Raw genomic sequence first — 57333 nt, 5'->3', positions numbered from 1 at the left:
GCGCCCATCCGGACGATGAAGGTCAGCCGGCCGGGCTCACGCTCGGGGTCGAGCCGGTCGATGTAGCTGAGCGCGTCGTCGACCGACGTCGTCGGGCCGAGCTTGATACCGATCGGATTGGCGATCTTCGAGGCGAACTCGATGTGCGCGCCGTCCAGTTGACGGGTGCGCTCGCCGATCCAGACCATATGGCCGGAGACGTCGTACAGCTTGCCCGTACGCGAGTCCACACGGGTCAGCGCCGACTCGTAGTCGAGCAGCAGCGCCTCGTGCGAGGAGAAGAACTCGACCGTACGGAACTCCGCCGGGTCGGTGCCCGCCGCCTTCATGAAGTTCAGCGCGTTGTCGATCTCGCGGGCGAGACGCTCGTAACGCTGGCCGGACGGGGACGACTTCACGAAGTCCTGGTTCCAGGCGTGCACCTGGCGCAGGTCCGCGTAACCACCGGTGGTGAAGGCACGGACCAGGTTGAGCGTCGCGGCGGACGCGTTGTACATCCGCTTCAGCCGCTCGGGGTCCGGGACCCTGGCCGCCTCGGTGAAGGCGAAGCCGTTGACGGAGTCGCCCCGGTAGGTGGGCAGCGTCACACCGTCACGCGTCTCGGTGGGCTTGGAACGCGGCTTCGAGTACTGCCCGGCGATCCTGCCGACCTTCACCACCGGCACGGAGGCCGCGTAGGTGAGGACCGCGCCCATCTGGAGCAGCGTCTTGAGCTTGCTCCGGATCTGTTCGGCGGACACGCCGTCGAATGCCTCGGCGCAGTCGCCGCCCTGGAGCAGGAACGCCTCACCCTTGGCGACGGCGCCCATCCTCGCGCGCAGTTGGTCGCACTCGCCCGCGAAGACGAGCGGCGGATAGCTCTCCAGCTCCGCGACGGCGGCGCGCAGGGCCTCGGCATCGGGATACTCGGGCTGCTGCGCCGCGGGGAGGTCTCGCCAGGTCGCCTGTGCGGCGGGTGCTCGGGTGTCAGCGTTCACGGTCACGCGGACAACATTACGGGGTCCGGGCGGTCGTCCACGCCGACTCTCAGTGGATGAGACGGATGTCCACCCTCGTGTCGCGGCCGGGCGATGTCGGTTAAGCTCCGCGGCATGTTGACGCAGCTGAACCAGGCTTGGTGGTGGACCGCACATCCGGCGGTCCGCTGATTCACGCGCTCAACACCGAATCGCAAGGCCGCCCGAGGGGCGGCCTTCCGTGTTTCCCGGCCCGTCGGCCGGCACGGACCGGGAAACCGGGGCCGTTCCTCCGCTCCGGAAGGAACACTCCGTATGCGCCCCGACCCCGCACACACCACTGCCACCCGACCCGGCCTCGCCCGCCCCGACACCGGCGCGCTGCTCGCCCGGCTCCTCGACGACGACTGCCCGCCCTTCGCCCTGCTGCGCCGCCGCACACCGGGGCGCGACCACGACACCGTGGAACTGCTCGTCGGCGAGGTGCGCGAGGTGTCCCGGCTGGCCGACATCCCGGCCGGTGACGAGCGCCCCTCGCTCGCCCTGATCCCGTTCAGGCAGATCCGTGAGCGCGGCTTCGAGGCGCACGACGACGGGACCCCGCTCTCGGTGCTGGTGGCGGACGAGTCGTACGAGCTGCCGCTCGCCGACGTCCTGGCGCGTCTGCCCGCCCACCCGGTCCGGGTCGTGGACGGTGCGTTCGACATCGACGACGAGCGGTACGCGCAGATCGTCCGGCGGGTCGTCGAGGACGAGATCGGCCGCGGCGAGGGCGCGAACTTCGTCATCCGGCGGACCTTCGAGGGCCGGATCCCCGGCTTCGGACGCGCCGACGCGCTGGCGCTCTTCCGGCGGCTGCTGGCCGGCGAGCGGGGCGCGTACTGGACGTTCGTGGTGCACACCGGGAGGGGGAGCGGGCGGGAGGCGGGCGGGCGGACGCTGGTCGGGGCGAGCCCGGAGGCGCACGTGCGGATGAGCGGCGGCACCGTCGTGATGAATCCCATCAGCGGCACGTTCCGCTATCCGCCGCAGGGGCCGACCACCGAGGCGCTGCTCGAATTCCTCGGCGACCGCAAGGAGACGGACGAGCTGTCGATGGTCGTCGACGAGGAGCTGAAGATGATGTGCACGGTAGGTGACATGGGCGGGGTGGTCGTCGGGCCGCGGCTCAAGGAGATGGCCCATCTCGCGCACACGGAGTACGAGTTGCGCGGGCGCAGCTCGCTCGACGTCCGCGACGTGCTGCGGGAGACGATGTTCGCCGCGACCGTGACCGGATCGCCGGTGCAGAACGCGTGCCGCGTCATCGCGCGGTACGAGCCGCTGGGGCGGGAGGGCACCGGGCGCGGTTACTACGCGGGCGCGCTGGCCCTCGTCGGGCGGGACGCGGGCGGCGCGCAGACCCTCGACTCCCCGATCCTGATCCGGACCGCGGACATCGGCCCCGCCGGCGGGCTGCGCGTGCCGGTGGGCGCGACGCTCGTACGGCACTCCGACCCGGCGGGCGAGGTCGCCGAGACCCACGCCAAGGCGGCGGGGGTGCTGGCGGCCCTGGGAGTGCGCACGGGGCGGCCGGGCGGCGCCTCCGTACGGAAGGCACTCGCCGACGACCCGCGGGTGCGGGCCGCGCTGGACTCGCGGCGGGCCCATCTGGCGCCGTTCTGGCTGAAGATGCAGGAACGTCCGGCGTCCCTGTCGGGGCACGCGCTGGTCATCGACGGCGAGGACACCTTCACGGCGATGCTCGCGCACCTGCTGCGGTCCGCCGGGCTGGAGGTGACCGTACGGCGCCACGACGAACCCGGCCTGGGTAAGGAGGCGGTGCTCGCGCACCGGGGCCCCGTGGTGCTCGGCCCCGGCCCGGGGGATCCGTCGGACCCCGCCGACCCCCGGATGCGTACGCTGCGCGCGCTGACCGCCGCGCTGCTGCGCGAGCACCGGGGCGGGCTGCTGGGCGTCTGCCTGGGCAACGAGCTGATCGCGGCGGAACTGGGGCTCGCCACGGTACGCAAGCGGCAGCCGCACCAGGGGGCGCAGACCCGGATCGAACTCTTCGGCAGGACGGAGACGGTCGGCTTCTACAACAGCTTCACGGCCCGCTGCGACGACACGCGGGCGGCGGAGCTGGCGGCGCGCGGCATCGAGGTGAGCCGTGACGGCGCGGGAGAGGTCCACGCCCTGCGGGGACCGGGCTTCGCCGGTGTGCAGTTCCACCCGGAGTCGGTCCTGACACTGCGCGGCCCCGAGATCGTGACGGCCCTCGTCGCCGACGCGACGCACGGCAGCGGGGTGCAGCGGCGGGTCTAGGGGGTGTCTCGCCGGTCAGGCCGGACACGGGAGCGCGGGTCCGGTGCGTGCGGTCGCGAGGCGGCGGACGAAGGCACGGCGAACCCATGCCGACCGACGACAACGCGGCGAGCGAGCGCACCGGGGCACGCCAGCCCGGCCAGATCGGCACGACCGCCCTCGGGGGTGTCCGGTGCCGGCGTCGGCCGGGGTGCGGTGCGAGGAGCGGCCCGGTCGCCGGACGGGGTGTGCGGGGAGCCCGTCCGGCGGTCGGGGCACGGGTCGGCCGGTCAGCCGAAGAAGACGCCGACTTCTCTGTAGAGCTCCGGCTGGACGGTCTTGAGTTCGGCGATCGCCTCCGAGATCGGGACGCGCACGATGTCCGTGCCGCGCAGGGCGACCATCTTGCCGAAGTCGCCCTCCTTCACCGCGTCGATCGCGTGGAGGCCGAACCGCGTGGCCAGCCACCGGTCGAACGCGCTCGGCGTGCCACCGCGCTGGATATGGCCGAGGACGGTGGTCCGCGCCTCCTTGCCGGTGCGCTTCTCGATCTCCTTGGCGAGCCATTCGCCGACGCCCGACAGCCGTACGTGGCCGAAGGAGTCCAGCGTCCCGTCCTTGAGAATGACCTCACCGTCCTTGGGCATCGCGCCCTCCGCGATGACCACTATCGGCGCGTACGAGGCTTTGAAACGCGACGTCACCCAGGCGCAGACCTGGTCGATGTCGAAGCGCTGCTCCGGGATGAGGATGACGTTCGCGCCGCCCGCCAGGCCCGAGTGCAGGGCGATCCAGCCCGCGTGCCGCCCCATCACCTCGCAGACGAGGACGCGCATGTGGGACTCGGCCGTGGTGTGGAGGCGGTCGATCGCCTCGGTCGCGATGCCGACGGCCGTGTCGAATCCGAAGGTGTAGTCGGTCGCCGAGAGGTCGTTGTCAATGGTCTTGGGCACGCCCACGCAGGGAATGCCGTGCACGTCGGAGAGCTGGGCCGCCACGCCCAGGGTGTCCTCGCCGCCGATCACGATGAGCGCGTCGACCTCGCTGCTCGCGAGGTTCTCCTTGATCCGGCGGATCCCGTCCGCCGTCTTGAGGGGATTGGTGCGCGAGGATCCGAGGATGGTGCCGCCGCGGGGCAGGATGCCTCGCACGGTGGGGATGTCGAGCCGTACGGTGTCGCCTTCCAGCGGTCCCCGCCAGCCGTCCCGGAAGCCGGTGAACTCGTACCCGTACTCCGTGACGCCTTTGCGCACGATGCCACGAATGACCGCATTGAGCCCTGGGCAGTCGCCGCCCCCGGTCAATACTCCGACCCGCATGGAAACACTTCCCTTCGCCGTCGGTGACGCACCTGAGCCACGCCTGAGTGACACAGGTCACTCCCGAATGGTGCGCAGGGTCATTTCCGTAGCACCAGAGGGCGGTGGGAGGTGGTCGCGCGACGGCCGGGGAAGGGCCGCGCGGAACGGGCGGGCGTCAGACGTCGTCGAGGCCGCGCTCGATCGCGTACCGCACCAGCTCCACGCGGTTGTGCAGCTGGAGCTTGCCGAGGGTGTTCTGCACGTGGTTCTGCACGGTGCGGTGCGAGATGACCAGGCGTTCGGCGATCTGCTTGTACGAGAGCCCCTTGGCGACCAGGCGCAGGACCTCGGTCTCGCGCTCGGTCAGCCGCGGCGCCTTGGGCTCGTCGGACGCCGCGGGGGCCGGCTCGGAGGCGAGCCTGCGGTACTCACCGAGGACCAGCCCGGCGAGCCCGGGGGTGAAGACCGGGTCGCCGACGGCGGTGCGCCGCACCGCGTCGGTCAGCTCCGCCGTACTGGCCGACTTCAGCAGATAGCCGGTGGCGCCGGACTTCACCGCTTCGAGGACGTCGGCGTGCTCGCCGCTCGCCGAGAGGACCAGCACCCGCAGGCCGGGCAGGCCGCCGACCAGTTCCTTGCAGACCTGGACGCCGGGCATACCGGGCAGGTTGAGGTCGAGAACGATGACGTCGGGGGTGGTGGCCGTCGCGCGGCGCACCGCCTGGGGGCCGTCACCGGCCGTCGCCACGACGTCGAACCCGGCCTCGGCCAGATCGCGGGCGACGGCGTCGCGCCACATCGGATGGTCGTCGACGACCATCACGCGCGTCGCGCCGTCCGTGGCGCTCTCCGCCCCCGCGCCCCGCCCGTCCTCGCCGCCGCCGTTCTTGTTGCCACTGTTGTCCGTCTGCTCGCTCATCGCTCCGCCTTCCCCCGTGGAACCTTCAACTCAACTTCCGTGCCCTGGCCGGGGACCGAGATCACCTCGGCCGTGCCGCCCAACTCCCGCAGCCGGCCCCGGATCGAGAGCGCGACACCGAGCCGCCCCTCCCCCTCCGCCTGCGCGAGCCGGCCCTCCGGGATGCCGGGGCCGTCGTCCCGCACGGTCACGACCACCTCGTCCGGCGAGTCCTCGACCAGGATCCAGGACCGGGCGCCGTCCCCGGCGTGCCTGCGGACATTGTCCAGGGCGGCACTGACAGCCGCCGTCAGCTCCCGCGCGGCCGCGGGCCGCAGCAGAACCGGAGCGCCCGGCTCGGCAAGCGTCACCGTGGCGCCGGAGAGCGGTGCCAGCAGCGTACGCAGATCCCACCGCACGTCCTCGCCGGTGGCGTCCTCGGCTCCGCCGGCTCTGCCTCCCGCGTACTCCGCGTCGTCGACGGTGCGGACCACCGCCCCCTGCGAGCTGTCCTCGGAGGCGCGCGTGGTCGGCACGAGACCGCTGGAGACCAGCGTCCGCAGGGCGACCTCCTGCTCGCCGGCCATCCGGCCCAGCTCCGCCGCCTCGCCCCCGAGGGCCGTACCGCGCCGCTGCACCATCGCCAGGACCTGGAGCACGCTGTCGTGGATGTCGCGTGCCAGGCGCTCCCGTTCGCGGGTCGCCGCCTCGATCTCCAGGGCGCGCGCCAGTGTGCGTTCGGAGGCGCGGGCGACCTCCACGATGTAGCCGATCGCGATCGAGGCCACCCACACCAGCAGCACGTTGTGCAGGGTGTCGCGGCTGGGGGTGCCGCGCCCGACCAGGTTGGCGACGGCGACCAGTGAGGAGGCGAAGGCCGCCCAGCGCCAGCCGCCCTTGACGGCGAAGGCGAGGACGGAGCCCGCGGTCCATATGGTCGGCAGGGTGGGGCCGTCGGTGTACCGCGCCTGTACGTCCACGACCGGCGTGAGCAGGATGCCGACGAGCGCGATGGTGAGGTCGACGCCCAGGAAGCGCTTGGTGCAGCTGACGGCGTTGGCCACCTTGGGCAGCGTCGCGACCGTCCAGACGACCAGGACGACGAAGAAGCCGGCGGCGAGCCAGGGGCGCTCGAACTTGTCGCGCCCGAAGGCAAAGATCAGGACGGCGTAGACCATGGTGAGCAGGCGGTACGCGGTGAGCGCGCGCCACAGCGGCTGCTCGACCGACATGCGTACGACCCGTTCGCGTCTGGCCACCTGTCCCCCACCCCCGGTGTCACGATGTGTTCTCCGTACTGCGGACACGCTGTGCGGCCACCCGCCGCGCCCCGCCGTCCCGCCGGCCGGTGGCCGGACGGTCCGTCCCTCAACTCGCCTTCGACTTCGCCTCTTCGGCCATCCTGCGCTTGGCCGCCGTCGCGTAGATGTCGACGTACTCCTGGCCGGAGAGCTTCATGATCTCGTACATGACCTCGTCGGTCAGCGAACGCAGGATGAAACGGTCCCCCTCCATGCCCTGGTACCGGCTGAAGTCCAGCGGCTCGCCGATCCTGATCCCGGGCCGCATCAGCTTCGGCACCACCGTGCCCGGCGGCTGGATCTTCTCCGTGTCGATCATGGCGACCGGGATCACGGGGGCGCCGGTGGCGAGCGCCACGCGCGCGAGGCCGCCGGGCTTGCCCCGGTAGAGCCGGCCGTCGGGCGAGCGGGTGCCCTCGGGGTAGATACCGAAGAGCTCGCCGCGCTCCAGTACCGCTATGCCGCTCTTGATGGCCGCCTCGCCCGCCCCGCGCGCACCGGAACGGTCGACGGGGAGCTGGCCGACTCCTTTGAAGAACGCGGCGGTGAGCCGCCCCTTCACACCCGGCGACGTGAAGTACTCCGCCTTGGCGATGAAAGTGACCTTCCGGGTCAGAACCGCGGGGAGGAAGAACGAGTCGGAGAACGAGAGGTGGTTGCTCGCGAGGATCGCGGGCCCCTCGTCGGGAATGTTCTCGATGCCTTCCACCCAGGGCCGGAAAGCGAGCTTGAGCGACCCTCCGATGGAGAACTTCATCGCGCCGTAGATCAACTCGGGTGCCTCCTGTGTGCTGTCGACCGACCTTAACCCGAGGGGCGCGCGCGGGTTCCGTCACGGGGCGCCGACGGCTCTGGTCGGTGTCGGCCCGGTCGCGTACGGTGAAGTACCACTTCGAGACCCACGAACAGGAGACCCTGTGCCGGTCCTTCCTGGAGCCGAGCCGTACCGCCACGAGGGCGGAGACGTCGGCGTGCTCCTCTGTCACGGATTCACCGGTTCCCCGCAGTCGCTGCGCCCCTGGGCCGAGTATCTGGCCGCCAGGGACCTCACCGTGTCGCTGCCGCTGCTCCCCGGACACGGCACCCGCTGGGAGGACATGCAGATCACCGGCTGGCAGGACTGGTACGCGGAGGTGGACCGGGCGCTGCGGGAGCTCGGCGAGCGGTGCGAGCGGGTCTTCGTCCTCGGTCTCTCCATGGGCGGGACGCTGGCGCTGCGGCTCGCGGCCAAGCACGGGCACGCGGTCACGGGGGTCGCCGTCGTCAACCCGGCGAACAAGGTGCACGGCCTTTCGGCGTACGCCCTGCCCGTCGCCCGTCATCTCGTCCGGACGACGAAGGGCCTGCGCAGCGACATCGCGCTGGCGGGCAGCGAGGAGGTCGGTTACGACCGGGTCCCGCTGCACGCCGCGCACTCGCTGCGGAATTTCTTCCGGCTGGTGGACGGGGAACTGCCCCAGGTGACCCAGCCACTGCTGCTGATGCGCAGCCCGCGTGACCATGTCGTGCCCCCGGCGGACTCGGCGCGGATCCTCGGCCGGGTCTCGTCGACCGACATCCGTGAGGTCGTCCTGGAACAGAGCTACCACGTGGCGACGTTGGACCACGATGCGGAGCGGATTTTCGAGGAGAGTCACGCGTTCATCGGCCGACTCGCTCCGAGCGTCGGGAAGAAGGGGAGCACAACCGGTGACTGAGCATGACGCGGACCGCGAGCCGCAGCCGATCGACGAGGACGCCGCGTGGGCGGCGATCGTCGCGGGTTACGGGGAGGAGCCGGCGGACCCGCCGGGCGCCAAGCCCTTCAAGTCGGTCGAGGACCTGGCGCTCCTGGAGAGCGACCGGAACAGGTCCGAGCCCTCTCCGCCCGCGGACAAGGAGTCCGGGGCCAAGAAGGCGGACCTGGGGCCGGTCAACCGGCCGGACGCCGTGCCGGGCGGCCCCGGGTCACCGGGCGCGGCCGGTAAGGACGCCGGGGCGGACGCGGACGCGGACGCGGAGCCCGGCCGGCGGGAGCCGGACGCCGGGCCGGACAAGCCGTCGCTCGGGGGCTCGATCGTCTTCGCGCCGGGCGTCGGCGGGGCGGGCCCGCGCGACTACGTGATGCCGGAGCCGAAGGACGACGACCTCGACGACGGCGACGAGGGCCATTTCGTACCGCCGGAGCCGCCGCCGCTGCCCGAGGCCGATGTCACGGCCAAGTTCGCCTGGCTGGCGGTGATCGGCGGCCCGGTGCTCATGCTCCTCGCCGTGCTGTTCCAGTGGGAGATGACCTGGTGGCTGACGACGGTCTGTATCGGCGGCTTCCTGGGCGGCTTCGTCACCCTGGTGGCGCGGATGCAGCAGGACGACGAGGAGGACGACGACCCGGGCCGCGGCGCCGTGGTCTGACGGGTCGCCCGACCTGACGCGGGCCGCCGCGCGGTGGTGCGACCGGCGGTCGGACACCTGACGCCCGGTCGCGGCCCCGCTCCGGGTGACGCGGTGTCAGGACGCCGGGACGCGCAGGGCGGCCAGCACCGGAAGGTGGTCCGTGGCCGCCCGCAGATCGCTCTCCTCGACGCCCGGCAGGCCCAACGGCACGCCGCAGCCGAGCACTTCGACACCCGCGGTCGCGAAGATCGCGTCGATGCGCTGGCGCGGGTCGGCGGGCGTGGAGGTGTACTCGCTCCCCCACGGCTCGACCGCCCAGCCGTCCTGGAGCGCCTTGGCCAGCCGGCGGAACGAACGGCCCTGCGGCCGGTCGTTGAGATCACCGGCGACGATCGTGTGCGGTGCGCCCATCGTCCGGACCCGGTCCAGCAGCATTCCGGTCTGGGCGAGGCGCTCGTCGGTCTGGAGGCTGAGATGACAGCTCAGCAGCCCCATGCGGGCGCCGCCGATCCGTACGACCGCCGTGGCGAAGCCCCGCCGGTGCAGACCGGGCGTCAGCGGCAGCAGGACGTCCTCCGTACGCTCCACGGTCGCACGCAGCGAGCACAGCAGCAGGGGGCCGGCGGCCGTGCCGCCGCCGCTCAGGACGACGAGATCGGTCCTGGCGGCCAGCCAGGCGGCACGCTTGCGCCAGCGGAAGAACCGCGGCGCCTCCTGGACGAAGACCAGGTCCGGCTCACAGGCGCGGATCACCCGGGCCAGCGCCTCGGTGTCGTCGCGCATGGAGCGGATGTTGTAGCTGAGCACCCGGATCACGGCCGAACCGTCGGGCTCGGTACGGGAGTCGGGCAGCGAAATCATCGGGACGGGGCCGCTCTGTCCACTCACCGGAGTCGTCACCGGACCACGATAGGCCAACGCCCGCCGCGGCCCCGGAGGGCGCGGCGGGCGTGATCGTCCGGATGGCGGCGCGTCGCGGACGCCGCCGGGCGGGCCGTGCGGTTCAGCCCTGGCGGGCCAGGTCCGCGGCGCCCACCAGCCCTGCCTTGCCGCCGAGTTGGGCGGCGAGGACCTGCGCGTGCGGACGCCAGGCGCCGCCGATCAGCCAGCGGCGGAAGGACTTGCGGATCGGGTCGAGGACCAGTTCGCCCTCGTCCGACACACCGCCGCCGACGATGAACGCCGACGGGTCGAAGAGCGAGGCCAGGTCGGCCAGGCCCGCGCCGGCCCAACGGGCCAGCTCCCGGAAGGAGTCGACGGCCACCGGGTCGCCCTCACGGGCGGCGGCGCTGACGTGCTTGCCCTCGATGCCGCCGGGTGTGCCGTCGCCGAGGCGCAGCAGGATCTCCGCGTTCTCGGGTGTGGCGTTGGCGCGTTGCTTCGCGTATCTGACGAGGGCGCGCCCCGACGCGTACTGCTCCCAGCAGCCCTGGCTGCCGCAGCCGCACAGCAACCCGTCGGGCACGACCCGGATATGGCCGAATTCCGCCGCCACGCCGAACCGGCCGCGCCGCAGTTTGTTGCCGATGATGATGCCGCCGCCGAGCCCGGTGCCGAGCGTGATGCAGATGACGTCCTCGTGGCCCTTCCCGGCGCCGAACTTGTACTCGCCCCAGGCAGCCGCGTTCGCGTCGTTCTCCACGACGACCTGCATGCCGACCCGCTGCTCGACCTTGTCCTTGAGCGGTTCGTGACGCCAGTCGATGTTCGGCGCGAAGAGGACGGTGGCGCGTTTGTCGTCGACGTAGCCCGCGGCGCCGATGCCGACGCCCTCGATGTCATGTCCCTTGCCGGCGCCGGAGACGGCCGCGCAGATCGCGTCGATGATGCCCTCGGCGGTCGGCGGGGTGGGCACCTGGTGCGTATCGAGAATCGTGCCCTCTTCGTCGACCACGCCCGCCGCGATCTTCGTGCCGCCGATGTCGACGCCGATGGTGAGTCCCATGTGTCCCTCAGTTTTCGGTCGAGCCCCGCTGCGGCCAACCGTACCCGAGGGCGGGCCTGCTGCTGGTCAGTCCAGGTCGATGCGGTTGCCGGGGGTGGGGCCCTCGTCGCGGGGATCCGAGGGGTCGTTGGCCTTTTCGTCCGGCTTGTCGAGGCTGATGTCGGGGGCGGTGTCCGGGCCCCGGGTCCAGCGGCGCTCGTCGCCCTCGACGGCGGAACGGTAGGCCGCGAGCAGCTCGTTCCCGGCCGCGGCGAGGTGGTCGAAGATGTCCGGGTTGCGTTCGATCACCGGCTCGACGGCGGACCTGGCCTGGCTGATGAACTGCTGTACGGCGCCCTGGGCGGCCATCCCGAACAGCGGACTCTGGAACGAGGACACCTTGTCGGCCACGGCGTCGACGAATCGGCGCAGTTCCTCGGAGGCCGAGCCGGGCGGCGTCCCGTGGACGGCGCGGCGGCGGGCCTTCTCGGCGGCCAGGTCCTCGGCGCAGGCCGTGGCCCAGGCGTCCGGATCGGCGGCGGGACGCTCGGTGGCATCGCTCATGGGTTACTCCCGCGTCGGGCAGGTGGCTCCTCGTCCGGGGCGGACCGGAGGCTGTCTACCTTCGACGGTACCCGAACCCGGGTGGGACGTTCAGGGTGTGCGCGGCCAGAGGCCCGGCTCCGGCGTGAACCGGACCTTCAGGACACCGTCCGTGAGCGCGGCGCCGGAGACGGTGCAGCGCCGCAGGGCGGCCGTGAGGGGCACGATGCGGTGGAACGGGCCCACGGTCAGGAGCAGTTCGTCGCCGCGCCGCACCAGTCCGACGTCCGCCTTCACGGCGCCGGGCAGCGGCAGGGACCACACCAGCAGGCCGTCCTCCTCCCGCCGGTCCTCGACCCACCAGGGAACGCGGTTCGGCGCCGGATCGGCGCCGGGGCCCCGCCCCGTGTCCGGCCCACGGTCAGCGGGATTGGCCGGGTCCGCGAGGCCCCCCGGACCGGCGGGATCGGCGAGACCTCCGGGGCTGCCGAGATCATCGAGGTCGTCGAGTCCGCGCGGGTCCCGCCCCAGGTGGCGCACGGCGTGCAGCGGCCACGCGGAGCCGTACTCCTCGCTCCACGCGTCCAGGCACTTCTGCTGCTGGGCGGCGAGCGTCGCGAGCCAGGCGTCGGACGAGTCCGTCGGCAGGACCTTGTTCGGTACGAGGGCGTCGACGCGCAGCCCGTACAGACTGAGCCCGTCGCGGGCCACGCGCAGGGCGTCCCCGGCGGCCGGGCCGGGCTCGGCGACGAGCCGTACGGTCGTGGTGCCGGCGCCGATCAGCGCCTGGACGGCGGCCAGTTCCTCGTCCCTGCGGGCGGCGGCGCCGTACAGCCAGCCCGCGGGCATCGGTACGCCCGCGAGCTGCGCCATCATGGGCCGCAGGGCACGCGCGGCCTGCCGCTCCGCGGGCAGGAGGCGGCCCAGCAGCCGGCGCAGCCGCTCGGGCAGGGCGAGCAAGGACAGGGCGTCGCGCAGGGGCGGCAGGTCGACGACGAGCACGTCCCAGTCGCCGGCAGCGGCCCGGCGCAGCGCCTGGAGGAGGGCGAACTGCTCGCTGCCCGGCAGTTCGGTCAGCTCCTCGCCGTCGAGCCGCCGGGCGCCGAGCATGTCGAGCGCGGTGGCGGCGCGGTCCTGGAGCGCGAGGAACTCGGTGCGGAAGTAGTCGGCGGGGTCGACGCGCGCGGCCCAGAGGCCGGGTGTCACCTCGGCCGGTTCCACGGCGACGGCGGTCTCCGCGCCCAGTACGGCGCCGGGGCCCGCCGGGTCCGCGCAGAGCAGCAGCGTGCGGCTGCCGCGCCGGGCGGCGGCCAGGGCGGTCGCCGCGGCGACGGTGCTGCGGCCCGCGCCGCCGACCCCGGTGACCAGGACCGTTCGCGTGCCGCCCGTGGCCGGCGCCGTACCCCGCGCGTGCTCCGTCATCAGACGGTGGGCGTCTCGGCCGCTCCGGCGGATCCGGCGCCGCCGCCGGGGGCGCTCTCGACGCGCTTCTTCAGACCGGCCAGCGCGCGGTCGATGATGACCTTCTCCGCCTTGCGCTTGATCATGCCGAGCATCGGGATCTTGACGTCGACGGTCAGCCGGTAGGTGACCTCGGTGCGGGTGCCGCCGCCCGCGGATGCCAGGTGGTAGGAGCCGTCGAGCGAGCGCAGCATCTGGGACTTGACCAGCGTCCAGCTGACCTCGTCACCGCCGGTCCAGGTGTACGCGAGGGTGTGGTCGTCCTTGATCGCGCCCGCGTCGAGCACCAGTCTGACCTGCTCGGCCCGGCCCTCGGCGTCGGTGGAGAGGACCTCGGCCTCCTTCACCTCGCCGGTCCACTCGGGATAGCGGGCGAAGTCGGCGATCACGCCCATCACGTCGGCGGGTGCCGCCTCGATCGTGATGCTCGACTTGGTGTGTTCCGCCATCGACGTGCTCCTCCAGATGGTGTCACCCCGGCGCAGCGGGGCGACGGCCACGCTTACCGGTACCGGCCGTGCAGCGTGCAGGCTATCGCGTGCCCGCCGCTCACCATTCCATGGCCCAGGGCCGTCCGGTGGACGCGAAGTGCCCGACGTTCACGCACTCCGTCGCGCCGACGCGCATCCGGGGGGCGAGCGGCTGGTGGACATGGCCGAAGAGCGCGTACCTCGGTCTCGTCCGGTGGATGGCGTCCAGCAGCGCGCGGCTGCCGCGCTCGAAACGGCGGGCGACGGTGTCGTACGTCAGCTCCGGCACCTCGGGCGGTATGTGCGAGCACAGCACGTCGACCTCGCCGAGCCGCTCGACCTTGGCCGCGTACTCCTCGTCGGAGATCTCGTACGGGGTCCGCATGGGGGTGCGCAGTCCACCGCCGACGAAGCCGAAGACGCGTCCGCCGATCTCGACGCGCTCACCGTCGAGGACGGTCGTGCCCGGTCCCGCGTACTCGGGCCAGAGGGCGGGGATGTCGACGTTGCCGTAGGTCGCGTACGTCGGATTGGGGAGGACGGCGAACATCTCGGCGTACTGGCGGCGCACCGCCGACTCGATGGCGCTGTCGCGGTCCGTCGCCAGCCCGGCCCAGAGGCCGCGGCCCAGCTCACGGGCCTCGTCGAAGCGGCGGGCGGTGCGCAGCTCCACGATCCGGTCGGCGTTCTCCTCGCCGAAGAGGTCGGGGAAGATGCCGCGGGAGTGGTCGGCGTAGTCGAGGAACAGGACGAGATCGCCGAGACAGATGAGGGCGTCGGCGCCGTCGCCGGCCGCGGCGAGGTCCCGGGCGTTGCCGTGCACGTCGCTGACGACGTGGACACGGGTGCCTGTGCGGGCGTTCCCGCCGTTCTCGGCGTCGTTCCCGCCGCCGTCGTCTCCGCTGTTCCCGCCACCGCGCATGCCGCTCACCCTAGATCGCCGTCTTCCCGCTGTGTAGAGGGGTCCGGACCTGCGGTTACCGACACGTCCGCACAGCTGTGGACTACTCTGCGCGAAGGACCGTCAAAAAACGTGTGACACGGGGAACATCTGGCCTGGACCCCCTATCCGGAACCCAGTACTGATGGGTAACGTCCGGGCAGTCCAGTCGTGCTCGGCCCCCGGAGCACCTGCCCGATGTGGACCGCAGCCGATTCGGCACAGTGCCGTGTCACCGGCGCCCGACGAGGAGCAGCAGTTTTGCGCGAGTTCAGCCTTCCGGCCCTGTACGAGGTCCCCTCGGACGGCAACCTGACGGATCTCATCCGCCGCAACGCCGCTCAGCATCCCGATGTCGCGGTCCTCGGCCGCAAGGTCGCCGGTGTGTGGACCGACGTCACGGCCACCCGGTTCCTCGCCGAGGTGCGGGCCGTGGCCAAGGGGCTGATCGCGTCCGGCATCCGGCCGGGTGAACGCGTCGCCCTGATGTCCCGTACCCGCTACGAGTGGGTGCTGCTCGACTTCGCCATCTGGAGCGCGGGCGGGGTCACCGTGCCGGTCTTCGAGACGAGCTCCGCCGAACAGGTCCAGTGGATCCTCGGCGACTCGGGCACGGCGGCGGTTCTCGTGGAGTCCGACGCGCACGCCGACGCGGTGCGGTCCGTCTCGGACGGGCTGCCGGAACTGCGGCACGTCTGGCGGATCGACAAGGGCTGTGTGGCCGAACTGACCGCCGCGGGCGCGGAGATCCCCGATTCGGTGGTCGACGGGCGCAGCGCGACGGCGAAGGCGGACGACCCGGCGACGATCGTCTACACGTCGGGGACCACCGGCCGCCCGAAGGGCTGCGTGCTGACGCACCGCGCCTTCTTCGCGGAGTGCGGCAACGTCGTGGAGCGGCTGAAGCCGCTGTTCCGCACGGGCGAGTGCTCGGTCCTGCTCTTCCTGCCCGCCGCGCACGTCTTCGGACGGCTGGTCGAGGTGGCGTCGGTGATGGCGCCGATCAAGCTCGGCTGCGTACCGGACATCAAGGATCTGACGACGGAGCTGGCGTCGTTCCGGCCGACGCTGATCCTCGGGGTGCCGCGCGTCTTCGAGAAGGTCTACAACTCGGCGCGGGCGAAGGCCCAGGCGGACGGCAAGGGCAAGATCTTCGACCGCGCGGCGAACACGGCGATCGAGTACAGCCGGGCGCTGAGCGGGGTCCAGGGTCCGTCCGTGGGGCTCAGGATCAGGCACAAGGTCTTCGACGCGCTCGTCTACCGCAAGCTGCGGGCGGTCCTCGGCGGCAAGGGCGAGTACGCGATCTCCGGTGGCGCCCCGCTCGGCGAGCGGCTCGGGCACTTCTTCCGCGGCATCGGCTTCACCGTGCTGGAGGGGTACGGCCTGACGGAGACGTGCGCGGCCACCGCCTTCAACCCGTGGGACCGGCAGAAGATCGGCACGGTCGGGCAGCCGCTGCCCGGTTCGGTGGTCCGCATCGCCGACGACGGCGAGGTGCTGCTGCACGGCGAGCACCTGTTCAAGGGGTACTGGAACAACGAGGCGGCGACGGCGGAGGCGCTGGCCGACGGCTGGTTCCACTCCGGGGACATCGGCACCCTGGACGAGGACGGGTACCTCGCGATCACCGGCCGCAAGAAGGAGATCCTGGTGACGGCGGGCGGCAAGAACGTCGCGCCCGCCGTGCTGGAGGACCGGATCCGGGCGCACGCGCTGGTCGCGGAGTGCATGGTGGTCGGCGACGGCCGTCCGTTCGTGGGCGCGCTGGTGACGATCGACGAGGAGTTCCTCGCCCACTGGGCCAGGGACCACGGCAAACCGGCGGGCTCGACGGCGGCGTCCCTGCACGACGACCCCGATCTGCTGGCGGCGGTGCAGCGGGCGGTGGACGACGGGAACGCGGCGGTCTCGAAGGCGGAGTCGGTGCGGAAGTTCCGGGTCCTGACCGCGCAGTTCACGGAGGACGCGGGGCACATCACGCCGTCGCTGAAGCTGAAGCGCGGGGTGGTGGCGAAGGACTTCGCGGACGAGATCGAGTCGATCTACAGCGCGTAGTCGCGTCCGCGGGTGGGGCGGGGGTACGTCGGGGGCGGGTCCGTCCTCAAACGCCGGACGGGCTGGAATCGCCGCCACCCGCGGAGCACATCCGGCTCCTACGAAGGGCGCGGGCCCGCGCAGGGGCACAAGGTCCGTCCTCAAACGCCGGACCGGCTGGAATCACCGCTACCCGCGCGGGGCCGCTGGGGCAGAGGGTTCGTGGCGGGGGCTCCTACAGGAGTGTGCGGAGTTTGGACGACAGGAGGTCCCAGCGCCAGCGGTCCTCCACCCATTCGCGGCCCCGGCGGCCCATCCGCTCCCGTAGCTCCGGGTCCTGGAGCAGGGTCACGATGCGGTCCGCCGACTCCTGGGCGGCCACCGCGGCGGGGCCGCCGCGCACCACCCAGCCCGTCTCGCCGTCCAGCACCGCGTCCGGCGCGCCGCCGGAGTCGCCCGCCACCACCGGGAGCCCCGTCGCGGACGCCTCCAGGTAGACGATGCCCAGACCCTCCACGTCGAGGCCGCCGCGCCGGGTGCGGCAGGGCATCGCGAAGACGTCGCCCGCGCCGTAGTGGGCGGGCAGTTCGGACCAGGGCACCGGGCCCGTGAAACGTACGGAGTCGCCGACTCCGGTCTCGTCCGCCAGTTTCCGCAGCTCCTTCGCGTACGGCCCGCCGCCCACGATCAGCAGTACGGCGTCCGGAATCCTCGCCAGGATCGCCGGCATGGCGAGGATCAGCGTGTCCTGCCCCTTGCGCGGCACCAGCCGGGAGACGCAGACGACCACGGGCCGCTCCGCGAGCCCCAGCCGCTCGCGGACCGCGTCGCCGCCCGACGCCGGATGGAACGTCTTCTCGTCGACGCCCGGCGGCAGTTGGACCATGCGCCCGGCCGCCTCCGGCGTGAGCGCGGCGGCGATGCGTGAGCGGGTGTACTCGCCGAGATAGGTGATCGTGTCCGTGCCCTCACCGATACGGCGCAGCAGCCGCCGCGCCGCGGGCAGTTGCGCCCAGCCCGCCTCGTGGCCGTGCGAGGTGGCGACGATCCGCCGGGCACCGGCCCGGCGCAGCGCGGGCCCCATCAGGCCGAGCGGGGCCGCGGCGCCGAACCACACGGACTCGCAGCCGTGTTCACGCAGCAGCCCCACCGCCCGCTCGGTCACCCTCGGGGTCGGCAGCAGCATCGTCGTACGGTCGCGCACGACCGTGAAGGGCTGCTCGGCGTCGAAGGCCGCCGTCGCCTCCGCGCCCTCGGCGCCACGCTTCCAGGTGGAGGCGTAGACGACGATCTCCCCGGGGTCCAGCCGTAGCGCCATGTTGTGCAGAAACGCCTGGATGCCACCGGGCCGGGGCGGGAAGTCGTTCGTCACGATCAAGGTCTTGTGCATCGTCGCCGACAGTACCGAACGGCCCCGCCTCATCGCTCCCGCGCCCGTCCCGCCGCATGATGGCTCCCGCCACACATATCCATATATCTGACAAAACGGGCAGGTGCTCATGGCGGTCGGGGACAGGACGCACACCCATGTCGAGGCGGCCGGGGCGGCCGGCGGACCGGGCAGGGGCGGCGTGCTCGCCGTGCTGGGGCCGGTCGCGGTATGGCTGCTCACCAGGACCGTACTGATGCTCTGGGTCCTCAAGATCCTGCTCCCGCCCGGCGTCGATGTCACGCCGGACGTCTCGGTGACCTATCAGGGCTGGTACGACGTCCTGCTCACCGGCACCTTCCCCCGCTCAGACGTCACCTGGCAGTACCCGCCCGCCGCCGCGTTCGCGATCCTCTCCCCCGCCCTGCTGCCCTTCCTCGGCTACGCCACCGCGTTCTTCACGCTCTGCCTGCTCTGCGACGCGCTGGTCCTCGGGCTGCTGCTGCGCGCGAGCCGGCGCGCGGGACGTTCGGCGCGCGGCGTGTGGGTGTGGGTGGCCGGGGTGGCCGTGCTCGGGCCCACCGTGTACGCGCGCTACGACCTGATGGTGACCGCGGTCGCCGTGTGCGCCCTCCTGGTGGGCCTCCGCCGGCCCCAACTGCTGGGCGGGCTGGCGGGGATCGGGGCGCTGCTGAAGGTGTGGCCGGTACTGCTGCTGATCGGTACGCAGCGTGGCCGTGCCACCCGGCTGTCCTGGTCCGCCGCCGCGGCGACGGCCCTCGCGCTGCTGGCCGTGGTGTCCGCCGCGCTGCCGGGGGCGCTGGACTTCCTCACCGCGCAGCGCGACCGGGGCACCGAGGTCGAGTCGCTGGGCGCGCTGGTCTTCCATGTGGCCCGGCATCTCGGCTGGGACGGCGCCGTGATGTTCAGCTACGGCTCGGTGGAGTTCCGGGGGCCGTACGTCCCGCTCGTCAGCGCCCTCGCTCTCGCCCTGACCATGACGGCCTTCGGCTGGCTCCTCGTCTGGCGGCTGCGGGCCCGGACGTTCACGCCGGACACCCTGTGCGACGCGGCGTTCGTGGCCGTCCTGCTCTTCACCGTCACGAGCCGGGTGATCAGCCCGCAGTACATGATCTGGCTGGTGGGCCTGGCCGCCGTGTGCCTGCTGGCGCGATCGAGCCCGATGACGCGGCCCGCGGTGCTCGTGGTGGTGGCGTCCGCGGTCACGGCGCTCGAATTCCCGCTGTTCTTCTCACACGTGACGGCGAGCGACCCGCTGGGGGTGACCCTGCTCGTCGTGCGCAACGGGCTGCTGGTCGCGGCGGCGCTGACCGCGTGCCACCGGCTGTGGCGCGGGACGGTGCCCCCGCGACGGCCGCACGAACGCGGGGAGGCGGCGGACACGGCCCCCGGCGGGGCCGTGGGGGCGGAGGGCGGCACGGAGGACACGTACCGGCTTCTCGGCTCCTGAGAGACCCGGCAGGGGCCCGGCACGGCCCCGTACGGGCGCCGGAGGCCGCACAGGGCTCTGCCGGTGCGCCGGTGCCCCTCCCCCGCCGCCGGCCCCGCAGGCTCAGCGCAGCCGGTCGCGCACGTAGTCCCGCCACAGCGCGCCGAACTCGTCGGGCGTGACCGACAGCACGTCGTTCATCGCGCTCTCGACGGCGCCCTCGCGGCGCTCCCGCTCCCCGACCGCTCGGTAGAAGTCCGTCAGCTCGGTCTCGCCCCACCGCTCGGCGATCAGATCGCACGCGAGACGCCCGCCCTCGTACGCGCGCGCCAGTTCGTCCGCCTCCGCGTCGAAGGCGAAGTCCGCGTCCTCGGGGAGTTCGGCGGGCAAGGCGCCCCGGTGCAGGGACCGTTCGAGCTCCGGCGCCGCCTGACCGTCCGTACGGCCGCCGCCCCGGTAGGCGACCCAGTCGGAGAAACCCTCGGACAGCCACATCGGGGTCGCCTCGGACGTGGCGGCGCGCGTCGCCACATGGGTGGTCTCGTGGGTGAGGACGATCCGGCGCCCGAAGTCGCCGAGCACTCCGTACGCGTCGGGGTTGACGATCACGCGGTCCGCCGGAGACGAACCCTTCGGGCCGGTCTCACCGGTCGTGACGGCGGCGATGCCACGGTAGCTGCCCGCCGAGGCGCCCAGCAGCCCGGCCATGGACGTCACCGATTCGGGGACCAGCACCACGACGCGGCCCGACCACTCGCCCGGCCACGCCTCGTCCACGGCGGGCACCGCCTCGTCGGCCGCGGCGGCGATCTCGCGGAGCCGGGCGTTGTCCTGGCCGACGCCGAGGATGAGGCTGCGCCGCCCGTGGACGACCTCGACGGCGCCCTGCTGCCAGAGCTGCCGTACGCCCTTGTCGCCGGGCCGGTCGGCCGTGACGTACCAGCGCCCGTCCCGCCGCGTCAGCTCCAGCGTGCGGGACGAGGTGACGGGCGCGGTGTCGTAGCCCTCCAGCCGGTAGCGCAGGTCGGCCCGCGCGGTCGCGCGGGTGCCGGAGCGATCGACGTCCCGCAGCCGGTACTCCCAGGAGCGCAGGGGCACGTCGACGAGGTTCCGGTACGTCCGGCGCTCGGCGGCGAGCAGTTCACCGGCGGCGGGGTCCACGGCGGCCAGATAGCCGCTCTCGTCGCGGTCGAGCAGGGCGCCGGCCCGGCGGTCGAGGGTGCGCCGGATGTCTCCGGTGGCGGCGTCGGCCGCGGGGGGCGCGGCGCAGCCGGGGGCGACCAGCAGGCACCCGAGCAGCGCGACGACGGCGCCCCGGCGCGCCGTACGTCCACGACCCGCCGTACGCCCACGAGCCGTACGTCCCTGACCTGCCACCCGGTCGATCGTACGTGGCGCCGCGAGACCGATTCCCGACAAGCCGTCGGCACCGCCCGCGGGCCCGTGCCCGGCGCCGCCGCCGGGCACCGATCCGGGACGGACAGCGCGGCGGACCGCCCCGCGGGCGGACGACACCGGTTCGAAGACAGGACCTAGACGCGCGTGACCGACGAGACCGGCATCATGCCGACCGGGTCGTAGCGGACCGAGGCGCCGGGGTAGGGCGCGTGGACCACCTGGCCGTTGCCCATGTACATCCCGATGTGGCTGGCGTCGTCCCGGTAGGCGACCAGGTCGCCGGGTCTCGCCTCGGAGAGCGGCACCTGCCGGCCGGCGTACCGCTGCGCCTGCGAGGTGCGCGGCAGCGCGACCCCGGCCTGGGCGTACGCCCACTGGGTCAGACCCGAACAGTCGAATCCCGAGGGGCCGTTGGCGCCCCACACGTACGGCAGGCCGACGGCCCCGCGCGCCGCTCGTGCGGCGGCCGCCGCGCGGGCCGATGCGGGTGCCTGGCCGCCGAGCGACACCGGGGCGCCGTCGCGCCCCGAGCGCGAGGCCCGGTCGGCGTCCCTCCCGGCGTCGGGCAGCGAGTTCAGCAGCCGCCGCGCCTCGGCCAGCTTGGCCTCGACGGTGCGCTTGTGCCGCGCGACGGCGGCCCGGCTGCGCTCCAGCGCGGCGAGGTCCTCGGTGGCCTCCTGGCGCTGCCGGCCGAGCTTGCGCTGGACCTGCCCGATCTCGCGCAGCGCCTGGGCCTGACGGTCGCTCACCCGGTCGAGGGCCTCGGCCCGGCCGAGATAGCTGTCCGGGTCGGAGGAGAGCAGCAGCGCGAGCGCCGGGTCGACGCCGCCGGAGCGGTACTGGGCGCCCGCGATCGAACCGAGCGCGCCGCGCATACGGTTGACCCGTTCCTGGCCCCGCGCGGTGCTGTCGCGCAGCCGGTCCACCCGTGCGCGCAGCACGTCGGCGCGCTCGTCCGCCTCGTTGTACCGCTCGGTGGCCTTCTCGGCCTCCTCGAACAGCCGGTCGACGGTCGCCCGGGTCGACTCGGCCCTGTCCCTCGGGTCCGCGCCCGCCGGCGCCGTCCCGAGGGTGGCCGCCGCCGTGACCGCGGCGGCGGAGAGGACTGTGACCCGGGTGCCGCGGCTGTGGCCGGGGTGTGGGGAACGACGGTGGGACACCACAGGAAGCCGCACTTCCTTCCGCTGGACGCAACCACGCAGCCCCTGCCGCCCGACGGGCGGAACCATGGCCGGGAGCTGCGGCGCAGCAGAGAGTAACCGCGCGGACACGGAGTGACCAAAGACCGCGCCGGGCACACACAGTGATGCCCCGCCGGAGATCACAGGTCACCGGCGGGGCGTGCGTCAGCGGGAGTAGCCGGAGTTCGCCCGAACGGGCGGTCGCGGCCGTCTCCGTGAGAGGTTTCCGCGCGCTCGCGCGCGTCGGTGCGGCGGACGGGTCAGACGCGGACGCCGAACTGGAAGCTGCCGGCCCACTCCATCGCCTCGTACCGCACCACGGTGCCCGGCTTGGGCGCGTGGATGACCTGGCCGTTGCCGACGTACAGCGCGACATGGCTCAGTCCGCTGAAGAAGACCAGGTCGCCCGGGGCGAGTTCGCCGCGGCCGATCTTCACGCCGTCGTTGACCTGCGTGTAGGTGGTCCGGGTGAGGCTCACACCGGCCTGCGCGTAGGCCCACTGGGTCAGCCCGGAGCAGTCGTAGGAGTTGGGGCCCTCGGCGCCGGAGATGTACGGCTTGCCCAGCTGGGTCTTGGCGGCGGCCAGCGCGGCGGCGGCACGGCCCGAAGAGGCCGCCTCGTTGCCGAGGTTGGCGCGCTCGTTGCCACGGGCCGCGCGCTGCGCGTCCTCCTCCTGCAACTTGGCGCGCTCCCGGGCGGTGAGCGTGTTGAGGAGCTTGTTCGCCTCGTTGAGCTTGGTCTGGACGGCCTTCTTCTTCTTCGCCAGCTCCGTGCGCGTATCGGCGAGGTCCTTCAGCTTGAGGGACGCCTCCTTGCGCTGCTGAGCGAGGGTCCGCTGCTTGGCCTGGATCTTCTCCAGGGCGCCGACCTGCTTGGTGCCCATCTGGTCGAGCACGGACGCCTTGTCCAGATAGTCGTCCGGGTCGGAGGAGAGGAAGAGCTGGAGCGAGGGGTCGATGCCACCGGAGCGGTACTGGGCGCTGGCCATCGAACCGAGGCCGGCACGCAGCTCGTTGAGCTCGTCCTGGCCGCGGGCGACCTTGTCCTGGATCGCCTCGACCTGCTTCTCGAGCTTCTTCTCCTTCTCCTCGGCGCCGCTGTGCTTCTCGGTCGCCGCCTCCGCCTCGTGGTAGAGCTTGTCGACCTTCTCCTTGACGTCTTCCTTGGAAGGCTTGGGGTCGGCCTGTGCGGCCTGGGACGTCAGGGCGACAGCGGCGGCTGCGGTCGCGGAGAGCACGGTCACGCGGGCGCGGCTCGGCTGCTTGGGACGACGGTGGGACGCCACGAAGGCGGTCTCCTTCTTCCTCAGAGCCGCCTACCGGGTACTGGGGAGCGTGTCCCCGGCTCCGTGCGTCAGCTTCCCGGCGGGCCGGGAATCCGGTGGGACCGGACTGAACTACACGAATTCGGCGGTTCCTTCGCCGCCACCCCGGATGGGTGATCAACCGCGCGAAGGTTCGAGGCCTGACCCTAGTGACCTTCTTGTGATCAGTTCAAATCCTGAAGGAAAAAAATTTCACCGCGGAGTGGTTTCTTCACATACATCGCACTGACAGTGACGAACAATTGACACTGTGATGTGACATTGGATGAGCAAATGCCGCATTGAGCACAGGAGTTACTAGGCGCGCGAAAGCCGCTTCAGCAGCAAGGCGGACGCCACGGGTCTCGCGCCGGCCCGGGCCACCCCGTCGGCGACCTCCCGGTCGGTGGAGACGACCACCACGGGACGTCCCGGGGGCTCCGCACGTACGAGCTGGCGGATCAGTTCGTCCGCCGTCACGCCCGGTTTGGAGAACAGCACGCGTACCCCGCGCGGCGGCGCGAGCAGTACGGGGGCGGCGAGTTCGGCCCCGTCGAAGACACACGTCATCTCGGCGCCCGTCTGCGCCGCGAGCATCGCGAGCCCGCCGAGCAGCCGCAGCCGCTGCTTCTCCAGCGGCATCGTCGGATAGCCGGTCTTGGTGACGTTGTAGCCGTCCACGACCAGATGCGCCTGCGGCAGCGCCAGCAACTGGTCGAGCAGCGCGGGATCCATGTCCGACAGCGCGCGGGCCGCGACGTCCTTGGGAGACATCCGGCCGGGCTCCACGGCGTCCACCAGATCGGCGGGGTGCGACGCGGCCGGCGGCAGTGCCAGCTCGCGCCGCAGTCCCTGCGCCGACTCCAGGACGGTGTCGAGCAGCAGCCGCAGCCGCATGTCCTCCACCGAGCGCCCCTCCCGGGCGGCCCGGCGGCTGGACTCCACCGCCGACTCCGCCTCCGTGAGCCGCGCCCTGAGCCGCCGTGTCTCGCTCTCCGCCGCGGACACCTGCGCCGCGGCCTCCGCGCGGACCGTCTCGATCTCGGCCGCCGTACGCCGCAGGGCGGCCTCGCCGCGCTTCACGTCGCTCAGGGCACCGCGCAGCTTGCGCCGCGCGGACTCGGCCTCCCTGCGGGCCGCGTCCAGCTCCGTACGGAGGCGCTCCGTCTCGGCCTTCGTCGTGGCGCGCGCCTGCGCCAGCTCCTCGCGCAACCGCTCCAGCTCGCGGCGGTTCTCCTCGTCGACGCGTTCGGCGTCGGCGCGCTGGACCTCCTCGCCCGCGGCGGCCACCAGCTTCACCCAGCCGACGGGACGCAGGACGTACGCGGCGGCGGCCACGTCCATGGGGTCGGCGGCCGGGGGCGGCGAGCCCGACTCCACCGCCGCGGCCAGTTCGGGATCCGCCTGGGCGAACCGCTCGCCGATCCGCTGCCGGAAGATCGCGTCGCTCTCCAGGGCGGCCGCCATCGCGTTGCCCGCGAACCGGGCCCGTCTGTTGGGGGTGAAACGCGCGTACTGTCGTAGCTGGGCGGGCAGTTCGGTGACGGTCAGCCCGCCGAAGGCGTCCGAGACCAGCGCCACGACCCGGCGCCGGACTCCCTCGGGCAGCGGCCTGTCGAGCGCCTCGGCGTCGCCGCCGGCCGCGTCGGCCGGCTCAGCGCCACTTGCGGGCTGCTCCACGATCCGTCACCCCACTACCCTTTCGGGCGGCTCCCTCAGGAACCGGCGCCCGGCCTGTCAACCAGTTCGATCTGATCCACCGCGTTGCACCAGCGGCAGCGGACGGACTCGATGGTCTCACTGACCACGTCGCGCTCCTCGATCTTCGGCTCCCCGGCCAGGTCCAGATGGACGTACTCCACCACCTTGGAGGACCGCGTGACATCGAACCGGGTGAGATTGCCGCACAGCGTGCAGCGCCACCGGGTGGCATCGGTCGGCAAGGGAACCGTCGTCATCGTGCCGTCCTCTTTCGTCGAGGGCTGATGTCGTGCTGTCGAGCCTGCCGCGCCGTTCCCCGGTGCGGCGCCGGAGCGGGGAGGACGCGCCCGTAACCCTACGGCCTCCCGCGTATCCCATGTCGCGGCGAGGCGGTCCGTACCTGTCTGTCCGCGTACGGGATGATCCTTGGATGATCAATTGGCGCGCGGCGGCCGGTGCGCCGGTCGTGACCTACGGTCTGATCGGCCTCTGCGCTCTGGCCTTCCTGACCAGCCCGCTCTCCGGGTTCAACGCCGCCTACGGGACGGGCGACGCCCTGCTCTCCGCGCAGAGCGCGTACTTCGAGCGCTGGGGCGTGATCCCCCACGAGCTGATGAGCGGCGGCTCCCACGCGCTCCTCACCCCTCTCACCGCACTCTTCGTCCACGGGAGCTGGCTCCATCTGCTGGGGAACCTGCTCTTCCTCTACGTCTTCGGGGCGATGGCCGAGGAGCGGATGGGACGGGTGCGGTTCACCCTCTTCTATCTCGTCTGCGGCTATCTCGCCCTGCTCGCCTACGCGGCGGCGAACGCGGACTCCGACCAGACCCTGGTGGGGGCGTCGGGCGCGATCTCCGGTGTGCTCGGCGCCTTCCTCTGTCTTCTTCCCACCGCGCGCGTCACCAGCCTCTTTCCGTTCCTTTTCTTCCTGCCGCTGCGCTTCCCCGCCTGGATCGTCCTGATCTTCTGGTTCGCCCTCCAGTGGCTGGCGGCCCGGAACGCCGAGCCGGGCCCCGGCGTCGCCTATCTGGCGCATCTGGTGGGCTTCGCGCTCGGCTTCGTCGCCGCGTGGGTGCTCTTCCGCCGGACGGCTAGAGTGAAGTTCCGTTCCGCGGCCACCGAGGGAGAACGTCAACCGTGATCACCGCGATCGTGCTCATCAAGACCAGCGTCGACCGGATCCCCGAGATCGCCGAGTCGATCGCGGCGCTGGAGAGCGTCAGCGAGGTCTTCTCCGTCACCGGTACCTACGACCTGATCGCCATGGTCCGCGTCGCCAGGCACGACGATCTGGCGGACGTCATCCCCGGCAGCATCAGCAAGATCCCCGGCGTCGAGGCCACGGACACGCACGTCGCGTTCCGTACGTATTCCCAGCACGACCTGGAAGCCGCCTTCGCGATCGGCCTCGACGCGTGAGCGACGGGCCTGCCCGCGGGCAGGCCCGGTCCACGTCTCAGCCGCGGTCGGGGACGCAACGGCCGTCCTCGGTACGGTAGTTCCAGCGGGCCCCGTCCCGGACCAGCTCCCTGACCGCGCCGACGAACCGCTCCACGTGCTCGTCCGGGGTACCGGCGCCGAAGCTGACCCGGATCGCGTTGAGCGACCTCTCACCGGGAGCGGCGTCCGGCGCCCCGCACTCCCCCGGGTCCCCCGCGTCGCCTCCCAGCAGTGTCCGGACGAGCGGGTGGGCGCAGAACAGCCCGTCCCGTACACCGATGCCGTACTCCGCCGAGAGCGCGGCGGCGAAGTGCGAGCTGTTCCAGCCGTCGACGACGAAGGAGATCACCCCCACCCGGGGGGCGTCGGCACCGAAGAGTGAGAGCACCCGCACCTCGGGCACCTCGTCGAGACCCTCGCGCACCCGCGCGACCAGCGCCTGCTCACGCTCGACGAGCCGGTCGAAACCCGCCTCGGTGAGCGCCTTGCAGGCCGAGGCGATCGCGTACACACCGATGACGTTCGGCGATCCGGCCTCGTGCCGGGCCGCGGTGGTGTGCCACTCGACGTCCACGCCGCCGTCGGCGCGGCGCGCGACCTTTCGGCTGGCGCCACCGCCGGCGAGATACGGCTCGGACTCCCGCAGCCAGTCGGCGCGGCCCGCGAGGACACCGGAGCCGAACGGCGCGTAGAGCTTGTGCCCGGAGAAGGCCACCCAGTCCACGTCCAGCGCGGCGATGTCGACGGGGTGGTGCGGGGCGAGCTGCGCGGCGTCCAGGACGATGCGCGCGCCGTGGGCGTGCGCGGTGGCGGCCAGTTCGGCCACGGGCCACAGCTCGCCGGTCACGTTGGACGCGCCCGTGACGCACACCAGCGCGGGACCCTTCGGGTCGCGGCCGGCGAGGGCGCGCTCCAGGGTGGCGACGGCCCCGGCCGGGGTGCGGGGCGCGTCGAGACAGCTGACGCGGGCCTCGCGCCAGGGCAGCAGCGAGGCGTGGTGCTCGGTCTCGAAGACGAACACCTCGCAGCCGGCGGGCAGCGCCGCGGCGAGCAGGTTGAGCGAGTCGGTGGTGGACCGGGTGAAGACGACCTGGTCGTCCTCGCGGCAGCCGAGGAAGTCGGCGACGGTGCGGCGGCTGTTCTCGAAGAGGTCGGTGGAGAGCTGCGACAGGTATCCGGCGCCGCGGTGGACGCTGCCGTAGTACGGGGCGTAGGCGGCGACGTCGTCCCAGACGCGGCGCAGGGCGGGGGCGCTGGCCGCGTAGTCGAGGGCGGCGTAGGTGACCTCACCGCCGGTGACCAGGGGGACGGTGACGTCACATCCGAGTACGGGCAGCGGGCGGGCGGTGCCGGTGCGGTCGAGGGCGTCGGTGGGTACGGACATGGCGGTATCTCCCGGCAGGACGAGGCGGAAACGGCATCAGGACCCGGCGGGCGGAGGCGGCGGCGTGACGGCGGAGGCCGTGACGGCGTACGGGTTCGCCCGGGGTGTGGGACTCACTGAAGAGGGCTCGGGCCCTGTGCCCGGCGCGGAACGCACCGGGAGCGGGCCGAAGGCCCTATCGCATTCGCTTGCTCACGAGACTGCTCCCTTGAGGACCAGGACCCCAGGGATGACGACATCCAACGATGTCCAGGGGTCCGCGCTTGCCGCGGACCTCGCTGCCCACGGCCTGGTCTTCACCCGGGGCACCCCGCCACGGACGGAGGGTTGCCGGACAGCGGGCCGGGGCCGTGGTCGCTGTCACTCATGACCTGGGGCGAGACTACCCCACGGACACGCACCGGCCCAGACGGCGTCCGCGATACGGGATGCCGTCCGGGCGGGGTTCGCGGCCGGACCGCTCCCACCGGGCCCGTCCGGCCCGCCGGTTCGCCCCCGATCGCCGGACGGGCCGCATCCGCGGCCCGCCCGGCGCGGCCCACGGGCCGTCAGGCGTTGCTCGCCGACACCCACCGTTCCAGCGTCGCGTTCGCCGCGCCGGAGTCGACCGCGCGCGCCGCCCGTGCGATGCCCGCCGCGAGTTGGTCGTTCAGCGTGCCGTCGCCCGGCTCCAGCGCCACCAGCGCCGCCGCCGCGTTCAGCAGGACCGCGTCCCGTACGGGGCCGGTCTCGCCGGCCAGCAGACGGCGCGCGACGTCCGCGTTGTACGAGGCGTCCGCACCGCGCAGCGCCTCGATCGGGACCAGCTCCAGACCGATGTCCCTCGGGTCGAAGGTCTCCTCGGTGACCCGGCCGTCCCGCACCACCCATACGTGTGAAGTAGCCGTCGTCGTCAGCTCGTCCAGACCGTCGTCGCCGCGGAAGACGAGCGAGGAGTTGCCCCGCTCCGCGAGCACACCGGCCACGATCGGCGCCATCCGGCTGTCCGCCACACCCACCGCCTGGCAGCGGACCCGCGCCGGATTGGTCAGCGGGCCGAGGATGTTGAACGTGGTCTGCGCGCCCAGCTCCTTGCGGGCCTTCGCCGCGTAACGCAGCGCCGGGTGGAACTTCACCGCGAAGCAGAAGGTGATGCCCGCCTCCTCGACGACCTCCACGACCCGCTGCGGCGTCAGCTCCAGATTGACGCCGAGCTTCTCCAGCACGTCGGAGGCACCGCTCGCGGAGGAGGCGGCGCGGCTGCCGTGCTTGACGACCTTGCCGCCCGCACCGGCCACCACGATCGCCGCCATCGTGGAGATGTTGACGGTCTTCGCCATGTCTCCGCCGGTACCGACGACATCGACGGTGGCGCCGGGCACCTCGATGGTGTTGGCGTACTCGTACATGGCACGCACCAGACCCGAGACCTCCTCCACGGTCTCGCCCTTGGCGCGCAGCGCGACGGCGAAGCCCGCGATCTGGGCGTCGGTGGCCTCGCCGCTCATGATGCGGTCCATGGCCCAGGCCGTGTCGACGGCGTCGAGGTCCTGGCCGCGCAGCAGCGGGTTCAGTACCCCCGGCCAGGAACGCGCCGCCAGCGTGTCGCCTCCGGCCGGTGTTACAGCGCTGCTCATGATCGCTCCTGGGGTCTGTGGACGGGCGCACCGCCGTGCTGCCCGTGCTGCCAGGCGTCAGCCTATCCGCGCCGCCCGCGATCCAAGACCCGCCGCCCGTAGTACGGACACCGTGGCTGACGGCGGGTGGTCGGCCCGGCCCACCCCCGTACGCGCGCCCACGCACGAGGGCCCCGGGGGGGGGGGGGGGGGGGGGGGGGGGGGGGGGGGGGGGGGGGGGGGGGGGTGGGTGGGGGGGGGGGGGGGGGGGGGGGGGTGGGTCTTACCCCCCCCCCCCCCCCCCCCCCCCCCCCCCCCCCCCCCCCCCCCCCCCCCCCCCACCACCCCCCCCCCCCCCCCCCCCCGGGACCCCCCCCCCCCCCGGGGCCCTGGACGTACGGTCGTGCTCGATCAGTGGTGGCCGTGGCCGCTCGTGATCTCCTTGTACTCCTCGGCCGTCGGCTTGGGGATCTGGCTTCCCTCGCCGTAGTAGCCCTTGTTGAGCTTGACCCGCAGCTTCTCCGCCGGGGACGTCTTGCGCTCGACACCGTTCTCGTCGACAGTCGGCCCGATCTCGGCCGGCTTGTACTGCTCGTGAGCGGTGAGGGTGTGCAGGTCGCCCTGGTTCAGCGGCTCGTGGATCTCCACGAACTCACCGTGCGGCAGCCGCTTGATGATGCCGGACTCGCGTCCGTGCAGCACCTTCTCGGCGTCGCGGCGCTGGAGTCCCAGACAGATCCGCTTGGTGATCACGAACGCGACGACCGGGCCGACGAAGAACGCGATCCTGATGAACCAGGTGATCGTGTTGATCGACAGGTGGAAGTGGGTGGCCCAGATGTCGTTCCCGCCACCGATGAGCAGGATGAAGTACAGGGTCAGCCACGCCACACCGAAGGCGGTCCGGGTCGGCGCGTTGCGCGGCCGGTCCAGGATGTGGTGCTCGCGCTTGTCACCGGTGATCCACGACTCGATGAACGGGTAGACCGCGAGGGCCACCAGTACCAGCGGGAAGATCATCAGCGGGATGAACACACCCAGGGCGAGCGTGTGGCCCCAGAAGTTCAGCTCCCAGCCCGGCATCACGCGGATCAGGCCCTCGGAGAAGCCCAGGTACCAGTCCGGCTGTGCGCCGGTGGAGACCAGGTCCGGGCGGTACGGGCCGATGGCCCACACCGGGTTGATCGTGGCGATGGCCGAGATGATCGTGATGACACCGAAGACCAGGAAGAAGAACCCGCCGGCCTTGGCCATGTAGATCGGCATGAACGGCGCGCCGACCACGTTGTTGTTGGTCTTGCCGGGGCCCGCGAACTGCGTGTGCTTGTGGTAGAAGACCAGGATCAGGTGCGCCACCACGAGCCCGAGCAGGATGCCCGGGAGAATCAGGATGTGGATGGAGTAGAACCGCGCCACGATGTCGTGGCCGGGGAACTCGCCGCCGAACAGGAACATCGAGATGTACGTGCCCACGATCGGCGTGGCCAGGATCGCGCCCTGCGCGAAGCGGACACCGGTGCCCGACAGCAGGTCGTCCGGGAGCGAGTAACCGGTGAGTCCGGTGAAGAGCGACAGGAAGAACAGCAGGAAGCCGAACACCCAGTTGATCTCACGCGGCTTGCGGAACGCGCCCGTGAAGAACACGCGCATCATGTGCACGAACATCGCGGCCACGAAGATCAGCGCGGCCCAGTGGTGGATCTGCCGGATCAGCAGACCGCCGCGGACGTCGAAGCTGATGTCCAGCGTCGAGGCGTACGCCTCGGTCATCCGGACACCCTGCATCGGTACGTAACTGCCCTCGTACACGATCTCGTTCATGCTCGGGTGGAAGAACAGCGTCAGATACACACCCGTGAGGATGATGACGACGAAGCTCCACAGGGCGACCTCGCCCAGCATGAACGACCAGTGGTCCGGAAAGACCTTGCGCAGCATGCCCTTGGCCGCGCCGTAGATCCCGAGGCGGCCGTCGGCCCAGTCGGCGACCCGTTCTCCCGCGGGTGCCTTGCGGTTCTTTTCTTCAGACGCAGTACTCATCCGCGCTCCCAGAAGGACGGACCGACGGGCTCGTCGAAATCGCCGAGCGCGTAGAGGTAACCCTCACCGTTCACACCGATCCGCAGCTGCGGAAGGGCGTGACCGGCCGGGCCGAAGATGACGCGGGCGCCGTCGGAGAGGTCGAAGGTGGACTGGTGGCACGGGCAGAGCACGTGGTGCGTCTGCTGCTCATACAGGCTGATGGGACAGCCGACATGGGTGCAGATCTTGGAGTACGCGACGATGCCGTCGTGCGACCACTCGAGTTCGCGCTTGTCCTTGATTTCCTCGGGCTGAATGCGAACGATCATGAGAGCCGCCTTGGCGATCTCATTGTTGAAGTTCTCATTGTGCTCGTCCAGCCCCTCGGGCTGGGCGAAGGTCAGCGACCCGACGGTGACGTCCTCGGGACGCAGCGGCTCGTGGGTGTTCTGGTTGATGAGCAGCAGGCCCTTCTTCCAGAACGTCTTGCGGAGCTTGTCCTCCGGGAGCGGGCCGAGGTCACGCAGCAGCACCACGCCGGAGAGCGGCACCATGGCCAGCGCGCCGAACATCGTGTTGCGGATGAGCTTGCGGCGCCCGAAGCCGGACTCCGCCGAGCCGATCAGGAAGTCCCTCTTCGCCTGCGCGGCGACCTCGGGAGTCGCCTCGATGGGGTGGCGTTCCTGGACGATCTCCTCGTCGCTCATCAGCGTGCGCGCCCAGTGGATCGCGCCCGCGCCGATGGCGAAGAGGGCGACGCCGAGCGTCATTCCCAGCGAGAAGTTGAGCGCGCTCACATGACCGAACGGCCAGATGTACACGATCTTGTCGACAGGGAAGATCACGAACGAGGCGATGAAGCCGACCGTGGCCAGCATCGACAGCGTGAAGAGGAAGGCCACCGCGCGCTCGGACCGCTTGGCGGCCCGCTCGTCGATGTCCTGGATGCGCGGCCGGTGGGCCGGCAGTCCGGGGTCGGCGAAGGGGTTCTCCGCGCGCTCGACCTCGCCGTGTCCCGGCACCTGCTCACTCGGCAGGTTCTCGTCTGAATTCCGGTTGCTACTCATGACTTCTTGGCCTTAGCGGTGTGCGCCGCGACCCAGACGGCAGTTGCGATCAGTGCGCCCAGACCGACGATCCAGGAGAACAGGCCCTCACTGACGGGCCCGATACCACCGAGCTTCAGACCGCCGGGATTCGAGGACTCGTCACCGTTCACCGCATCGACGTACGCGATGATGTCCCGCTTCTGCTGCTCGGGCATCGTCGAGTCGGGGAACGAGGGCATGTTCTGCGGACCGGTCAGCATTGCCTCGTACAGGTGCTTGGGGGATACCCCTTCGAGCCCCGGCGCATACTTGCCGTTCGTGAGAGCACCGCCCTCACCGCCGAAGTTGTGGCACTGGGCGCAGTTGGAGCGGAACAGTTCACCGCCGTTGGCGGAGTCCGCGCCTTCCGGGTTGTACTGCTTGGCGGTCGGGACCGAGGGCCCGGGGCCGAGCGAGGCGACGTACGCCGCGAGCTGGTCGATCTCCTTCTGGTCGTAGATGACCTTCTTCTTCGGGACCTGCGGGCCGGGCTGCTGCGCCGGCATCCGGCCGGTGCCGACCTGGAAGTCCACGGCGGCGGCGCCGACGCCGGTCAGCGACGGGCCGTCGGACGTGCCCTGACCGCCGACGCCGTGGCAGCTGGCGCAGCCCACGGCGTACAGCTTCTTGCCCTCGTCGATGGCGAGGGACTGGGCGGTGTCGTCTGCCTGTGCCTCGCCCGCGGGCGCGAACGCGGCGTACAGCCCCCCGGTGGCCGCCAGCGCGAGGAGTAGGACGACGACCGCCGCCAACGGATGGCGTCGTCGTGCGGAGAGCTTTTTCACGGATTACCCCGGTGTCAGGATCTTCTGCGTCGGTGCTTCTGGACTGTGCGCGAGCGCTTCGGGCGCGTGGCCCGCTACTTGATCAGATAGATCGTGGCGAAGAGGCCGATCCAGACGACATCGACGAAGTGCCAGTAATAGGACACGACGATGGCGGCGGTTGCCTGCTCGTGGGTGAACCTCTTGGCCGCGTACGTTCTGCCGAGAACCAGCAGGAAGGCGATGAGACCGCCTGTCACGTGCAGACCATGGAAGCCGGTGGTCAGGTAGAACGCGGAGCCGTACGCGTCGGACGAGAGCGAGAGGCCCTCGTGCTTCACGAGCTCCGTGTACTCGAAGATCTGGCCACCGATGAAGACCGCACCCATCACGAACGTGATCACGAACCACGAGCGGAGCTTCTTCACGTCGCCCCGCTCCGCGGCGAAGACGCCGAGCTGGCAGGTGAGTGAGGAGAGCACCAGGATCGTGGTGTTCACCGCGGAGAACGGGATGTTCAGCGAATCGGCCTTCTCCGACCAGAACGCATCCCCTGTCACCGACCGCAGGGTGAAGTACATCGCGAAGAGGGCCGCGAAGAACATCAGCTCGGAGCTCAACCAGATGATCGTTCCGACACTGGTGAGGTTCGGCCGATTGACCGTCGGGTGCGCGTGCCCGGTTTCTACTGTCGTTGCTGTCGCCACGACCGACATTATGTCGGTCGCTTATCCCGCCCTCACTCCCGGGGGTCCCATTCGGAGTGTCAGCCGCTTCGGACGGGACTCGGGGAAGGACCGAACGGCCCATCGCGGGAGGACCGGGACCCGTGCTGACATGGTGTGCGACGGAGTAGCATCCGCGCAGCGGGCTCTCGGCGCCCCGGGCCGGTCCACACGGCGGGCCCCGGACTCCGAAGCCCTCGCAGACGCGGATGTGCGGATGTCACGACGGATGTCACGGAGGAACAATGCAGCCGACTGCCACGGTCCTGATCTACAGCGACGACGCGAACACCCGCGAGCAGGTGCGGACGGCCGCGGGGCGCAGGCCGGCCGCCGATCTGCCACCGGTCGAGTACATCGAGTGCGCGACGATGCACGCCGTGCTGAAGCAACTCGACCGGGGCGGCGTCGACGCCTGTGTGTTCGACGGTGAGGCGACGCCCATCGGCGGCATGGGCCTGTGCCGGCAGATCAAGGACGAGATCTTCAACTCCCCGCCCGTGCTGCTGCTGATGGGCCGCCCGCAGGACGCCTGGCTGGCGACCTGGAGCCGCGCGGAGTCCGCCGTGACGCTGCCGGTGGACCCGGTGGGCTTCCCCGACGCCCTGGCGGCGCTGCTGCGCACCAGGCTCGCCGTGGGGGCCTGACAGGCTCCACCCCGGCGGGGGCCGGTCACCCGGCCCCCGCGGCGTGTTCCTCAGACGTGCGGGCGCAGCCGGGCGGCCTCGACAGGGCCGGTGCCGTCCCCGGCCCCGGTGCCGCCGGTCAGCGCGCTTCCCTGGCGCCACTTGGCCCAGTCCACGTTCCAGTCGCCGAATCCGTTGCCGAACGGGTCCATGTCGTCGCCGCCGCTGTTGACGACCTTGACGATGTCGCCCTGGCGGACGGCGTCGAAGAACCACTCGGCGTTCTCGGTCGACATGCCGACACAGCCGTGGCTGACGTTCGCCGACCCCTGTGAGCCGACGGACCACGGCGCGGCGTGCACGTACTCACCGCTCCAGGTGACCCGCGTCGCCCAGTAGACGGGCAGGTCGTACGACTCGCTGCTGCCGGCCGCGATACCGACGCTGGTACCGCGCATCCGTACGAACTGTTGCTTCTCCAGCACGACCTTGACGCCGTTGCGGGTGGAGAAGCCCGGCTTGCCGGTGGTCACGGGGATCGTCTTGATCACCTCGCCGTTGCGCATGACCGTCATGTGGTGCGTGCCGGCGTCGGCGACGGCTTCGAGGCGGTCGCCCGTGGTGATCTTGAGAGGCTTCACCGGGCCGCCGTACAGCTTGTTGTCGACCTTGATCCCGTCGAGGGTGCTGGTGACGCTGACGGTCGCGTTCGCGGGCCAGTACTCCTTGGGCCGGAAGTGCAGCTTCTTGTCGTCGACCCAGTACCAGGCACCCTCGGCGGCGGGGCTGGAGCGGACCTTGAGGCCGCGTTCGACGACGGCCCTGGCCTCCCGGTCCTTGACGGGTGCGCTCAGCTCCGCGGTGATGGGCTGGCCGACGCCGTACTTGCCCGCCTCCGGGCCGAACTTGACGTTCAGGTTGCGTTGCACCGAGGACGTCTCGAAGTCGAACGTACGGCTGCCTGGAGCGCCGTCCTCGTCCTCCGTGGAGACCTTGACGGTGTAGCGCGCGCCGGCGGCCAGGGGGGCCGTGGAGTGCCAGCGGGCGCCGTCCGCGGCCAGTTCACCCGCGAGGTGGTGGCCGGCCTTGTCGGTGACGGTCACATCGGTGATCCGTCCGTCGCCGCCCTTGGCGACGACTTCCAGCGGCTTGTCGGGGTTCGCCTTGGCGTCCCCCTTGGGCGCGTTGAGGGAGACCTGGTCGGCTGCGTCGTAGGGCTTGCCGGACAGCGGGTGGCGATCCGTATCGCCACAGCCGGTCGCCACGGCCCCCACGGACAGGACCAGCAGCGTGCAGCCGAGAACGGTGCGATAGCGCGGCGTGTGGTTCATAAGCACACGTTAAGAAGAATGTCCGGTTACGGCGCGCTGTGTGACTGCAAACGAGGGGCCCGGATCCTCCTCACGGGTGAGGGGGATCCGGGCCCTTGGTCTCGCGTCACGGCAGGTCGAGGCCGTTGTGCCTACTGGTTCTGGTTCTCACCCGTGTAGTACTCGAAGACCCAGCCCCACAGGCCGACCAGGATGATCGGGAGCGAGAAGAACAGCAGCCACCAGCCGATGGCGACGGAGAGGAACGCGAGCGCTCCGCCGATGGCCAGGGAGAGCGGCTGCCAGCTGTGCGGGGAGAAGAACCCGACCTCGCCGGCCTCGTCCGCGACGTCGGCCTCCTTGTTGTCCTGGGCCATCGCGTCGACCCGCCGGGCCGTGAAGGCCAGGTAGAAGCCGATCATGAGGCTCAGGCCGAAGGCCAGGAAGAGTGCCGTGGTGCCGACCGGCTCCTTCGACCAGACGCCGTAGACACCGGCGACGACGAGGATGAAGAGGCTCAGCCAGAGGAACATCCAGCCTTGGACCTTCACTTGCCGACCTCCTTGCCACCGAGCAGAGCGGCGTCCTTCTGTCCGTCGTTCTCAAGGTGTTCGAGCGCCGCGATCTCCGGGTGGTGCAGGTCGAACGCCGGGGATTCGGAGCGGATGCGCGGCAGCGTGGTGAAGTTGTGCCGCGGGGGCGGGCAGGAAGTCGCCCATTCGAGTGAACGGCCGTAGCCCCACGGGTCGTCCACCTCGACCTTCTTCCCGTACTTGGCGGTCTTCCAGACGTTGTAGAAGAACGGCAGGACCGACAGACCGAGCACGAACGAGCTGATGGTGGAGATGGTGTTCAGCGCGGTGAACCCGTCGGCGGCCAGGTAGTCCGCGTAACGGCGCGGCATGCCCTCGGCGCCCAGCCAGTGCTGGACCAGGAACGTGCCGTGGAAGCCGATGAACAGGGTCCAGAAGGTGATCTTCCCGAGCCGTTCGTCGAGCATCTTGCCCGTCATCTTCGGCCACCAGAAGTGGAAGCCGGCGAACATCGCGAACACGACCGTGCCGAAGACGACGTAGTGGAAGTGCGCGACGACGAAGTACGAGTCGGAGACGTGGAAGTCCATCGGCGGCGAGGCCAGGATGACGCCCGTCAGACCGCCGAAGGTGAAGGTGACCAGGAAGCCGATGGTCCAGAGCATGGGTGTCTCGAAGGACAGTGAGCCCTTCCACATCGTGCCGATCCAGTTGAAGAACTTCACACCGGTCGGCACCGCGATCAGGAAGGTCATGAACGAGAAGAACGGTAGGAGTACGCCGCCCGTCACATACATGTGGTGCGCCCACACCGTCACCGAGAGGCCGGCGATGGCGATCGTCGCCGCGACCAGGCCGATGTATCCGAACATCGGCTTCCGGCTGAACACCGGGATGATCTCGGAGACGATGCCGAAGAACGGCAGGGCGATGATGTACACCTCCGGATGCCCGAAGAACCAGAACAGGTGCTGCCAGAGCAACGCGCCGCCGTTGGCGGCGTCGAAGATGTGCGCACCGAACTTCCGGTCGGCCTCCAGCGCGAAGAGCGCGGCGGCCAGCACCGGGAAGGCGAGCAGGACCAGCACACCGGTCAGCAGCACGTTCCAGCAGAAGATCGGCATCCGGAACATCGTCATGCCGGGCGCGCGCATGCAGATGATCGTGGTGATGAAGTTGACCGAACCGAGGATCGTGCCGAAGCCGGAGAAGGCGAGGCCCATGATCCACAGGTCGGCGCCGATGCCCGGCGAACGGACCGCGTCCGACAGCGGGGAGTACGCGAACCAGCCGAAGTCGGCCGCGCCCTGCGGGGTGATGAAACCGGCCACCGCGATGAGCGAGCCGAACAGGTAGAGCCAGTAGGCGAACATGTTCAGCCGCGGGAACGCCACGTCGGGCGCGCCGATCTGGAGCGGCATGATCCAGTTCGCGAAACCGGCGAACAGCGGCGTCGCGAACATCAGCAGCATGATCGTGCCGTGCATCGTGAACGCCTGGTTGAACTGCTCGTTCGACATGATCTGCGTGCCGGGACGGGCCAGCTCGGCGCGCATGAAGAGCGCGAGCACACCACCGATGCAGAAGAAGACGAACGACGTGACCAGATAGAGCGTGCCGATCGTCTTGTGATCGGTGGTGGTCAGCCACTTGACGACGACAGCGCCGGGCTGCTTGCGCCGTACCGGCAGCTCGTTCTCGTACGAGTCGTCAGCTGCTGCGGCGGCACCCTTGGGTTCGTTGAGGATGCTCACAGTTGTTTCTTCTCCGCATTCCTGGCCGGGTCCGTCAGTCCGATGCCCGACGGGATGTAGCCGGTCTGCCCCTTCTCGGCCAGCTCCTTCAGGTGCTGCTGGTAGCGCTCCGGGGAGACGACCTTGACGTTGAAGAGCATCCGGGAGTGGTCCACGCCGCAGAGTTCGGCGCACTTGCCCATGAAGGTGCCCTCCTGGTTGGGAGTCACCTCGAAGGCGTTGGTGTGCCCCGGAATGACGTCCTGCTTCATCAGGAACGGCACGACCCAGAAGGAGTGGATGACGTCACGCGAGGTCAGGACGAACCGGACCTTCTCGCCCTTCGGCAGCCACAGGGTCGGACCCGGGTTGCCGTTCTGGGGGTTGCGCGTGCCCGGGATTCCGGCGTCGTAGACGCCTTCGGCGCCGGCCGGGAAGTCGTCCTGGAACTTCTGCGGGATGTCACCGAGCTCCTTGGGAACCTCGGTGCCCGTGGAGGCGTCGCCGTCCACGTTCTCCACGTAGTTGAAGCCCCAGCTCCACTGATAGCCGACCACGTTGACCGTGTGGGTGGGCTTGTCGGCGAGAGACAGGAGCTTCGACTCGTCACGCGCGGTGAAGTAGAAGAGCACCGAGACGATGATGAGCGGGACGACCGTGTACAGCGCCTCGATGGGCATGTTGTAACGGGTCTGTGGAGGTACCTCCACCTTGGTGCGGCTGCGCCGGTGGAAGATGACGCTCCACAGGATCAGCCCCCACACCAGGATGCCCGTGACGAGCGCTGCCGCCCACGAGCCCTGCCAGAGAGAGAGGATTCTGGGGGCCTCCTCGGTCACCGGAGTGGGCATTCCGAGGCGGGGGAAATCCTTGTACGTGCAACCGGAGGCGGTCGCGAGGATCAGGCCCGCAGTCAGCACCTGCGGCAGCTTCCGCCGCATCGGGCGCCGCGACGAGCGGTCGGAGCCGTTGGGACTCACGTAGCGCCTTCCCGAGAGTCTCGCCCGCACAGCCGGCTGCGGCCGTCACGGTCGGTCGCCGGCCCGACGCGGGCAGGGGTTTGGATGTTTATGCGGACCAAACCCTACTGGACGCAATTCGGGGTCGCGCATGGAGGGTGCCCAACGCGCCGCCCGGGGGCCCGAAGGGGCGGAGGGGCCGGGTCCGGGGCCCTTCTGACGGTCCTTCCGGAAGCCGTCGCCGCCCCCGGACCGCGCAAGGCATAGCGTGGTGGCGTGGCCTACTTCGACTCCGCGTCCTCCGCACCGCTGCACCCCGTCGCACACGAGGCCCTGCGCGCGGCCCTGGACGAGGGCTGGGCCGATCCCGCCAGGCTGTACCGGGAGGGACGGCGGGCCAGGCTGCTGCTGGACGCCGCGCGCGAGGCCGCGGCGGAGGCCGTGGAGTGCCGACCCGACGAGTTGGTATTCACTCCTTCGGGGACGTACGCGGTGCACTCCGGGGTGGCCGGATCGCTCGCGGGACGCCGGCGTGTCGGCGCCCATGTGGTGGTCTCGGCCGTCGAGCACTCGTCGGTGCTCCACGCCGCCCGCACGCGGGTCACGGATGGGGACGACCCGGCGGTGACGGAGGTCCCGGTGGACCGGACGGGGGCGGTGTCCCCGTCGGCGTACGCGGCGGCCCTGCGCCCCGGCACGGCGCTCGCCTGCCTCCAGTCGGCCAACCACGAGGTCGGCACCGTGCAGCCGGTCGGGGAGGTCGCCGAGGCGTGCCGGGCGGCCGGGGTGCCGCTGCTGGTGGACGCCGCGCAGTCGCTGGGATGGGGTCCGGTGGACGGGGCGTGGTCATTGCTGACCGCGAGCGCGCACAAATGGGGCGGGCCCGCCGGGGTGGGGCTGCTCGCCGTGCGCAAGGGGGTGCGGTTCGCCCCCCAGGGTCCGTCGGACGAGCGGGAGTCGGGGCGCGTACCCGGATTCGAGAACCTGCCGGCGATCGTCGCCGCCGCCGCGTCGCTGCGGGCGGTGCGGTCCGAGGCCGAGCGGGAGGCGGCCCGGCTGCGGGTGCTGGTGGACCGGATCCGGGCACGGGTGCCCCGGTCGGTGCCCGACGTCGAGGTGGTGGGTGATCCGGTGCGCAGGCTCCCGCACCTCGTCACCTTCTCCTGTCTCTATGTCGACGGGGAGACACTGCTGCACGAACTGGACCGGGCGGAGTTCTCCGTCTCGTCGGGTTCGTCCTGCACGAGCGGCACACTGACCCCCAGCCATGTGCTGCGGGCGATGGGGGTGCTCTCGGAGGGCAATGTCAGGGTGTCGCTGCCCCGGGGGACGGCCGAGGCCGATGTGGAGCGGTTCCTGGAGGTGCTGCCGGGGGTGGTCGCGGGCGTACGGGAGCGGCTGGGCGTTCCGGCGGCGCCGGAGGCCGGTGACGGGCGGGCACCGGGCGCCGCGGCGTCGGTGGTCGTGGACGCGCTCGGCAAGCTGTGCCCGGTCCCGGTGATCGAGCTGGCCAAGGTGATCGGGGACGTGCCGGTGGGGGGCACGGTGACGGTCCTGTCCGACGACGAGGCCGCCCGGCTGGACATCCCGGCCTGGTGCGAGATGCGCGGACACGAGTACGGCGGCCGGGAGGGCACCGCGTTCCTCGTGCGCCGCCTCGTCTGACCGCCGGCCGTACGCGCACTCCCTCTCTCCCTCTCTCCCGCTCCCCGCTCATCCGTTCCCGTCATGTCCGGCGTATGTCTCCGTGCGCCCGCGTGTCTCCGCGCGCCCGCGCGTGTCTCAGGTCTTCCGGTAGGCGACGCGCAGGGCCATGGCGCCGAGTTGGTCGCGCCAGACCTGGTCCATGGGGGCGGCGTCGAGTGCCGCGCGGCCACGCGCGACGAGTTCGTCGATGTGCTTCTCCACGTCGTCCGGGACGCCCGTCGCGACGAGCAGGTCGCGCAGTTCGTCCGCGTCGTGTCCGGGAGTGGTGACCAGGTCGCGGACCCGCTCGTCACGCTGCATGGCCCAGCCGAGCAGCAGCGTCATCTTGTGCTGGGAGAAGTCGAGTCCGGCGGGCTTGCCCGTCTCGGTGGGGTCCCCGAACGCGCCCAGCAGGTCGTCGCGGAGCTGGAACGCCTCGCCGAGCGCGCCCCCGTACTCCTCGAAGGCCTCGGCGAGTCCGGTGGCCCCCGCGAGGGTGGCGCCGACGACGAGGGGCCGGTGAATGGTGTAGCGGCCGGACTTGGCGAGCGCGATCCAGCGGGAGAGTTCCGGGTCGACGGAGAATTCGGCCGCCGACGCGACGTCCATGTACTGACCGATGATCAGCTCCGCGCGCAGTTCGCTCCAGACGGGGACGAGCGCGGGAGGCGCCTCGGCCATCAGCCGGTCGGAGTAGATGAGCGCCAGGTCGCCGGCGAGTATGGCCACGCTCTCGCCGAATCGGCGGGCCTCGCCCTGCCAGGCGCGCTCCCTGTGCTCGGCCGAGTGCTTCATATGGACGGTGGGCGCGCCGCGACGCTGTCCGGACGCGTCCATGACGTCGTCGTGGATGAGCGCGCAGGCGTGCAGCATCTCCAGCGCGGCGGCGGCCGGTACGACTCCGGGCGCGTCCGGGGCACCGCCCGCCGCGAGGTATCCCATGACGCAGAAGGCGGGGCGCAGCCGCTTGCCGCCGGAGTCGATCAGGTCGGCCACGGCCTCGACGGGGACCGGGGCGCGCTTGTCGACGGCCGTCCAGATCTCGTTCTCGGCCGTGAGGAAGTCGCGCAGGCGGTGCTCCACCCGCTCCAGCAGGTGGCGCGTGGTGCGGCGCGCGGAGTCCGCCGTCAGCACGCCGTTGTCGGACCGGGCGGTCACTTCGGTGGTCACACGTGTCTCCTGGGGCTCAATCGGAATTTCTAATTCCATGGCAAAATCTTCCTTGAGAAAAACTTGAATTACGGTCCAGTAATCCAGCACCTCAAGATGGACGTACCGCCACACACTTTCACCAACAGGTCACAACTCCCCCGCGCGGCAAAGCCGTTGACAAGCCCAACCGCCCATGGAAGGATCGTGGCCCTATTGTCCCGAGTTCGTTATCGGGTCAACGCGGAACCGGGGGGTCTGCATGGAAACAAAGTCTGCCGAAATATCTGAGGCAGCATCCAAAACATCCCGAACAACCGTCCTCCGCGGATTACTTCGACTTTCGAAGATCCGCGTTTTCCAGCACTATTTCGGTCTCGCTCTCGCATGGCTGCTGCTCAGCCCGGAAGCGCTGCGACGACCGGGTGCCACGACCGCGATGCTCCTCTTCCTGCTGGGCTCGGTCGCCATCGTCGCGTGTGCGTGCGCCAGTGACGACATTGCGGGATTCAGGAATGGCAGCGACCTGATGAACTACCAGTCGGACGAGCAGCTCCGCGACATTCGCGCCAAGCCGCTGCTGACCGGCGCCGTCACCGAGAGGCAGGCTCTCGCCTTCGCCGTCGGATCAGGATTCCTGGCCTTGCTGGCCGGGGCGGCGGCATTCTGGGCGCTCGACTGGCACGCTCCCTTCAGCGCCTATGCGCTCTATCTTCTGGGATTCGTGTTCAGCGTCCAGTACTCGGTCGGCCTGAAGGTGAGTTACCGGCGCGGCGGCGGCGAGACGCTGCTCTGCCTGTCGACCGCCGCGGGGCTGCTCGCGCCCTTTCTCGCGGTGAACCGCGACTGGACGTGGCCGGCCGTCGCACAGGCCCTGCTGCTCGGCCTCTGGCTGGTCATGGTCAGCAGCTACTCCAACGTCAACGACGTGGCCGGCGACCGGATGGCGGGCCGGCGCACCTTGGCCGTGACCACGGGCAGAGCCGTCCAGAACGCGGCCATGGCCACGTTCTTCCTGCTCTCCACCGGTCTGCTCACCGCGCTCGCGACGACCGCCGGATGGCCGGGGTGGCTGCTCCTCACCGCGCTCCCCGCCACCGCCCTGCACGCGGCGCAGCTCTATCACGGGCCGGTCAGAGGCCAGTGGCTCCGGGCCAGGAAGCTCGGACTCATCGCGTACAACCTCGGGTTCGCCGGCATCGCCGTACCGACGTTCTTCGCCCTTCACCGGTAGCGGTGGAGGGCGGTGATCCAGAACACCACGGCGAATTCGGTTCATTCACATGGGGGAAAGAAAATGACCGGACCACTGTGCGAGCGAAACCATATGGTGGAGATGAAGTCGATGAAAGGGCTCCGGCTTTGCGCACCCTGTCTACGACAGACGGAAAGAAATCTCACCAGCCTTCCCGCGCTGCACGAGGAATGCGTCGACCATGTTTTCGGGGGTCCCCGGAACCCGGCACGGCAACGAGTGGCGGGAAGCCGGGAAGTGGCCCCCCTCAATGATTCGGCCATCGAGACACGCAGCAATATCTCCGGTGTGCTCACCGCATGGTCGAGCAGTGTCGCCGACGACAGAGGAACACCCGCACCCGGCACCTCGGTTAAAAGTCTGACGGACTTTCTCCTCAGCCATCTGCACTGGCTCGCCACATCCACCGAGGCCGTGGTCTTCGCGGACGAGATCGAGAATCTGACGACGCAGGCGCGGCGGACGATCGATCCGGCGCCTGAGGCCCGGCTCATCACGCTGGGCCGGTGCGTCGAACCCGGCTGCGCGGAAATCATCACCGCCGCGGCGCCGGGCCAGCGAATCTCGGATTCCCGCGGCGTCAGCTGCGCCGCCGGGCATTCCTGGGAGGTTCACGAATGGTTCCTCCTCCAGAGCCGTATCGAGCGGAAGAAGGGGGTCAGCGCGTGACCAGGCCGCCGCGCCACCGGCGCGTTCCGACGAAAGTGGCCGCGCTCGCCGTGGGTGTTCCGGAAGCGACGATCCGGCAGTGGGTACGCCGGGGGAAGCTCACCCGCTACGGCACCCCCGGCCGGGCCGAGTTCGACATCGCGGAGCTCACCGTGATCGCCAAGGGGCCGGACCGCTGAGCACCGCGGAGCCGGGCCACCCCTCCTGGAGCGGGTGGCCCGGCACCGCGACGGGCCGGGCCCCTCGGTCCCCCGGCACCGGGGGTCCGTCAGAACTCGCTGATCTGCTCGGCCACCTTGATCCCGACGTGCCGTCCGGGCTCGGTGACATGGCCAAGGAGCTTGGTGCCCGGCACCACGTCGGTGAGGTTGAGCGGTTTGCCCTCGGCGCTCATCACCCGCACGTGCCAGTCGTCCTGGAGGAAGACGTTGACCTTGACGTCCCCGTACGTGGCCTCGATGAGCCGCAGCGGACGGAGTTCGACCTTCACCCGGCCGACCACGACCTCGCGGAACGTGCCGTCCGCCGAGACGGCGTGCGAACGCTCCCCGGCGGCGAGGTCGGTGATGTACGCGGTGGTGTCCGCCCCGAAGACATAGCTGTGCACGGCACCGGCGTTCACGCGGAACGGGCGGAGGTTCATGTACGGCAGGTAGTGCACCTCCGCGCAGACCAGGATGCCGCCGGAGGACGTCGAGCCGACGATCATGCCCTCGTCCTCGCCGAACAGCGTGGCCGTGTCGACACAGCCCCGGTACCCCATGCCGATCGGTTCCGCGCGTACGACCTCCAGCGGCACGAGGTCCTTGCGGACCTGCCGGCGCAGCCGCAGCGCCTCGCCCACCCGGTCGATGTCGGCGAGCTGGTCACCGCGGACGACCAGGCCGGCGGGCCCGCTCTCCAGCACACCGGCGACGCTCGCCGTCTCGGCCGAGCTGAGCAGTTCCTTCAGCACCCGGGTCCTGCCGTCCTGGGCGCGGGCCAGCAGCAGCTCCAGCGGGATGTTGGTCTCGTCGATGAAGGCCGCCACCAGCACATCGGCCCTGCCGCAGAGATCTGCCGCCGTGTTCATGGTCTCGCCGTCGACGATCTCGCAGCGCACACCGACCGGCCGGCCACCGGCGAGGGCCCGTACGGTGTCGAGCTGCGCCGGTGTCTCCACCAGGAGGACGCCCACCCGCTGGTCGTCCAGTGCGGCGGGGGCGTTGTCCGCGTCCACCAGGGCGGCCAGGGTGATCCGCTCCAGCGGTTCCCAGCCGTCGAGCTGGTCGGGGCGCAGCAGGACCGTCGTCGCGGCGGAGGACCGCGCGTGTGCGAGGGCCGCAGCCGTCGCGTCGGGGCCGAGTCCCGTGACGTCCGCCCAGAGTTCCTGTTCCGTGTCCACGTGCCATCCGTTTCTGAGAGGTTCCGAGGGTTGCGAGAGCGCTGACGGCTCCGGGGTGCGGGAGGGTGCCGCGGGTCGACGCGCGGCCGGCTCAGCCGGAGCCGTGCACGACGCCGCGGAGTTCGGCCGTGGCCCGCGCGGGGTCGGCGCTGCCGAAGACCCGGCGGCCGACGCAGAGACCGGCGATGCCCGAGCCGATCGCGTTCTTGGCGGAGTTGAGGAAGGCGTCCCACGAGCCGTCCGGGCCGCCGCCGGCGATCACCACGGGCACCGGCACCTGGCTGGCCAGATCGGTGAGGTACTGCTCGCCGGGGTGGGCCGCCTTGACGATGTCCGCGCCCAGTTCGGCCGCGATCCGCGAGGCGTGCAGCACGTCGGGGCCGATGTCCGCCGCCTCGGTCCTGATGTACGTCATCACCAGCAGCGGCATACCGAGCCGGTCGCAGGAGCGGGCGACGGCGCCGAGCCCCACGAGCGCGTCGCGGTCCTCCCGGTGGCCGCAGCCGAGGGTGATGTGCGCCGACACGGCGTCGGCGCCCATCGCGGCGGCGGTCTCCGGTTCGCAGACCGTGGCCTTGAGTTCGGACTGCGGGCTGAGCGCGGTGTTGCCCGACAGGTGCACGATCATCGCCGTGTCCCGCTGCACGGGCATCTCCCGGGCGGCCGATCCCCGGTGCGCGACGATGCCGTCGGCGCCACCGCTGACCACGGAGCGCATGACGGACCCCATGTTGGCCAGTCCGCCGGCGACACCCGTGGTCACCGAGTGGTCGAGCGCCACGAGCAGCGTTCTGCCGTCCTCCCCGATCAGCCGACGCAGCCGGCGTTCTTTTCCGTTCACCACTGTCACTGCCCTACCTCTCGCTCGCTGGTCTCCGGCACGACGCAGGGGCCGGCTCGGGCGCGGAAGGCGCCGGAGCCGGCCCCTGCGGGCGGCCGGTCGGTTCGGTTGCTACGGACAACTCACATACGGTCGGGCGCGGACACGCCCCGGCGTGCCGCGGTCACCGGCCGGGGCTGTTCGGCGTCCGGCGCGCCGTCGTACTCCTTCAGGCCGAACCTGGCGTGCACGCGCCGCAACGGGGCGGGCGCCCACCAGGTGGCGCGCCCGCCGAGCCGCATCAGCGCGGGCAGCAGCAGTCCCCGGATCAGGGTCGCGTCCATCAGGACGGCCAGCGGCAGGCCGATGCCGTACGCCTTGGACAGCGTGATGTCCGAGACGGCGAAGGCGAGGAACACCACGGAGATCAGCACCGCCGCGGCGGTGACGATCCGTCCGATGCGCTCCAGGCCGCGGGCGACCGCCGCGTTCCCGTCCCCGGTGATCTCGTACTCCTCCCTGATCCTGGCCAGCAGGAAGATCTGGTAGTCCATGGCCAGGCCGAAGGAGAGCGCGAAGAGCATCACGGGCACCGTCGCCGCGATGTCCCCCGTGACGGTGAATCCACCGAGCAGACCCGCGAGATGACCGTCCTGGAAGATCCACACCAGCGCCCCGAAGGTCGCTGTCAGGCTGAGCGCGCTGAGCAGTACGGCGATGAAGGGCACCAGCACACTGCCCGTCACCAGGAACAGCAGCACCAGCATCGCGAGCACCACCGACACCAGTGCGTACGGCAGCCAGTGGATCATCGAGTCGGTCGCGTCCTCGTTGACGGCGGCCGTACCGCCGACCAGGGTTCCCGCCGGCGCCGGGGCGTCGCGGATCTCCCGGACCAGCCCAGCGGTCAGGTCCGCGTCGGCCGACGCGGGTGTGACGGAGAGGAAGACCGAGCCGTCGCCGCGGAACCGCTGATGGGCCTCGGTCGCGGACGACGCCCGTACGCCGTCCGCGTAGCTCCCGGTGGCCGTGTCCACCCGCGCCACGTCCGGCATCCGCGAGAGTTCGCCGGCGTACGAGGCGATCTCGCCGTTCCCCCGGGCGCCCGGGACGACGACCTGGAGCGCGCTCTGCTCGCTGGTGTCGAACTCGGCGCGGATCTCCGTGACCACCTGCCGGGCCATGGACGACTCGGGCAGGGTGCGCTCGTCCGGCATCCCGAGGTTGATGCCGAGGAACGGCGCGCCGAGCAGCAGCAGGAAGGCCGTCACGAGGGTCGCGACCGGCAGCGGCCTGCGCATCACGACGGTGGCCAGGCGATGCCAGAAGCCGTTCTCCAACTCCGCCGTCGCCGGCCGCTCGCGGCGCCGGAACACCCGCCCCTTCTCGATCCGGGGGCCGAGCGCCACCAGCAGGGCCGGCAGCAGGGTGACCGAGGCGAGGGCGGCCAGCAGGGCGGTCGCCACGCCCGCGTACGCCATGGACCGCACGGCGGGCAGCGGGAACCAGGCCAGGCCCGCGAGGGCCACCGCCACCGTGACCGCCGAGAAGACGACCGTGCGCCCGGCGGAGCGCAGCGTGCCGCGGACGGCCTCGCCCTCGCCGTGTCCGGCGCGCAGTTGCTCGCGGTAGCGGTTGACGATCAGCAGGCTGTAGTCGATGGCGAGGCCCAGCCCCAGCAGGGTGATCACACTGACCGAGAGCGAGGACAGCGAGGTCAGACTCGCCAGGATCCACATGAAGCCCATGCACAGCAGCACCGTCACCAGCGCGATCACCAGCGGCAGCGCCGCGGCGACCAGGCTGCCGAAGACGAACACGAGCAGGACGAGCGTCACCGGGAAGGCGATCATCTCGCCCTTCGTGGCGTCCTTCTGGCCCTGGTCGATGATCTCGTGCTGGAGCGGCGCGTAGCCGCCGACCTTGACCTCCAGTCCGTCGTGCGTGCCCTGGTAGCGCGGCAGCAACTCCTTGACCCGCGCCTCCACTTCCGTCTCGTCGCCGGTGATGGTGGCCAGGATCAGGGCCTTGTCGCCCCCGGCACCGCGCAGTTGGGGGGCGCGGTCGCCGCCCCAGTAGCCGATGACGTCGGCCACCCCCGGTTCACCGGCCAGTTCGGCGCCGAGCGAGGCACCGGCGGCGCTCGCCGCCGGTTCGTCCACACCGCCGGGCGCGGTGACCAGCAGCGTCAGATTCGACTGCGCGTGGCCGAAGTCCGCTCTGAGCGCCGAGGCCGCGCGGCCGGATTCCGCGCGGGGGTCGTCGAAGCCCCCGGCGGTGAGTTTGGTGAAGAGCGTCGAGCCCGCCGCGCCTCCCAGTACGGCGAGCAGCAGGGCGACGACGACCACCGCCCGGCGCCTGCGCAGGGCGAGCCCCGCTACGGTTTCCAGCATTCTCGGTTCTCATTCCTCGTAGACTCGACGGGTGTTTCGGCATGCGCCAGGCATACGAGGCGTCAGGAGTCCGGGGTGTGAGCCGACCGGACACAATGTGTCCGGCGTCACAGTGCTTCTCGATCCGGACAGGAGGCGACGGCGGTGCAGAACGCCGGCCCCCACTCCCCCGCCACCGGCCCGGACACGCTCGCCCCCGGCGCGCTCGACGCGGCGACCGAGGTGTTCGCCACCCATCGCGATCTGCTCTTCTCGCTGGTCCACAATCTGCTCGGCAGCGTCGCCGACACCGAGGACGCCTTGCAGGAGACCTGGCTGGCCTGGGTATCGGCCCGGCACTCCGGCATCGCCAACTCCCGTGCGTATCTGGTCCGTATCGCGGTGAACCAGGCGCTGGCACGGCTGCGGCGCGCCCGCCGCGAGCACGCCGTCGACCCGGGCCCCTGGCTGCCGCAGCCACTGCTCACCGGCCCGGCCGGCGCCGAGGACGGCGCGCTCCGGGCGGAGTCGGTGTCGCTGGCGCTGACGGTGGTGCTTCAGACCCTGACACCGCTGGAGCGCGCCGTGTTCGTCCTGCGGGAGGTGTTCGGCTACGACCACGGCGAGATCGCCGGCCTGCTGGGCCGCACCTCGGCCGCCGTCCGCCAGACCGCCCACCGGGCCCGGTCCGGTGTCCGTTCCCGCAGGCCCCGAGGCGAACCCGGCCCGGAGTTGCGCCGGGCCGTCACCGAGCGCTTTCTGTCGGCGGCGCTCGGCGGTGACCTCGGGGCCCTGATGGACGTACTCGCCCCGGACGTGGCGATGTGGACGGACGGTGACGGCACGCCGGGCATCGCGCGGCGCGTCGTGGAGGGCCGGGACCGGGTCGTACGTCTCGTACGGGCCAAGGCCCCCGGCCTGACCTCCGGTCTGACGGTCCGTTATGTGAACACGAGCCGCGAACCGGCGGCGCTGCTGTTCGCCGGGGACCGGCTGCACACCGTGGTCGTACTCGAACTGACCCGGGCGGGGGACCGGGTGAGCCGGATCCACGGGGTCGTCGATCCCGGGAGGCTCACCCGTACCGGCTGAGGCGTGCCGGGGTCAGACCGCGACCGGCTTCTCGTCCGGCGCGCTCACCGCGGGCCGGTTGAGCGCGGCGGGCGACTGGCCTTCCCGCTTGATCTGGCGGTACAGCATCCGCGCGTAGGCGGTGTCCAGGATGATCACGGTCGCGCCGAGCACCGGGATCATCAGGCTCTCCGGGTACAGCGAGACCGACATCAGCACTCCGAGCGCCGAGCCGATGCCCTTGCAGCCCGCGATGTACATCGACTGGCCGGCCGAGGACTTGCGGCGCCGCAGCATGGAGATGAAGGCCATGCTCATCACACAGTTGACGCCGAGGCCCGCGTAGGCGCCGTAGTAGTCGTTGATCTCCAGTTCCGCGGCGGGTATGAAGAGCACCGCGAAGAGGAAGGCGCCGCCGAAGAACCGTTTGAACTCCTTCGGGGTGAGTGCCGGGTAGTCCTTGAGGCCGAACTTCAGGACCTGCATGACGATGTAGATGTCGAGCAGGAACCAGGCGAAGTTGAACGGCCGCTGCCAGCCGGCGTGCGGAACGATGAAGGTGTCGTTGAACTCCCAGGCGATGTTGAAGGCGACCGCCACCGCCGGGATGCCGACCCGGCGGTCGAGCCGGGCGCGCTGGATCGCGAACATGTACGCCGCGAGCCAGAAGCCGCCGACGACGAGCACGAGTCCCACGTAATACCAGTCGGGGAGGTCACGCGCCTCCTCCAGCCGGATCCGTCCCTCGTCGCCGAACAAAGGGGATGGCCACCACACTGTCAGTCTCCTTACCTGGTACGGGGGTTCAGCGTTCGGTCGGTTCCGTCACGTCCACTGGCCGGTGCCCTTGCCCCGCTTCTCACCCAGCAGCTGTTCGCGCAACTGGGTGCGGCGGACCTTCCAGGTGGCCGTCCGGGGCACGTCCTGCCACGGGACGAGGCGCGGCTCGCCGAGTTCGGGCAGGCCGGCCGTCGCCCGCCGCCACTCCTCGGGGTCGATCCGGTTGTCGCGCATGCAGAGGACGGGAACGGGCGGCCCGTCGGGCACGCTGAGCACGACCACTTCCTGGGCCCGCTCCAGACGGTCGAGCAGGGTGCTCTCGGCCTCGATGCAGCTCATGCCGGGGATCATGTCCACCTCGCGGTCGACGAGCCTGATCCGGCCGAACCGGGTGCGTTCGCCGAGGTCTCCGGTGTTCCACCAGGCGCCCTCGGTCTTCATCCGGTGCCGGTCGCTCTCCCCCAGGTAGTCCAGACAGCGGGTCCGGGTGTTGACCATCAGCAGTCCCGGCTCGCCCCTGGGCAGCCGGCGCCCGGTCTCCGGGTCGACGATCCTGACCCGCACCAGGGTGGGCCAGCCCAGGTTGGTCACGTCGTGGCGGGTGGTGCCCGCCCTGCGCATGGTGCCGCGGGTGAATATGTTCGCCGAGATACCGGCGATCTCGGACTGGCCGAGCCCCCAGGCCCACACCGGGAACCGGGCCCGTGAGACGGCGAGGAACTTGCGCACCGTACGCGGATGCACGGCGTCGAACGTGCTGATGAACCGGTGCACCTGGGAGAAGAGTCCGGGCCGGTCGTCCGCCAGCTCCTCCCACCGCTGGTAGATGTTGGGCATCGCCTCCAGCGATGTGGGACGGTGCTCCGCCAGCACCCGGGCGACCGATTCGAGGCCGGGGTCGGAGATCACCACCATGGCCCGGGGCGCCAGCGCGAACTGCGACTTCGTCCAGGACAGCCCCCGCATGTGGCAGAAGGAGATGGCACTGGCGACCACGTCGCCGCGGCCCGAGGTGAGCAGCGGTATCGGGGAGGACTCCAGCCGGTAGGGCAGCGCCCCGAGGGCGGTGAACGGTGAGTGCACGACCAGCTTGGGTACACCGGTCGTTCCCGAGGTGTGCGTGACGATCATGGGCTCGTGGTCGCCCCGTACCCGTACCGGCGCGTCGGCCGCGCCGCTCAGGTCGCCGAAGGCCACCGCGCCGGGCGGCAGTCCGTCCGCCGGCTCACCGATCGCCACCTGCCGTACGCCGGGGCCGGCCAGGGAGATCCCGGCCTCGGCCGCCCTCGTCAGCACGCCCGCGCCGGCGAGCAGCACCGTCGGATCGGCCCTCCCGATCATGGTGCGGATGGCGTCGACGTCCTGGATGGGCGCCATCATCACGGGGAGCGCGCCGATCCGTGCCGCGCCGGCCGCGATCAGGACCATGTCGAAGTGGTTGTCCTTGACGACGGCGAGCCGGTCTCCGTGGCGCAGCCCGGCCGCGTGGAGCCGGTTCGAGACCTCCCTGACCTGTTCCGCGAGCGCTTCGGCTCCGTATGTGGTGCCGCCGTCGGGGGCGATGTCGAAGGGCCGGTCGAGATGGACGACCGTCCGGTTCCTCTTCCGGGCGTGCCAGTCGAAGACGAGGCCGATGTTGATGGGTGGACGTGTGCGCAGGGCCATACTCCGGGACCTCTTCAACTACGGGTGGACGAAGGCGGCGTGGCCGTGCAACGGGCCGACTCGGTGGGCGCGCCGGGGCATGGGAAAACCCCCGGACCGGCGTCCTGTCGGACGGGCTGCGGTACGGGGGTCGGCTGTTCTCGGGCGCGACGAACGTGCAGAAAGAGTGACACCTGTCCCCGGTCCGGGCCAAGGCGAATCAGGTGTGACGTGGGTCACTCAATGGGCCGGGGCGGGTACGGGCGGAAGAACGGCGCCGCCCACCGGGGTCCGGCGGGCGGCGCGTCGGGGCGGCGGCTCCTACTTCAGGTGCGCGCGGACCTCGGTGGCCGCCTCGTCGCCGTACGCCTTGGTGAAGCGGTCCATGAAGTTGTTCCGGCGCAGCGTGTACTCCTGGGTGCCGAGCGTCTCGATGACCAGGGTCGCGACCATGCAGCCGACCTGCGCGGCCCGCTCCAGGCCGACGCCCCACGAGAGACCGGACAGGAAGCCGGCGCGGAAGGCGTCACCGACACCCGTCGGGTCGACCTTGGCCGTCTCCTCAGCGCAGCCGACCTCGATCGGGTCGCCGCCCGCGCGCTCGATCCGGACACCGCGGGAGCCGAGCGTGGTGACCCGGTGGCCGACCCGGTCGAGGATCTCGGCCTCGCTCCAGCCGGTCTTGGACTCGATGAGCCCCTTCTCGTACTCGTTGGAGAACAGATACGTGGCCCCGTCGAGCAGCAGTCTGATCTCCTCGCCCTCCATCCGCGCGATCTGCTGCGAGAAGTCCGCGGCGAACGGGATGGACCTGCTGCGGCACTCCTCGGTGTGACGGAGCATCGCCTCGGGGTCGTCGGCGCCGATGAGCACCAGATCGAGGCCGCCGACCCGGTCGGCCACCGACTTCAGCTCGATCTGCCGGGCCTCGCTCATGGCGCCGGTGTAGAAGGAGCCGATCTGGTTGTGGTCGGCGTCCGTCGTACAGACGAAGCGTGCGGTGTGCAGGACTTCGGAGACCCGGACGGACGCGGTGTCGACACCGTGCCGGTCGAGCCAGGCGCGGTACTCGTCGAAGTCGGGGCCGACCGCGCCGACGAGGATCGGCGCGGTGCCGAGCTGGCCCATGCCGAAGCAGATGTTGGCGCCGACGCCGCCTCTGCGTACGTCGAGGGTGTCTACGAGGAAGGAAAGCGAGACCGTGTGCAGCTGGTCCCCGACCAACTGGTCGGCGAAGCGACCGGGGAAGGTCATGAGGTGGTCAGTGGCGATGGAGCCGGTGACTGCGATTCTCACGGCGTGACTGCTCCTGTGGAGGAGAACAATGGACAGTTCACGCTATCTGGTCGGCACTCTTACATCGATGGAGCAGAACTACCCGATAGTAGGGCTTTTCTCTCAACCGCTCCGTACTTACGGTGCGTACATGAGGAACCACACCGTCCCGCGCGAGCGCGTCGCACACGAATCCGACACCAGCCTGGCCGAACTGCGCGGTGACTGCGCGCGGATGGCGCCGCTCTGGGTGCGGCCGGCCGCCGCCGCTCCGGCCCCCGTCCCCCCGTCGCTGATCCACGGCGTCACGGTACCGCCCGCCTCGGCCAGGCTGATCGACGCGATGGCCGAGTACGGGGACTAGGGCCTGATCCAAACGACAGACCCCAACCCAACCCCCGAGGGAACCGAGCGCTCGCGGCGGCCGTCCCACCGGTGTCCCGGCCCGGCGGGGCGACCCGGTCGAAGGAGCAGACGGTGACGCGTACGGAACGACCTCATCAGAGCGGCGAGAACGGCGGCGAACGGGCCGGACGGCGGCGTTCCCCCTTGGCCGTCGTGTCGGTGGCGGCGGCGGCCGTCCTGCTCGCCGGCGGTGGCGGCGTCTACTTCGCCACCACGTCGTCGGACGGCGGTGGCGGCAAGTCCGCCGCGGGTGGCGCGGGAGACCTCGATCCGCCGCCGCTGGCACTCGGCACGGAGGCGGGCGGCGAGGGGGGCACCGGCCCCGGCCTCGGCATCGCGCCCGGTGAGCCGAGCCCGTACGGAGTCGAGTACCGCGCCTCGGGCACGCTGCCCGAGGGGCCCGATTCGGCCGCCGTGCACCGCCCGGAGGGATCCGTCGCCGCGGCCGACGTGGCGCGTCTCGCCGAGGTGCTGGGGGTGCCCGGCGTGCCCGAGCGCTCCGGTACGACCTGGCAGGTCGGTGGCCACGAGGACGGTTCGGGGCCGCTGCTCACCGTCGACGAGAAAGCGCCGGGCGACTGGACGTTCGGCCGCTTCGGGCCCGCGCCCGGCGGTGACAACTGCCTCAAGGCCAAGGAGTGCCCGAGCGGCGAAGGCGGCGGGAGCAACCCCGTCGTGCCCGGTGACGGGGCGGGCCCGGTGAGCGAGGGGGCCGCGAAGAAGGCCGCGGCGCCGGTGCTCAAGGCGCTGGGCCAGCAGGACGCGGCACTCGACGCGGGCCAGCTGATGGGCGCCGTACGGGTGGTGAACGCCGCCCCGGTGATCGGCGGGCTGCCGACGTACGGCTGGTCCACCGGTATCCAGATCGGCGCGGACGGCCAAGTGGTGGCCGGCAGCGGGAAGTTGAAGGAGCCTGCGAAGGGCCCCGAGTATCCGGTGATGGGCGCCGCCGAGGCGCTGGAGCTGCTGAACGGGGCGGCGGGCAAGCGGGGCACGAGCGGCATCGGCGGTTGCGCGTCCGCGGTGCCGCATCAGGACGGCCGCGAGCCGGCGGCGCCGTGCGAGCAGGACGGCAAGAGCGCGAAACCCACGCGGGTGGCCGTGGACGAGGCCGTTTTCGGGCTGGCATCCCGTCAGGTGGACGGGCGGGCCGCGCTCGTACCGTCGTGGTGGTTCGAGGTGGCGGGCGCCGGGGAGGGACCCGCGTCGTACGTCACCCGGACGGCGGTCCCCGCCGAGTATCTGGCCCCGGACGGCGGGAGCGACGGCGGCCCGGGCACGGGCGGCGGCGATGTCGGCGCGGTCCCGCAGGAGAGCGGGGCGCCGGAGCCCCCGATCGAGACGTACAGCGCCGACGGGAGGACGCTGAGCGTGCGCTTCACGGGCGGTGTGTGCGGCGAGTACTCGCTGCGGGCGGACGAGAGCGGGTCGGCGGTGAAGGTGAGGGTGGTCGACTCCGCCCCGCCGGGCGGTGTGTGCATCGCGATGGCCAAGGCGTTCACCGAGAAGGTGACGCTGGACCGGCCGCTCGGGGACCGGAAGGTCGTGGACACGGTCACCGGGGACGCCGTTCCGCTCCGGAAGTAGCCGGGCACGCCGGGAAGCGTCCGGCGGCCACGGAGAGATCAGGCACGCGAAAGGCGGCGGCCCTCCAGTGGAGGGCCGCCGCCTTTCACCGTCCCGTTACGGGGCGGACGACTCGGGCCGCCGGACGGCGGTCAGTTGAAGGAGTCGCCGCAGGCGCAGGAACCGGAGGCGTTGGGGTTGTCGATCGTGAAGCCCTGCTTCTCGATCGTGTCGACGAAGTCGATGGAGGCGCCGCCCAGATACGGGGCGCTCATCCGGTCGGTGACGACCTTGACGCCGTCGAAGTCCTTCACGACGTCGCCGTCGAGCGAACGCTCGTCGAAGAACAGCTGGTAACGGAGACCGGAACAGCCGCCGGGCTGGACCGCGACGCGCAGCGCGAGGTCGTCCCTGCCTTCCTGGTCGAGCAGGGCCTTGACCTTGCCCGCGGCGGCGTCGGACAGGAGGATGCCGTCGCTCACGGTGGTGGTCTCGTCCGATACGGACATCTGCTTCTCTCCCGGGGTGGGGCCTCCCCGCCGAGGCAGGGGAAGAACGGACTCATTGCCGACAGCTACAACCGCCGAGGCCGCGGAATCATTCCGGGCCCGCCGCTCGCCTGGTCTGTCGCTCTTCTTCTCATGCTCGCACACCCGGCTCCGGAGCGGCACCGACCGCTGCTCCCGGGAATGCGTCACATCGACGTTATCGACATCGTCAAAGTGACATGAAGCGGTTATGATAGATAGCGTCAATTAGACGAAAAGGCTCCTCCGCAGAGAAGAAAGGGTGCGTGACGTGACCACGGCCCAAGCCCGTCAGGATCTCGATGTACAGCCGACGCCCCTCGCACTGCTCCTGCTCGGCCGCGAGGCCGACACCCGCAGCGAGCGCGGCGTGGAGTGCCCCGGTGACCTGCCGTCGCCGTCCGACCCGGATCTGGTCGGACGCGCCCGCGCGGCGAAGGAGAAGCTCGGGGAGAAGGTCTTCATCCTCGGCCACCACTACCAGCGCGACGAGGTCATCCAGTTCGCCGACGTGACCGGTGACTCGTTCAAGCTCGCCAAGGACGCCGCCGCGCGCCCGGAGGCCGAGTACATCGTCTTCTGCGGTGTCCACTTCATGGCCGAGTCGGCGGACATCCTGACCGCCGACGACCAGAAGGTCGTCCTGCCGGACCTGGCCGCCGGCTGTTCCATGGCGGACATGGCGACGGCCGAACAGGTGGCCGAGTGCTGGGACGTGCTGACCGAGGCCGGCATAGCCGAGCGGGTCGTCCCCGTCTCGTACATGAACTCCTCCGCCGACATCAAGGCGTTCACCGGCAAGCACGGCGGCACCATCTGCACCTCGTCCAACGCCGAACGCGCCCTCGACTGGGCCTTCGAGCAGGGCGACAAGGTCCTCTTCCTGCCCGACCAGCACCTGGGGCGCAACACGGCCGTACGGGACCTCGGGCTGTCGCTGGAGGACTGCGTCCTCTACAACCCGCACAAGCCGAACGGCGGCCTGACGGCCGAGGAGCTGCGGAACGCGAAGATGATCCTGTGGCGCGGGCACTGCTCCGTGCACGGCCGTTTCTCGCTGGACTCGGTCAACGAGGTCCGCGAGCGCGTCCCCGGCGTGAATGTGCTGGTGCACCCGGAGTGCAAGCACGAGGTGGTCTCGGCGGCCGACTACGTGGGCTCGACGGAGTACATCATCAGGACGCTGGAGGAGGCGCCCGCCGGTTCGAAGTGGGCGATCGGCACCGAGCTGAATCTCGTGCGGCGGCTGGCGAACCGATTCGCCGCCGACGACAAGGAGATCGTCTTCCTCGACAGGACGGTCTGCTTCTGCTCGACGATGAACCGCATCGACCTGCCGCACCTGGTGTGGGCGCTCGAATCGCTCGTCGAGGGCAAGGACATCAACCGGATCCAGGTCGAGAAGGAGACGGCCGACTTCGCGCAGCTCGCGCTGGAACGGATGCTGGCGCTGCCGTAGGACGGGTCCGCGAAGTCCCGCCCGGTCCACCCTGACCGCGTGGCCCGCCCGGTCCGCCCGGTCCATCCGCCGGAACGACGAAGGGGCGCCCGCCATTGGCGGGCGCCCCTCCACCCCCCCCCCCAGACAAGGGGTCGGCGCCGGGGGTGCGGTGTTGAACGGCTCCGGGGACGGGGCGTCGGGGGGAGGTATGCCGCCG

General features: G+C 71.1%; 51 protein-coding genes and 1 riboswitch (1 of these 52 running past the window's edge). Of the genes, 16 read left to right on the top strand and 35 right to left on the bottom strand.

The window, feature by feature from the left end:
• Window positions 1–983: the 5' portion of a class II 3-deoxy-7-phosphoheptulonate synthase gene (locus ACZ61E_RS08175; protein WP_469698608.1), read on the bottom strand. The gene continues 373 nt to the left of window position 1, outside the view; 983 of the gene's 1356 nt are visible here — the first part of the coding sequence; its start codon is at window positions 981–983; its stop codon lies beyond the left edge, outside the window.
• Window positions 984–1271: 288 nt separating this feature from the next.
• Between ACZ61E_RS08175 and ACZ61E_RS08170 the strand changes: the two genes are divergently transcribed.
• Window positions 1272–3263 (top strand): anthranilate synthase family protein, encoded by a 1992-nt coding sequence (locus tag ACZ61E_RS08170; protein ID WP_469698606.1) that lies wholly within the window; start codon window positions 1272–1274, stop codon window positions 3261–3263.
• 269 nt (window positions 3264–3532) lie between these two features.
• Here ACZ61E_RS08170 and ACZ61E_RS08165 read toward each other — a convergent pair whose 3' ends face one another.
• The 4 genes from ACZ61E_RS08165 to ACZ61E_RS08150 form a co-directional block, all read right to left on the bottom strand.
• Window positions 3533–4561, bottom strand: coding sequence for a 6-phosphofructokinase (locus ACZ61E_RS08165; RefSeq protein WP_469698605.1), 1029 nt, complete (start codon window positions 4559–4561; stop codon window positions 3533–3535).
• A gap of 157 nt (window positions 4562–4718) precedes the next feature.
• Window positions 4719–5363, bottom strand: coding sequence for a response regulator (locus ACZ61E_RS08160; protein ID WP_469698631.1), 645 nt, complete (start codon window positions 5361–5363; stop codon window positions 4719–4721).
• A gap of 95 nt (window positions 5364–5458) precedes the next feature.
• The gene (gene macS / locus ACZ61E_RS08155; protein ID WP_469698604.1) at window positions 5459–6700 is read right to left on the bottom strand and encodes a MacS family sensor histidine kinase; all 1242 of its coding nucleotides are present in this window, start codon (window positions 6698–6700) and stop codon (window positions 5459–5461) included.
• Between the two features lie 109 nt (window positions 6701–6809).
• Window positions 6810–7514 (bottom strand): lysophospholipid acyltransferase family protein, encoded by a 705-nt coding sequence (locus ACZ61E_RS08150; RefSeq protein WP_469698603.1) that lies wholly within the window; start codon window positions 7512–7514, stop codon window positions 6810–6812.
• A 145-nt stretch (window positions 7515–7659) separates the two neighbouring features.
• Between ACZ61E_RS08150 and ACZ61E_RS08145 the strand changes: the two genes are divergently transcribed.
• Both ACZ61E_RS08145 and ACZ61E_RS08140 read left to right on the top strand, forming a co-directional pair.
• Window positions 7660–8439 (top strand): alpha/beta hydrolase, encoded by a 780-nt coding sequence (locus tag ACZ61E_RS08145; RefSeq protein WP_469698601.1) that lies wholly within the window; start codon window positions 7660–7662, stop codon window positions 8437–8439.
• Window positions 8432–9133: a hypothetical protein gene (locus tag ACZ61E_RS08140; protein WP_469698599.1), complete on the top strand. Its 702-nt coding sequence runs from the start codon at window positions 8432–8434 to the stop codon at window positions 9131–9133. The genes ACZ61E_RS08145 and ACZ61E_RS08140 overlap by 8 nt, the downstream gene beginning before the upstream one ends.
• A 96-nt stretch (window positions 9134–9229) precedes the next feature.
• Here ACZ61E_RS08140 and ACZ61E_RS08135 read toward each other — a convergent pair whose 3' ends face one another.
• The 6 genes from ACZ61E_RS08135 to ACZ61E_RS08110 all read right to left on the bottom strand — a co-directional run bounded on the left by ACZ61E_RS08135 (window position 9230) and on the right by ACZ61E_RS08110 (window position 14435).
• A complete protein-coding gene (locus tag ACZ61E_RS08135; protein WP_469698629.1) occupies window positions 9230–9976 on the bottom strand; it encodes an endonuclease/exonuclease/phosphatase family protein in 747 nt (248 codons plus the stop codon).
• A gap of 142 nt (window positions 9977–10118) precedes the next feature.
• On the bottom strand, window positions 10119–11060 hold the full coding sequence (locus tag ACZ61E_RS08130) for an ROK family glucokinase (protein WP_469698598.1): 942 nt from the start codon (window positions 11058–11060) through the stop codon (window positions 10119–10121).
• A 66-nt stretch (window positions 11061–11126) separates the two neighbouring features.
• Window positions 11127–11603, bottom strand: coding sequence for a DUF5304 domain-containing protein (locus tag ACZ61E_RS08125; RefSeq protein ID WP_469698596.1), 477 nt, complete (start codon window positions 11601–11603; stop codon window positions 11127–11129).
• Window positions 11604–11693: 90 nt separating this feature from the next.
• Complete coding sequence (locus ACZ61E_RS08120; RefSeq protein ID WP_469698594.1) at window positions 11694–13004, bottom strand: ArsA family ATPase; 1311 nt, start codon at window positions 13002–13004, stop codon at window positions 11694–11696.
• On the bottom strand, window positions 13004–13492 hold the full coding sequence (locus ACZ61E_RS08115) for an SRPBCC family protein (protein WP_469698593.1): 489 nt from the start codon (window positions 13490–13492) through the stop codon (window positions 13004–13006). The genes ACZ61E_RS08120 and ACZ61E_RS08115 overlap by 1 nt, the downstream gene beginning before the upstream one ends.
• A gap of 100 nt (window positions 13493–13592) precedes the next feature.
• Complete coding sequence (locus tag ACZ61E_RS08110; RefSeq protein WP_469698591.1) at window positions 13593–14435, bottom strand: metallophosphoesterase family protein; 843 nt, start codon at window positions 14433–14435, stop codon at window positions 13593–13595.
• Between the two features lie 279 nt (window positions 14436–14714).
• Between ACZ61E_RS08110 and ACZ61E_RS08105 the strand changes: the two genes are divergently transcribed.
• Complete coding sequence (locus ACZ61E_RS08105) at window positions 14715–16511, top strand: AMP-dependent synthetase/ligase (RefSeq protein WP_469698590.1); 1797 nt, start codon at window positions 14715–14717, stop codon at window positions 16509–16511.
• A 214-nt stretch (window positions 16512–16725) separates the two neighbouring features.
• Here ACZ61E_RS08105 and ACZ61E_RS08100 read toward each other — a convergent pair whose 3' ends face one another.
• Window positions 16726–17880 (bottom strand): glycosyltransferase family 4 protein, encoded by a 1155-nt coding sequence (locus ACZ61E_RS08100; protein WP_469698588.1) that lies wholly within the window; start codon window positions 17878–17880, stop codon window positions 16726–16728.
• Between the two features lie 109 nt (window positions 17881–17989).
• Between ACZ61E_RS08100 and ACZ61E_RS08095 the strand changes: the two genes are divergently transcribed.
• Window positions 17990–19330, top strand: a complete 1341-nt coding sequence (locus ACZ61E_RS08095; RefSeq protein WP_469698587.1) for a glycosyltransferase 87 family protein — start codon at window positions 17990–17992, stop codon at window positions 19328–19330.
• A 102-nt stretch (window positions 19331–19432) separates the two neighbouring features.
• On the opposite strand, the gene ACZ61E_RS08090 is transcribed toward ACZ61E_RS08095, so the two are convergent.
• The 5 genes from ACZ61E_RS08090 to ACZ61E_RS08070 form a co-directional block, all read right to left on the bottom strand.
• Window positions 19433–20686 carry a hypothetical protein gene (locus ACZ61E_RS08090; RefSeq protein WP_469698586.1) on the bottom strand — a complete coding sequence of 418 codons (1254 nt, stop codon included), beginning with the start codon at window positions 20684–20686 and terminating at the stop codon, window positions 19433–19435.
• 155 nt (window positions 20687–20841) lie between these two features.
• Window positions 20842–21870, bottom strand: coding sequence for a C40 family peptidase (locus tag ACZ61E_RS08085; protein ID WP_469698585.1), 1029 nt, complete (start codon window positions 21868–21870; stop codon window positions 20842–20844).
• Between the two features lie 278 nt (window positions 21871–22148).
• Entirely contained in the window at window positions 22149–23174 is a 1026-nt protein-coding gene (locus ACZ61E_RS08080) for a C40 family peptidase (RefSeq protein WP_469698583.1), read from the bottom strand.
• A gap of 336 nt (window positions 23175–23510) precedes the next feature.
• Window positions 23511–24872 (bottom strand): NYN domain-containing protein, encoded by a 1362-nt coding sequence (locus ACZ61E_RS08075; RefSeq protein WP_469698581.1) that lies wholly within the window; start codon window positions 24870–24872, stop codon window positions 23511–23513.
• A gap of 35 nt (window positions 24873–24907) precedes the next feature.
• On the bottom strand, window positions 24908–25150 hold the full coding sequence (locus ACZ61E_RS08070) for a hypothetical protein (protein WP_469698580.1): 243 nt from the start codon (window positions 25148–25150) through the stop codon (window positions 24908–24910).
• 173 nt (window positions 25151–25323) lie between these two features.
• Between ACZ61E_RS08070 and ACZ61E_RS08065 the strand changes: the two genes are divergently transcribed.
• The gene (locus ACZ61E_RS08065) at window positions 25324–26034 is read left to right on the top strand and encodes a rhomboid family intramembrane serine protease (RefSeq protein WP_469698578.1); all 711 of its coding nucleotides are present in this window, start codon (window positions 25324–25326) and stop codon (window positions 26032–26034) included.
• Window positions 26031–26312, top strand: coding sequence for an Lrp/AsnC family transcriptional regulator (locus ACZ61E_RS08060; RefSeq protein ID WP_242570311.1), 282 nt, complete (start codon window positions 26031–26033; stop codon window positions 26310–26312). The genes ACZ61E_RS08065 and ACZ61E_RS08060 overlap by 4 nt, the downstream gene beginning before the upstream one ends.
• Window positions 26313–26349: 37 nt before the next feature.
• Here ACZ61E_RS08060 and ACZ61E_RS08055 read toward each other — a convergent pair whose 3' ends face one another.
• The 6 genes from ACZ61E_RS08055 to ctaE form a co-directional block, all read right to left on the bottom strand.
• Window positions 26350–27717, bottom strand: a complete 1368-nt coding sequence (locus tag ACZ61E_RS08055) for an aminotransferase class V-fold PLP-dependent enzyme (RefSeq protein ID WP_469698576.1) — start codon at window positions 27715–27717, stop codon at window positions 26350–26352.
• 254 nt (window positions 27718–27971) lie between these two features.
• A riboswitch (SAM riboswitch) is annotated at window positions 27972–28089 on the bottom strand.
• A 176-nt stretch (window positions 28090–28265) separates the two neighbouring features.
• On the bottom strand, window positions 28266–29333 hold the full coding sequence (gene trpD, locus ACZ61E_RS08050) for an anthranilate phosphoribosyltransferase (protein WP_469698574.1): 1068 nt from the start codon (window positions 29331–29333) through the stop codon (window positions 28266–28268).
• Between the two features lie 390 nt (window positions 29334–29723).
• On the bottom strand, window positions 29724–31352 hold the full coding sequence (qcrB, locus tag ACZ61E_RS08045) for a cytochrome bc1 complex cytochrome b subunit (protein WP_469698573.1): 1629 nt from the start codon (window positions 31350–31352) through the stop codon (window positions 29724–29726).
• Window positions 31349–32401 carry a cytochrome bc1 complex Rieske iron-sulfur subunit gene (qcrA, locus tag ACZ61E_RS08040; RefSeq protein WP_469698571.1) on the bottom strand — a complete coding sequence of 351 codons (1053 nt, stop codon included), beginning with the start codon at window positions 32399–32401 and terminating at the stop codon, window positions 31349–31351. The genes qcrB and qcrA overlap by 4 nt, the downstream gene beginning before the upstream one ends.
• The gene (gene qcrC, locus ACZ61E_RS08035) at window positions 32398–33207 is read right to left on the bottom strand and encodes a cytochrome bc1 complex diheme cytochrome c subunit (RefSeq protein WP_469698569.1); all 810 of its coding nucleotides are present in this window, start codon (window positions 33205–33207) and stop codon (window positions 32398–32400) included. Before qcrC ends, qcrA begins: the two co-directional genes overlap by 4 nt.
• A gap of 74 nt (window positions 33208–33281) precedes the next feature.
• Entirely contained in the window at window positions 33282–33902 is a 621-nt protein-coding gene (gene ctaE / locus ACZ61E_RS08030) for an aa3-type cytochrome oxidase subunit III (RefSeq protein ID WP_031231895.1), read from the bottom strand.
• Window positions 33903–34156: 254 nt separating this feature from the next.
• On the opposite strand from ctaE, the gene ACZ61E_RS08025 reads away from it, so the two are divergent.
• On the top strand, window positions 34157–34558 hold the full coding sequence (locus tag ACZ61E_RS08025; protein WP_469698567.1) for a hypothetical protein: 402 nt from the start codon (window positions 34157–34159) through the stop codon (window positions 34556–34558).
• A 50-nt stretch (window positions 34559–34608) separates the two neighbouring features.
• Here ACZ61E_RS08025 and ACZ61E_RS08020 read toward each other — a convergent pair whose 3' ends face one another.
• From ACZ61E_RS08020 to ctaC, 4 genes are all read right to left on the bottom strand, one after another.
• Window positions 34609–35868 (bottom strand): L,D-transpeptidase, encoded by a 1260-nt coding sequence (locus tag ACZ61E_RS08020; RefSeq protein ID WP_469698565.1) that lies wholly within the window; start codon window positions 35866–35868, stop codon window positions 34609–34611.
• A gap of 131 nt (window positions 35869–35999) precedes the next feature.
• Complete coding sequence (locus ACZ61E_RS08015; protein WP_469698563.1) at window positions 36000–36398, bottom strand: cytochrome c oxidase subunit 4; 399 nt, start codon at window positions 36396–36398, stop codon at window positions 36000–36002.
• Window positions 36395–38134 carry an aa3-type cytochrome oxidase subunit I gene (gene ctaD / locus ACZ61E_RS08010; protein ID WP_469698561.1) on the bottom strand — a complete coding sequence of 580 codons (1740 nt, stop codon included), beginning with the start codon at window positions 38132–38134 and terminating at the stop codon, window positions 36395–36397. The genes ACZ61E_RS08015 and ctaD overlap by 4 nt, the downstream gene beginning before the upstream one ends.
• The gene (gene ctaC / locus ACZ61E_RS08005) at window positions 38131–39093 is read right to left on the bottom strand and encodes an aa3-type cytochrome oxidase subunit II (RefSeq protein ID WP_469698559.1); all 963 of its coding nucleotides are present in this window, start codon (window positions 39091–39093) and stop codon (window positions 38131–38133) included. The genes ctaD and ctaC overlap by 4 nt, the downstream gene beginning before the upstream one ends.
• Window positions 39094–39348: 255 nt before the next feature.
• Here ctaC and ACZ61E_RS08000 point away from each other — a divergent pair, with 255 nt between their 5' ends.
• Window positions 39349–40737 (top strand): aminotransferase class V-fold PLP-dependent enzyme, encoded by a 1389-nt coding sequence (locus ACZ61E_RS08000; protein WP_469698558.1) that lies wholly within the window; start codon window positions 39349–39351, stop codon window positions 40735–40737.
• 117 nt (window positions 40738–40854) lie between these two features.
• Here the strand turns inward: ACZ61E_RS08000 and ACZ61E_RS07995 are convergent, their stop codons facing one another.
• Window positions 40855–41928, bottom strand: a complete 1074-nt coding sequence (locus ACZ61E_RS07995) for a polyprenyl synthetase family protein (protein ID WP_469698557.1) — start codon at window positions 41926–41928, stop codon at window positions 40855–40857.
• A gap of 175 nt (window positions 41929–42103) precedes the next feature.
• Here ACZ61E_RS07995 and ACZ61E_RS07990 point away from each other — a divergent pair, with 175 nt between their 5' ends.
• From ACZ61E_RS07990 to ACZ61E_RS07980, 3 genes are read left to right on the top strand one after another with little or no spacing between them, the layout of a single operon-like run.
• Window positions 42104–43141 carry a UbiA family prenyltransferase gene (locus ACZ61E_RS07990; RefSeq protein WP_469698555.1) on the top strand — a complete coding sequence of 346 codons (1038 nt, stop codon included), beginning with the start codon at window positions 42104–42106 and terminating at the stop codon, window positions 43139–43141.
• A 12-nt stretch (window positions 43142–43153) separates the two neighbouring features.
• Window positions 43154–43831: a hypothetical protein gene (locus ACZ61E_RS07985; RefSeq protein WP_469698554.1), complete on the top strand. Its 678-nt coding sequence runs from the start codon at window positions 43154–43156 to the stop codon at window positions 43829–43831.
• A complete protein-coding gene (locus tag ACZ61E_RS07980; RefSeq protein WP_147872577.1) occupies window positions 43828–44010 on the top strand; it encodes a hypothetical protein in 183 nt (60 codons plus the stop codon). Before ACZ61E_RS07985 ends, ACZ61E_RS07980 begins: the two co-directional genes overlap by 4 nt.
• Window positions 44011–44099: 89 nt before the next feature.
• On the opposite strand, the gene ACZ61E_RS07975 is transcribed toward ACZ61E_RS07980, so the two are convergent.
• The 3 genes from ACZ61E_RS07975 to ACZ61E_RS07965 form a co-directional block, all read right to left on the bottom strand.
• A complete protein-coding gene (locus ACZ61E_RS07975; protein WP_469698552.1) occupies window positions 44100–45215 on the bottom strand; it encodes a 3-dehydroquinate synthase II domain-containing protein in 1116 nt (371 codons plus the stop codon).
• 91 nt (window positions 45216–45306) lie between these two features.
• Window positions 45307–46065 (bottom strand): class I fructose-bisphosphate aldolase, encoded by a 759-nt coding sequence (locus tag ACZ61E_RS07970; RefSeq protein ID WP_469698550.1) that lies wholly within the window; start codon window positions 46063–46065, stop codon window positions 45307–45309.
• Between the two features lie 113 nt (window positions 46066–46178).
• A complete protein-coding gene (locus tag ACZ61E_RS07965; protein ID WP_469698548.1) occupies window positions 46179–48428 on the bottom strand; it encodes an MMPL family transporter in 2250 nt (749 codons plus the stop codon).
• Window positions 48429–48572: 144 nt separating this feature from the next.
• On the opposite strand from ACZ61E_RS07965, the gene ACZ61E_RS07960 reads away from it, so the two are divergent.
• Window positions 48573–49499, top strand: a complete 927-nt coding sequence (locus ACZ61E_RS07960) for a sigma-70 family RNA polymerase sigma factor (protein ID WP_469698546.1) — start codon at window positions 48573–48575, stop codon at window positions 49497–49499.
• A 12-nt stretch (window positions 49500–49511) separates the two neighbouring features.
• Here ACZ61E_RS07960 and ACZ61E_RS07955 read toward each other — a convergent pair whose 3' ends face one another.
• The 3 genes from ACZ61E_RS07955 to ACZ61E_RS07945 form a co-directional block, all read right to left on the bottom strand.
• On the bottom strand, window positions 49512–50237 hold the full coding sequence (locus ACZ61E_RS07955; RefSeq protein ID WP_469698544.1) for a transmembrane-type terpene cyclase: 726 nt from the start codon (window positions 50235–50237) through the stop codon (window positions 49512–49514).
• Between the two features lie 66 nt (window positions 50238–50303).
• On the bottom strand, window positions 50304–51923 hold the full coding sequence (locus ACZ61E_RS07950; RefSeq protein WP_469698543.1) for an AMP-binding protein: 1620 nt from the start codon (window positions 51921–51923) through the stop codon (window positions 50304–50306).
• A 300-nt stretch (window positions 51924–52223) separates the two neighbouring features.
• Window positions 52224–53198, bottom strand: a complete 975-nt coding sequence (locus tag ACZ61E_RS07945) for a carbohydrate kinase family protein (protein ID WP_469698541.1) — start codon at window positions 53196–53198, stop codon at window positions 52224–52226.
• 130 nt (window positions 53199–53328) lie between these two features.
• On the opposite strand from ACZ61E_RS07945, the gene ACZ61E_RS07940 reads away from it, so the two are divergent.
• Window positions 53329–53541 (top strand): hypothetical protein, encoded by a 213-nt coding sequence (locus ACZ61E_RS07940; protein ID WP_469698539.1) that lies wholly within the window; start codon window positions 53329–53331, stop codon window positions 53539–53541.
• A 113-nt stretch (window positions 53542–53654) separates the two neighbouring features.
• On the top strand, window positions 53655–55169 hold the full coding sequence (locus ACZ61E_RS07935) for a hypothetical protein (RefSeq protein WP_469698537.1): 1515 nt from the start codon (window positions 53655–53657) through the stop codon (window positions 55167–55169).
• A gap of 131 nt (window positions 55170–55300) precedes the next feature.
• On the opposite strand, the gene ACZ61E_RS07930 is transcribed toward ACZ61E_RS07935, so the two are convergent.
• Window positions 55301–55657 carry a HesB/IscA family protein gene (locus ACZ61E_RS07930; RefSeq protein WP_078077727.1) on the bottom strand — a complete coding sequence of 119 codons (357 nt, stop codon included), beginning with the start codon at window positions 55655–55657 and terminating at the stop codon, window positions 55301–55303.
• 289 nt (window positions 55658–55946) lie between these two features.
• Here ACZ61E_RS07930 and nadA point away from each other — a divergent pair, with 289 nt between their 5' ends.
• The gene (gene nadA, locus ACZ61E_RS07925) at window positions 55947–57134 is read left to right on the top strand and encodes a quinolinate synthase NadA (RefSeq protein ID WP_469698535.1); all 1188 of its coding nucleotides are present in this window, start codon (window positions 55947–55949) and stop codon (window positions 57132–57134) included.
• The last annotated feature ends 199 nt before the right edge of the window (window positions 57135–57333 follow it).

The sequence above is a fragment of the Streptomyces sp. NPDC104581 genome, from assembly GCF_055583685.1.
Note: the sequence above shows the minus strand (reverse complement) of the source record. Positions and strands in the feature narration are given on the sequence as shown.

Bases quoted from the DNA above. Each gene is read 5' to 3' on its own strand.
- ACZ61E_RS08160 (WP_469698631.1), bottom strand. From the start codon at position 5,363: ATGGTCGTCGACGACCATCCGATGTGGCGCGACGCCGTCGCCCGCGAT.
- ACZ61E_RS08110 (WP_469698591.1), bottom strand. From the start codon at position 14,435: ATGCGCGGTGGCGGGAACAGCGGAGACGACGGCGGCGGGAACGACGCC.
- ACZ61E_RS07990 (WP_469698555.1), top strand. From the start codon at position 42,104: ATGGAAGGATCGTGGCCCTATTGTCCCGAGTTCGTTATCGGGTCAACG.
- qcrA (WP_469698571.1), bottom strand. From the start codon at position 32,401: ATGAGTAGCAACCGGAATTCAGACGAGAACCTGCCGAGTGAGCAGGTG.
- ACZ61E_RS08165 (WP_469698605.1), bottom strand. From the start codon at position 4,561: ATGCGGGTCGGAGTATTGACCGGGGGCGGCGACTGCCCAGGGCTCAAT.
- ACZ61E_RS08070 (WP_469698580.1), bottom strand. From the start codon at position 25,150: ATGACGACGGTTCCCTTGCCGACCGATGCCACCCGGTGGCGCTGCACG.
- ACZ61E_RS08095 (WP_469698587.1), top strand. From the start codon at position 17,990: ATGGCGGTCGGGGACAGGACGCACACCCATGTCGAGGCGGCCGGGGCG.
- ctaE (WP_031231895.1), bottom strand. From the start codon at position 33,902: ATGTCGGTCGTGGCGACAGCAACGACAGTAGAAACCGGGCACGCGCAC.
- ACZ61E_RS07940 (WP_469698539.1), top strand. From the start codon at position 53,329: ATGAGGAACCACACCGTCCCGCGCGAGCGCGTCGCACACGAATCCGAC.
- ACZ61E_RS08065 (WP_469698578.1), top strand. From the start codon at position 25,324: ATGATCAATTGGCGCGCGGCGGCCGGTGCGCCGGTCGTGACCTACGGT.
- ACZ61E_RS08170 (WP_469698606.1), top strand. From the start codon at position 1,272: ATGCGCCCCGACCCCGCACACACCACTGCCACCCGACCCGGCCTCGCC.
- ACZ61E_RS08120 (WP_469698594.1), bottom strand. From the start codon at position 13,004: ATGACGGAGCACGCGCGGGGTACGGCGCCGGCCACGGGCGGCACGCGA.
- ACZ61E_RS08135 (WP_469698629.1), bottom strand. From the start codon at position 9,976: ATGATTTCGCTGCCCGACTCCCGTACCGAGCCCGACGGTTCGGCCGTG.
- ACZ61E_RS08125 (WP_469698596.1), bottom strand. From the start codon at position 11,603: ATGAGCGATGCCACCGAGCGTCCCGCCGCCGATCCGGACGCCTGGGCC.
- ACZ61E_RS08020 (WP_469698565.1), bottom strand. From the start codon at position 35,868: ATGAACCACACGCCGCGCTATCGCACCGTTCTCGGCTGCACGCTGCTG.
- ACZ61E_RS08025 (WP_469698567.1), top strand. From the start codon at position 34,157: ATGCAGCCGACTGCCACGGTCCTGATCTACAGCGACGACGCGAACACC.
- qcrB (WP_469698573.1), bottom strand. From the start codon at position 31,352: ATGAGTACTGCGTCTGAAGAAAAGAACCGCAAGGCACCCGCGGGAGAA.
- ACZ61E_RS07930 (WP_078077727.1), bottom strand. From the start codon at position 55,657: ATGTCCGTATCGGACGAGACCACCACCGTGAGCGACGGCATCCTCCTG.
- ACZ61E_RS07965 (WP_469698548.1), bottom strand. From the start codon at position 48,428: ATGCTGGAAACCGTAGCGGGGCTCGCCCTGCGCAGGCGCCGGGCGGTG.
- ACZ61E_RS08130 (WP_469698598.1), bottom strand. From the start codon at position 11,060: ATGGGACTCACCATCGGCGTCGACATCGGCGGCACGAAGATCGCGGCG.
- ACZ61E_RS08100 (WP_469698588.1), bottom strand. From the start codon at position 17,880: ATGCACAAGACCTTGATCGTGACGAACGACTTCCCGCCCCGGCCCGGT.
- ACZ61E_RS08115 (WP_469698593.1), bottom strand. From the start codon at position 13,492: ATGGCGGAACACACCAAGTCGAGCATCACGATCGAGGCGGCACCCGCC.
- ACZ61E_RS07950 (WP_469698543.1), bottom strand. From the start codon at position 51,923: ATGGCCCTGCGCACACGTCCACCCATCAACATCGGCCTCGTCTTCGAC.
- ACZ61E_RS08055 (WP_469698576.1), bottom strand. From the start codon at position 27,717: ATGTCCGTACCCACCGACGCCCTCGACCGCACCGGCACCGCCCGCCCG.
- trpD (WP_469698574.1), bottom strand. From the start codon at position 29,333: ATGAGCAGCGCTGTAACACCGGCCGGAGGCGACACGCTGGCGGCGCGT.